The sequence below is a fragment of the Lysobacter sp. DMC104 genome, from assembly GCF_056313665.1.
Map to the genome: position 1 here is coordinate 1 of NZ_JBQUZW010000011.1, position 55,351 is coordinate 55,351.

Sequence of the window (55,351 nt, forward strand, 5' to 3'; positions counted from 1 at the left end):
ATTTTCAGGCTGTTGAAGCAGACTTCGATACAGGAACTAAGGCCCACTTTGGTCCGGAAAGGTTAGGAATTACCAAAAAAAAAGACACCCGCCTTGCGGCGGGTGTCTCGAAGATGGCAGCCCCGGATGGATTCGAACCACCGAATGCCTGAGTCAGAGTCAGGTGCCTTACCGCTTGGCGACGGGGCTGTAGTGCGAGCGGACCGCGATTGTAACGCCAAATCGGGGCCGCAAGCCAGTCGCGATCGGGACCCGACGGGTCCCGATGCGACGAAGCCGGATCAACGCTTGGAGAACTGGGTGGCGCGACGGGCCTTGTGCAGACCGATCTTCTTGCGCTCGACCTCGCGGGCGTCGCGGGTCATGAAGCCGGCCTTGCGCAGCTCGGACTTCAGGGTTTCGTCGTATTCGACCAGCGCGCGGGCGATGCCCAGGCGGATGGCGCCGGCCTGGCCGGTGGTGCCGCCGCCGGTCGCGGTGACGACGACATCGAACTTGTCGACGGTCTTGGTCAGTTCCAGCGGCTGGCGCACGATCATGCGCGCGGTCTCGCGGCCGAAGAACTCGTCCAGCGGACGGTCGTTGACGGTGATGTTGCCGGTGCCCTTGCGCAGGAAGACGCGGGCGACGGAGGACTTGCGACGGCCGGTGCCGTAATTCTGCTGAGTAGCCATCGGTTAGAGTTCCAGGACTTGCGGCTGCTGGGCGGCGTGCGGGTGTTCGGAACCCTTGTACACCTTGAGTTTCTTGTACATGGCGCGACCGAGCGGATTCTTCGGCAGCATGCCCTTCACGGCGATCTCGAGCACGCGCTCCGGATGGCGCTCCAGCGCCTGGGCGAGGGTCTCGGTCTTCAGGTTGCCGACGTAGCCGGTGAAGCGGTGGTACTTCTTGTCCAGCAGCTTGTTGCCGGTGACCGCGATCTTCTCCGCGTTGATCACGACGAAGTAGTCGCCGGTATCGACATGCGGGGTGTAGACGGGCTTGTGCTTGCCACGGAGGCGGTAGGCCAGTTCGGCTGCGAGACGGCCGAGCGTCTTGCCGCTGGCGTCGACGAGGTACCAGTCGCGCTGGACGGTCTCGTTCTTTGCGGTGAAAGTCTTCATGAAGGAACTCTGGTTGGGGCGCGCCTTGAGGTGCGCTGGTCGGGCTGGTTCCGGGCGGCTGGGCCGGCGGAACGTCGCCTCGCGTTGTCTGTGGAGCGGCTTCGCGGACCCGGAGCCGGGGCCGCAAAGAGGCGGGATGATAGCCCGGCGGGCGGGTCGTCGCAAGCCGCAGGGTCCGGCCTCGCGCGAGCGGGCGGCTTCCCGGAAGATGTCCGGATGAACGTCCCGGCGCCTCCCGCCCCGTCCCTGGCCGCCCTCGCCGACCGCTGCGTGCAGTGCGGGCTGTGCCTGCCGACGTGCCCGACCTACCGCCTGGCCGGGCTGGAAGCCGAGTCGCCGCGGGGCCGGATCGCGCTGGCGCGGGCACTGGACACCGGTGAGCTGGCGCCGACGCAGGCCATCGATGACCACCTCGACGCCTGCCTCGGCTGCCGCCGCTGCGAGGCGGTCTGCCCGGCGGGCGTGGACTACGGTGCACTGCTGACCGGCGCCCGGGTCCGGCAGCGCGCGCGACGACCCGCGGGCGCGCGCCAGCGTGCGATCGAAGCGCTGGCGGCCCGGCCGCGGACGCTGGCGCGGCTGCTCGACGTGTACCGGCGCGTCTGGCCGCTGCTGCCCCGGGCCGCGCGGCCGCTGCCGCGACCGCCGGCGCCTGCGGCACGCACCCCGCCGCCACGCGACATGCCTGCATCCGACGCCACCGCGGCGCTGTTCACCGGTTGCGTGGCGCGGGGCTACGACGCGGCGCTGTTCGCCGCCGTGGCGCGACTGGCCGCCGCGGCCGGCATCGCGCTCGAAACGCCGTCGGCGCAGACCTGCTGCGGCAGCCTGCACGCACACGCCGGCGACGCCGCCCGCGCGGCAACGCTCGCCGACGCCAACCGCGCCGCGTTCGCGGATCACGCGCTGGTGCTGGGGCTGTCCAGCGGCTGCCACGAGGCACTCGCCGATGCGCTCTCCGGCCAAGCCGTCGTCCGCGACGCCATCGACGTCCTCGCCGAACGCGCCGACCGGCTGCGGTTCGCACCGCGCACCGTGCGCATCGCGCTGCATCTGCCGTGCACGCAGCGGAACGTCGTCCGCAGCGACGGCGCCCTGCGCGCACTGCTGGCGCGGCTGCCGGGGCTGGAGATCGTCGACCTCGACGCCGGCTTCGGCTGCTGCGGCGCGGCCGGGACCGCGATGCTGGACGATCCGGCGCGGGCGGCGATCTTCCGGCAGCCGCTGCTGGACCAGCTCGCCGGCAGCGGCGCCGCGGTCGTGCTCAGCGCGAACATCGGCTGCCGCCTGCACCTCGCGAACGGCACCGCCGTGCCGGTGCGACATCCCCTGGAATTCCTCGCAGAATGTCTGGCATGACCGCGACCCGACACCTCACCCCGCTCGACCGCCTGCTCGCCGACGCGCAGAACGCACTGGAGACCGTCGCCGGCGCGCCGCGCGCCGAGCGGCCGAATCCGGGCGAGCGCGAAGCCGACGTGGTGCTGGACGAGGCCGAACGTCGCCACGCCGCCGGCCTCATGCGCATCAACCACGTCGGCGAGGTCTGCGCGCAGGCGCTGTACGTGGGCCAGGCCGCGGTCGCGCGCGACCCGGCCACGCGCGCGCAACTGCACGCGGCCGCGCAGGAGGAAACCGACCACCTCGCGTGGTGCGCGGACCGCCTGCGCGAGCTCGACAGCCGCCCCAGCGTGTTCAACCCGCTGTGGTACGCCGGCAGCTACGCGATCGGGCTCGCCGCCGGCCTGCGCGGCGACGGCTGGAACCTCGGCTTCGTGGTCGAGACCGAGCGCCAGGTCGAGGCGCACCTGCAAGAGCACCTGCGCACGTTGCCCGCCGCCGACGCACGCAGCCGGGCGATCCTCGAAGTGATGAAGGACGACGAAGTCCGCCACGCCGACCACGCCCAGGCCGCCGGCGCGAAACGCCTGCCGCAGCCGATCCCGACACTGATGGCCACGGCGTCGAAGCTGATGAAGGCGGTCGCGTACCGACTCTGACCGCGTCTGGCGCAACACGGGCCGCGGACACGAAAAAGCCGGCTTTCGCCGGCTTTTTCGCATGCATCTCACGAACGAATCACTCGACCAGGTTGCGGCCCTGGTACAGCTCCTCGATCTCGCGGCGCAGGCGCGCCTCGACCTTCATGCGTTCCTTGAACGAGAGGTTCTTGGCCTTCTCCTCGAACAGGTACTGGTCGAGGTCGAAGTCCTTGAGGTGCATCTTCGTGTGGAACAGGTTCTCCTGGTAGACGTTCACGTCGAGCATTTCGTAGCGCGACTTGATGTTCTTGGCCAGGTAGTCCTGGATCGAGTTGATCTTGTGGTCGATGTAGTGCTTCTTGCCCTTGATGTCGCGGGTGAAGCCGCGCACGCGGTAGTCCATCACCACGATGTCGGACTCGAGGCTCTCGATCAGGTAGTTCAGCGCCTTCAGCGGCGAGATCACGCCGCAGGTCGACACGTCGATGTCGGCGCGGAAGGTGGCGATGCCGTTGTCCGGATGGGTTTCCGGATATGTGTGCACGGTGATGTGCGACTTGTCCATGTGCGCGACCACGGCATCGGAGATGATCTCCTTGCCGGCCTGCTTCTTGTCGATCACCGGCTCCTCGGAGATGAGGATGGTCACCGACGCGCCCTGCGGGTCGTAGTCCTGGCGTGCGATGTTGAGGATGTTCGCGCCGATGATCTCCGCCACGTCGGTGAGGATCTGGGTGAGGCGGTCGGCGTTGTACTCCTCGTCGATGTACGCGATGTAGCGCTGACGCTCTTCCTCGGAGGCGGCGTAGCAGACGTCGTAGATGTTGAAGGACAGCGACTTGGTCAGGTTGTTGAAACCTTGCAGCTTCAGGCGCGGCAGCGGCTTGACCACGGCATCGGTTCCTCTGGGGGCGTTGGACGGGGGCGCGATTATGCGGCATTGCGGCAACGGGGGCGAGCCATTGCGGCGGCGCAGCATCAAGCTGCGTATCCTGTCGGGAGGATACGGTGCCGTTTGCCGGAATCGTGACAAACGCCTACTCTTGCCCTTTCATACGTTCAGGCTCGCATGAACCGACCCCCCGTGGCCACGCTGACTCCCCTTCGACGGAATGCCAATCCGCTCGCGCCCACGGTGGCGACCATCGAGCGCTTCCTCTCGCACTGCCACCGCCGCCGCTATCCGCCGCGCACGGAAGTCTTCCGTCCGGGCGACCCGGCCGGGACCCTGTACTACGTGATCTCGGGCTCGGTCAGCATCATCACCGAGGAAGAGGACGGTCGCGAACTGGTGTTGGGTTACTTCGGCCCGGGCGAATTCGTGGGCGAGATGGGCCTGTTCGTCGAAAGCGACCGCCGCGAGGTGGTGCTGCGCACCCGCACCCAGTGCGAACTGGCCGAGATCGGCTACGAGCGCCTGTACCAGTTGCTGGAAGGTCCGCTGGCCGGCGACGCCGCGCAGCTGATCTACGCCATCGGCGCCCAGTTGTCGCGCCGCCTGCTGGACACCAGCCGCAAGGCCGGCCGCCTGGCCTTCCTGGACGTCACCGACCGCATCATCCGCGCGCTGCACGACCTGACCCGCGAACCCGAGGCCATGAGCCACCCGCAGGGCACCCAGTTGCGCGTCTCCCGCCAGGAACTGGCGCGACTGGTCGGCTGCTCCCGCGAGATGGCCGGCCGCGTGCTGAAGAAGCTCCAGGTCGACGGCAAGCTGCACGCCCGCGGCAAGACCGTGGTCGTCTACGGCACTCGCTGACCGATGAGCGGCGCGGGGATGTCCGCTTCCCCGGTCGAGGTCGACCTCGACCTGCGCAACGCCACCCCGGCCGATGCCGACGAGGTGGCGGCGCTGCTCGGCGCCCTCGGCTATCCCTGCGATCCCGACGACGCCGCCGAACGCATCGCCGCCGTCCTGCACAACGATCGCCAGGCGCTGCTGCTGGCGCGCCTGCGCGGCGTCGCCTGCGGCCTGCTGTCGCTGGACTTCATGTACTACCTGCCGCTGGGCACCACCACCTGCCGCGTCACCGCGCTGGTGGTGAGCGACGACGCCCGCGGCCACGGCGTGGGCCGCGCCCTGCTGCGCGACGCCGAACGCCGCGCCCGCGCCGGCGGCGCCGCCCGCCTGGAAGTGACCAGCGCCGGCCACCGCACCGAGGCCCACGCCTTCTACCGCGCCTGCGGCTTCACCGACGGCGCGGTACGCTTCGTCAAGTCGCTGGGCGACTGAGCCCCGCTCGCGGGCGCCGGGACCGTCCGGCAGAATGTCGGCTCCTCCCGCCGACGACGGACGCGCCATGCAGTGCCCCAAGTGCCATGCCCCCATGACCCCGGTGCCCGACACCGAGGAGACCGTGCAGCGTTGCAGCGCGTGCCAGGGCATGTGGTTCGAGATCATGGCCCACGAGCAGCTGCGCGAAGAGGCCGAACGCATCGACCTGGTCGAACCCGCGCCGCCGCCGACGGACGCGACCTTCGACCCCACCGCGCCGGCGGCGCAGGTCATCCTCTGCCCGGCCTGCGGTCATTACCCGCTGATCCACATGGTGGACCCGCACCAGCCGCACATCCGCTTCGAGAGCTGCAAGTTCTGCTACGGCCGCTTCTACGACGCGGGCGAATTCCGCGACTTCGCCGACGAAGGCGAGTACGAGACCGCGATCGACCGGCTGCTGAAGAAGATCGCGCCGCTGGCGGAAGGCCCGAGCGAACTCTGAGGCGACAACGCGTCGCCTGATCGACGTCGCCACGTCGCGCCAGGCGTCGCGCTATGCCCGTTCCAGCATCGGCGGCAGCAGGCAATGCAGCACCGCGCACACGCAGCGCAGCCGTTCGGCGTTCGCGACCGTGATGCGACCATCGTGGCTCGCGGCGGCGGCCAGCGCTTCGACCAGCCGCTGCTTGCCCTCGGGCGCGAGGGCGTCGAGCACGGGCCACACCGGATCCAGCGCCAGCACGCCGTTCGCCGGCGGCACGTCGTCGACGGCGTGCTGCGGGAACGCGCGCTGGAGGCCCGCAAGGCACGCGCGACGCGCGTCCTGCGCGTCGGCATGGCTGGCGCGTGCGACCGTCGCCAGCAACACCGCGACCGCGTCGCGGGCCTCGTCCAGCCGGCCGCGACCGAACGGCGCATGCCGCGCCGGATCCAGCGCTTCGCGCATCTGCGATTGAAGCAGCGTCCCGAGGCCGTACTCGAACAGCGACATGCGGCCGTCTGTGTTCACCGCCGCATGCACCGCATCCAGGACCAGGCCGACCATCGCGCGCGGACGCTGGCCCAGCACCGGGAAGGCCAGCGCCGCCAGCGGCAGGTACAGCATCGGATGCAGTGCCAGCAGATGCTCGTCACGCAGCGCCTGCGCGTGCACGGCCGCCTGCTTGCCGAGGCGCGCGGCGATCTCGGTGTGCTGGCGCGCGCGCACCGCCGGATCGGCGTCCAGCAGCAGGCCGACCACCAGCGGCACCACGCTCTCGCGATCGGCGGCCAGCGCGCGCACCGCCGCCGGCAGCGCGGCGAGGATGGCACCGGCGCGGAGGTCGTCCGCGGCGGTCGGCTGCGCCACCTGCGCGGCGATCGCCGGCGGGTTCGCCGCGAACGTCGTCTCCACGGCAGGCAGCGTCGCGGCCTCGGCTCCCGGGCGCCTGCGCACGTCCTCGGCCATGCCGTCGGGAAGCTCGGCCGCCCAGCGCCGTTGCAGCGCCGACAACTGTGTCGCGTCGAACGTCGGCTCCAGCGCGCGGATGCGTTGCAGCAGCGGCGGGTGCGTCGCGAAGAGCCCCTGCAAGCCCGCGCCGTCCGCGAACAACATGTGGCCGATGTCCTCGGCCTCGGCGCGCCGGGACAGCGTCGCACCGCCGGACACGGCGGCAATCTTCTTCAGCGCACCCGCCAGACCCGCGGTCTGCCCCATGGACTGCACCGCGGCGGCATCCGCCAACCGTGCACGCGAGCGGCTCGTGCCGGCCTTGATCAACCGCGCGAACCACAGGCCCGGGATGCCGACCACAATCGCCAGCGACGCCAGCACCATGGCCGGCATCGCGCCCGCGTTCCGCCAGCCGCCGGACGCGTGGCCGTATTCGAGGATCCTGCTGCCGGCGATCGACGGCAACAGCAGGCCGGACAGCAGCCCCGCCAGGTGCATGTCGAGGCGCATGTCGCCGTGGAGCATGCGGCTGAAGGCATGCGCGACCACGCCCTGCAACTCGTCGCGACCGAGTCGCTCCAGCGCGCCGCGCGTCACCACGATCGCGGCGTCGGCCGTCCCGTGTCCGGCGACGAAGGCGTTGATGCCGGATTCGTGCTCCAGCACGTGCAGCGTCGGCATCGGCACGCCGGAGGCGATCGCGACCGCTTCGACCACGCCGCGCAGCCGCCGCAGCTGCGGATCGCGGCTCTGCTCCGGCACCGGCACGCCGCCCATCTGGCGCGCCACGGCTTCGCCGCCGCCGGACAGACCGGCGATGCGGGACAGCGAGCCGAGGCCGATGACGGCCAGCACGCCCAGCGAGACCAGCGCCAGCAGACCCAGCGTCTCGCCGGGCGTGGCGGTGTCCTTCGCGGCGACGGGCAGCCACGCCACGAAATCGACGGCCAGCACGAGGCCGGCCACCGCCAGCGCGAACAGCAGCACGAGGCGGAGCGCGGCGAGGCGCGCGGCGGCCTGGCGGTCGAAGACGTTCATGCGGGGAGAGCGTCGGAGGACGGACGCAGGAGGCAGCGCCGGCCTGTGTCGCGATGCGGGAGAGGACGGTGGATCAGAACGCCACCCGTGATGCGGCGCGAAGATGCCAGCGACCACCCGGGGCGGCCCCGGCCGAGTGATGGCCGATTGCGACCGCCCGCACACGAACGAACGCCGGAATTGCGAGCAGGATCAACAAAATAACCACCAAACCTCCCCTTGTTCATGCAAACCGCGGAAGGGACGCTATGATCGCCGGAAGCCCGGCGGAAGACCGGGCACGTCCGCCACAGCGGACGGACGCACCGACGCGACCCTTCACGCGATCGCCCCGCGCGATCGAACCACATGATCGACCCGCAGGCGAAGCATACGCAGGGGGCAAGAGCGATGAAAGACGAGTACCGGCGCCGTTCCGCACCGACACCTGCCCGCGCGCAACGCCTGCGCCGACGGTTCCCGCTGCTCGCCATCGCCGCCGGACTGAGTGCCTTGCTGCTGCCGCTGTCCGCCGGCGTGTCGGCGCAGACCTCGCTGCGCTGGGACAGCAGCCTCGGCGACGGCGCGGTGCTCGGCAACGCCAGCGTGTACTCGCCGCGCGCCACGATGGTCCGCGTGTTCCCGGGCAGCAGCCTGCGGGTCGTGCCGCCGGCGACGGGCTTCAACGTCACCGAATTCGAGACGCTGGCGCAGGGGCTGGTCAACGGCCAGAAGGTCCCCGGCCTGGCGATGGCGATCGTGCAGGGCGGTCGCGTCCTCAGCGCCCGCGGCTACGGCATCACCGACGTGAACCGCCCCGAGACCGTCGACGAACACACCGTGTTCCGGCTGGCCTCGCTGTCGAAGTCCTTCGCCTCCACCGCCACCGGCCTGCTGGTCAACCAGGGCCGCCTGCGCTGGGACAGCCGCGTCGTCGACTACTACCCCACCCTGCAGTTCTCCGAGCCGCGCGCAGCGCTGGAGCTCACCGTCGCCGACGTACTGAGCCATCGCGTCGGCCTTGGCCACAACGCCTTCGATCGCGATCTCGAAGGCAACGCCGAATACGCCTCGCTGGTGCGCAAGATGGCGTACACGCCGATGCAGTGCGCGCCCGGCGAGTGCTACGCCTACCAGAACATCGCCTACAGCCTGATCGGCGACGTCGTCCGCGGCGCCAGCGGCGAACCCTTCGAGCAGTGGGTGACGCAGCGCGTGTTCGCACCGCTGGGCATGCGCGACGCGAGCTACGGCCTCGACGGCATCCAGGCCAGCCCGCGCTGGGCGAAGCCGCACGTGCGCGTCGCACGCGGCTGGTCGTCGGTGATGCCCAAGCCGAGCTACTACCGCGTCGCGCCCGCGGCGGGCGTCAACGCCAGCATCAGCGACATGGCGCAGTGGCTGGTCGCACAGACCGGGCATCGCCCCGACGTGCTGCCGTCCGCGCTGCTGGCGACGCTGCACGCGCCGCTGATCGACACGCCCGCCGAGACCCGCGGGTCGAAGTGGCGCAGCGTGCGACTCGACGCCGCCGGCTACGGCCTGGGCTGGCGCGTGTTCGACTATGCCGGCCACCGCGTGGTCTTCCACGGCGGCGCGGTGCAGGGCTATCGCGGCGCGATCGCGCTGCTGCCCGAACGCGACCTCGGCGTCGTCATCCTCTGGAACGCCAACAGCGGCGCCCCGTCGGGGCTGCTGCCGACCGTCCTCGATCGCGCCCTCGGCCTGCCGCCGCAGCAGTGGCTGGACAGCGAGCCCGAACCGCTGGAGGAAGGGCTTTACGCTCAGGGCCTGCCGAAGCTGCCGGATCCGCCGGCGGCCGGCGGCGGCGCGGAAAGCTCGGTCTCGGACGCGAAGCCCGAGTAAATCGTTCTCCCCACGCGCTTCATATCCGTGCGCCCGGCGCACGGGCGGCATCGCGCTGCCGACGTCCGATGACGGAAGCGCATCCCGGACGACAGGCATAAAAAAACTCCCTCTCCGCCTGGGCGGCGCGGAGAGGGAGTTCGGGTGACGCAGATCGGGGTGACGCGATTACGCCATCGGCTCGACAGCAGCCGGAGCGGCGGCCGGCGCAGCCTTCTTCGCGCGCTTCTTGGCAACCTTCTTCGCCGGCTTCTTCGCAGCCTTCTTGGCGGCCTTCTTCGCGGCGGGCTTCTTCGCAGCCTTCTTCGCGGTCTTCTTGGCAGCCTTCTTCGCGGTCTTCTTGGCAGCCTTCTTCGCAGTCTTCTTGGCGGCCTTCTTCGCGGTCTTCTTCACGGCCTTCTTGGCGGCCTTCTTCGCCGGCTTCTTGGCGACCTTCTTGGCGGCCTTCTTCGCGGCGGTCTTGCGGACGGCCTTCTTCGCCGCCTTCTTCACGGTTTTCTTGGCGGCCTTCTTGACGGCCTTCTTCGCAGCTTTCTTCGCAGCCATGGTATGGCTCTCCTCGTCAGTGGACTTGCGTTGGGTATTACGGCCCAGACATCAAACGGATCGCGGGAGTCGGACCCGCCATCCACCGCCGGCGCACTAGGCAAGCCGGTACGGATTCGGCCCGGCGTCGCGACCGCGACGACCGGAGGAAAGACACGACAACGTCGAACCGCCCCGCATCCGTCGCGACGATGTCGCAGCAGACATGACTCATCCCGGCGTCATCCCGACTTCGGGCGAAAAGGCGCGGGCGGGAGAGCCCGGTGACGACGTGGCGTTTTGCGAAGGAGACGAAGCCTGTTTCCACCGGAACCGAGGTCCGGAAGGAAGTCCTGATTGTGCTTCGCGTTTTCGTCTTGGAGGGACTCACTCACTTCTGCGCAGGCGACACTTGGGGCGAAACCTAATCACGGTTTTTTCCACTGTCAACACCCCGACGCGAAAAAAATCGCGCGACGCTTCGCGTGCGCGCCGCGCGCGGTGCATCGGGGAGCACGCATGCGACGTGCACCACCGCAAGCACGCATGCCGAACGCGCGCGACGCCGCGAAACGAAACATCTTTTTTTCAGCGGTTTTGTTCCACGCGTTTGCGCGACGACGCCCGAAGACGGCTCGTCGGCGGCGCGTGCCGGCGCATCCGCAGGCACGGATGAAGGCTGGCGAAAGCGGATCGTTCGACGTTCGTCGGAACGGACCGGATTTCGCGTCGCACAAGCCCGAATGCGCGGAACTGCGCGAACAATGCGCGGCCTCCGATGGCGCGATCGGCCCGGCCGGCAGCGCGATGCGCGCGCGATCGACGTGCGATCGGCGCATGCACGATGCGCTCGCCGACGCCGCGATCGTCGCCTCGCGCGGCATCGATGCGCACGGCGACAGGCAAGAAAAAAGCCGTCCGCGGTGGCGGACGGCTTCGCGATGTCGACGGCGCGGCGGTGCGCCGCGCGCCGGACGAGGTCAGTGTTCCTCGTCTTCCAGCAGTTCGGCGTAGTCGTCGGGACCGAGGAGTTCGTTGAGCTGGTCGGCGTCCTCGATCTCCAGGACGAACAGCCAGCCTTCGCCGTAGGCGTCCTCGTTGATGGTTTCCGGCTTGTCGGCGAGCGGCGCGTTGACCGCGACGACGGTGCCGCTGACCGGCGCGTAGACGTCGGAGGCGGCCTTCACCGACTCGACGACGGCGCAGGCATTGCCGGCCTCGACGCGGTCGCCGATGTTCGGCAGCTCGACGTAGACCAGGTCGCCGAGCAGGCCCTGCGCGTGGTCGGAGATGCCCACGGTGACCTTGCCGTCTCCTTCGACGCGGGCCCATTCGTGGGACTTCATGAACTTCAGATCGCCGGGGATGTCGCTCATCGTGGGCTCCGCAGGGGTGGCGGTGAAAGTGGAGGAATGCGTCTAGTTTAGAAGCGCTGGGCCGGCGGTCAAATGCCTTCCTGCGCCTTGCCGTCGCGCACGAACGGAAACTTGACGACGCGCACGGGGACATCGCGGCCGCGGATGTCGACGCGGACGTCGCCGAGTTCGCCCGCCGGCACCCGCGCGAAGGCGATCGCCTTGCCGAGCGTGGGCGAGAAAGTGCCGGAAAGGATCTCGCCGTCGCCGGCGGCGGTGCGCACGGTCTGGCCGTGGCGCAGCACGCCCTTCTCGTCCATCACCAGGCCGATCATGCGGCGCGGCACGCCCGCGGCCTGCTGTGCTTCGAGCGCGGCACGCCCGTTGAAGTCGCGACCCGCGTCAAGGGCGACGGTCCAGGCCAGCGCGGCCTCGAACGGCGTGGTGTCCTCGTCCATGTCCTGTCCGTAGAGGTTCATGCCGGCTTCCAGGCGCAGCGTGTCGCGCGCGCCGAGGCCGGCCGGCTTCACGCCCGCGGCCAGCAGCGCGTCCCACAGCGCGACCGCGCGCTCCTGCGGCACGACGATCTCGAAGCCGTCCTCGCCGGTGTAGCCGGTGCGGGCGAGGAACAGCGGCGTGCCGTCGCGCAGCGTGGCTTCGGTCGCGGCGAAGCGGGTGATCTTCGCGGCGGCAGGCGCGGTGTCGGGCGAGAGCAGGCCCAGCGTCTTCTCGCGGGCGTTGGGGCCCTGCACGGCGATCATCGCCAGCTCGGCGCGCTCGGTCATCTCCACGCCGAACGGCGCGGCCTGCGCGGCGATCCACGCGAGGTCCTTGTCGCGGGTGGCGGCGTTCACCACGAGGCGGAAGAAGTCCTCGGCCAGGAAGTAGACGATGAGGTCGTCGACCACGCCGCCGCGTTCGTTGAGCATGCAGGTGTAGAGCGCCTTGCCCGGCTTCTGCAGCTTGTCGACGCTGTTGGCGACGAGGCGGCGCAGGAATTCGCGGGTGCGGGCGCCGCGCAGGTCGACCACGGTCATGTGCGAGACGTCGAACATGCCGGCGTCGCGACGCACCTGGTGATGCTCGTCGAGCTGCGAGCCGTAGCTGAGCGGCATGTCCCAGCCGCCGAAATCGACCATCTTCGCGCCGAGGGCGCGGTGGGCATCGTTGAGGATCGTCTTGAGCGTCATCGCGGGGCCTGGCTGCCGAAAGTCCGGCATTATCCCAGACCCCGCCCGCGGATGGTCCACCTCCGGGGCGGGCAAACGTGCGGTCAGACGCCGGCGGCGGGGTTCGCGCAGCTCACCTGCGCCGTCTCCACCTCGACCAGCTTGCCGGCGTCGGTATCGAAGCGGCGGACCCAGTGCAGGTCGGCGCTGGTCTCGCCGGCACCGTAGCGCACGATGGCGATGACGCCCGGCGCGTCCTTGCCGCCGAGCTTGCAGGCGCCCAGCTGCATCTCGTACCCGGGCGGGAGCTGCGGCACGTCGACGGCATCCAGCACCTGCCAGCGCGGCTTGCCGTCGGCGCCCGGATCGGCCTTGCGCGAGGCGGTGACGAAGCGCGCCATCGCGGCCGACGCGCCCTTGGCGGCATCGCCGACCATCGCGATGCCGAAGTCGCAGACACGATCCAGGCCGGCACCGCTGGGCACGCAACTGCCGGCGATCTCGCTGAGACCGTCGGGATACGGCGGCACGACCAGGCCGACCAGCGCCGCGGCGCCGCTGGCCGGTGCATCGGGCTGCGCCGCGGGCGCAGTGGTCGCGGGCGCCGGCATCGTGGCGGCATCGGCCGGCGTCGCGGCAGGCGTGGCCGTCGTCGCGGCATCCGTCGCGGGCGCGGCGTCGTGGCCGCAAGCGGCGAGCGCCAGCAGCGCGACGCACAGGCCGGCGACGGGCAGGTGCGGAAGCACGCGGGCGGGGCGGATCGACATGGTCATGGGGAATCTCCTCGATCGACGTTCGATGCGGCCGGTCAGTCGGCCGCTTCCACTTTCAGGATCATGCCGTGCACGTCGACGATGCGCACGTTGGCACCGGCGGGCAGGTCGGGGCCGCTGACCTGCCAGAACGCATCGGCGATCTGCACGCGTCCGGCGCCCTGCGCGATCGCGCTTTCCAGCGGCACCACGCGGCCGACCAGTTGTTCGGCGCGACGGTTGAGGGTGGAGCGGTCGGCGGAGGATTCGCGGCCGCGGAACCACTTGCGCGAGATCTGCACCGAGATCGCCGCGAGGACGACGAACAGCACCGCCTGCACCAGGAACGACAGCCCGGGCACCAGCCACACCACCAGCGCGAGCGCGCCGGCGGCGAAGCCCAGCCACAACATGAAGGCGCCCGGTGCGAGCAGTTCCAGCCCGACCAGCACCAGCGCCGCGACGGCCCACAGAAACACCTCAGGACGCATCCCGAAGTCCATGGCTCAGCCTCCGCTGCGCGGGATCGACGGCGGCTTCGCACCGCCCTGCTGCTGGTGGTTCAGCGCTTCCTTCGCCAGTTCGGTGATGCCGGCCAGCGAGCCGAGCACGCCGCTGGATTCCATCGGCAGCATCACGAATTTCTGGTTCGGCGCCTCGGCCAGCGCCTTGAACGCCTCGATGTACTTCTGGGCGACGAAGTAGTTGATGGCGTTGACGTTGCCGCCGGCGATGGCGTCGGACACCATCTGCGTCGCCTTCGCCTCGGCCTCGGCCAGGCGCTCGCGGGCCTCGGCCTCGCGGAACGCGGCCTCGCGCTTGCCTTCGGCTTCCAGCACCGCGGCCTGCTTCTCGCCTTCGGCGCGCAGGATCGCCGACTGGCGGACGCCTTCGGCTTCGAGCACCGCGGCGCGCTTGTTCTGCTCGGCCATCTTCTGCTGCTGCATCGACGCGACGAGGTCGCGCGGCGGCTGGATGTCCTTCAGTTCGATGCGATTGACCTTGATGCCCCACGGGTGCGTGGCGTGGTCGACCGCGGTCAGCACCTTGGCGTTGATCTCGTCGCGCTTGGACAGCGATTCGTCGAGGTCCATCGAGCCGATCGCGGTGCGGATGTTGGTCATCACCAGGTTGAGGATCGCCACTTCGAGCTGGGCGACCTCGTACGCGGCCTTGGCGGCGTCGAGCACCTGGAAATACACCACGCCGTCGACCTTCACCACGGCGTTGTCCTTGGTGATGACGTCCTGGCTGGGCACGTCCATCACCTGTTCCATCATGTTGATCTTGCGGCCGACGCCCTGGTAGATCGGGATGAGCAGGTGCAGGCCCGGCGACATGGTGTGGGTGTACTTGCCGAAGGCCTCGACCGTCCACTCGTAGCCCTGGGGCACCATGCGGATGGCCTTGAAGAAGAAGATCGCGACGACCGCGACGACGACGAAACCGATGAACGAACCCATCTGGAACCCTCCCTGCCGAGTGGCGGCCAGTATAGGGCCGGACGGGGACGTCCACGGGACGGCGCGGGCCGACGAACGGTATCGCCCGGCTGCGACGGTTTCGCCCCGTGGCGCATCCTGTCTTCTCAGATGACCCCGAACGCCTCCGCTTTCGCGATCGATGTGCCCGACGTCCTGCTGGTGCGCCTGCGCCGGGGCGAGGCCGCGGCGTTCGAGCAGGTCTACCGCTGGTTCGAGCGCCCGGTGTTCACCCTCGCGTTGCGTGTCTGCGGCGAACGCGAGCTGGCCGCCGACGTGCTGCAGGACACCATGCTGAAGGCGTTCGACCGGATCGGCGATTTCCGCGGGCGCGGCACCGGCACCGACGACGCGCCGTTCTGGGCCTGGCTGCGGCGGATCGCGGTGAACGAGGCGCTGATGGCGCTGCGTCGCCGGCGCCCCGAGACCGGCGGCGATGCGCTGGACGACCTCGATCCGGTCGACGACGTCACCCCGCCGCCGGCCACCGCCGCGGATGCCGCGCGGTTGCAGCGCGCGCTGGACGCGCTGCCGGCGCTCACCCGCACCGTGCTGTGGCTGTACCACGCCGAGGGCTACACCCACGAGGAGATCGCGGCGCTGATGCAGCGCACGCCGAGCTTCTCGAAATCGCAGCTGTCGCGCGGCGGTCGCCGCCTGCGCGCGCTGCTCGAACCCGATGCGGCCGCCGATGCCGCATCGCCTGCCGCAACCGCCGTCATCCGCGAGGCCGCCCATGGCTGACGCATCCCGTTCCCCGTTTTCCGGCCCGCCGGCCGCCCCGCAAAGCTGGGGCGAGGCGTTCGCCGCATTGCCGCAGGACGCGCCCGACGCCTCGCGCTGGCCCGTGCTTGCGCAGGCCGCCGCGCGCCGCGCCGCACGCACGCGGCGGCGTCGCATCGGCCTGGCGCTCGCCGCCGGCCTGTGTGCGCTGGCGCTGCTGCCGTTCGCGCTGCGTCGCGCGGACGAGCATGCCGTCGCGCCCGCACCGGCCGCGTCCGTCGCCGCGGCCCCGTCGCCGGCATCCCGTCGCGACACGCCGCAGGCCACGCCGGTCATCACCTCCCCGGTCGATGCCCCGGTCGAAGCGACACCCATCGCGACGCCGGCACCGCGACTCGCCCGGGTCGATCGCCCGAAGCCGCGTGCGACCCCGCGACGTGCTGCCGCGACATCGCATGGCACCGCACCGATCCTCGCCGACGCGACGCCCGCGTCGACCGATGCCGACAACCGCACTGCGCTCGACACGCTGTACGCGACGTCCGCGCAGCTGGAATCGCTGCTGGCGCTGGCCCGTGATACCCGCGTCGACAGTGGCCCGGCCGCGGCGCTGGCCGGCGATTACGACGCCGAGCTCGCCGCGATCGATGCGCATCTCGCACAGCCGGCGCTGCCTGCGAGCGAACAGCTGCGGCTATGGCAGGCGCGGGTCGACACGCTCCAACAGGCCGCCGGACTCGAAAGCCAGCTGCGCGCACTCGCCGCCAGCGGCCGCCGCCTCGACGGCGCGCTGGTCAGCATCGACTGAGCACGTCTCGTCCCGCTCTTCATTCCTGATCCCTGTCTCTCTCCGCGTCACCCTCACGAGGTTCCCATGACCCGCTCGCGCACCTCCCTGCTCGCCCTCGCCGTCGCGGCCGCACTGCCGCTGGCCGGCGTCGTGCATTCGCAATCCGCGCCCGCCGCACCGACGCCGCCGGCACCGCCCGCGCCCCCCGCCGCCCCCAAGCCGCCGACCGCGGCGCAACAGAAGGAGATCGACGCCGCGCGCGCCGACCTCGAACGCGCCGCGAAACGCCTCGCCGAACTGACCGGGCATCGCATGGGCCCTGGCTTCGCCCCGCACTTCGCTCGCGATTTCGGCGGCATGCCGGCGCGACCGGTGATCGGCGTGCTGCTGGCGCCGGATGCCGACGCCGGCGTGCGCATCGCCGGGGTGACCCCCGACGGCGCCGCCGCGGCCGCCGGCCTGAAGACCGGCGATCGCCTGCTGCGCATCGGCGGCAAGCCGATCGCCGGCCCATCGCCGGAAGCGCGCGTGGAATCGGCGCGCGCGCTGCTGCAGGGCAGCGACGAGAAGACCGCGGTGAAACTGACCTACGCGCGTGACGGCCGCGAAGCCGACGTGTCCGTCACGCCGAAGCTGGATCCGCGGATCATGATCTTCACCGGCGACGGCGGGATGATGCGGCCGGGCGGCAGCGTGATCGTGCGCCGCATCGGCGATCGCACCGAAGTGCAGGCCGACGCGATCGACATGGCGATGCCCGACGGCATGGCGCCGCCGCCGGGCGATCGCGACGTGCAGGTCTTCACCTTCACCGGCGATGCGCCCACGGCAGACGGGCGCGCCGGGCATCGAGTGATCCGGATCGAATGCAAGGGCGGCGGCCAGGACTGCGTGCAGCACGCCACGATGGGCGGCTTTGCGCCGCACGCGCCGGGCGGCGAGCGCCGTCTGGCCGAAGCCTTCCGCTGGAACGGCCTGAACCTGGCATCGGTGGACGCGCAGCTGGGCCGCTACTTCGGCACCGACAAGGGCGTGCTGGTGCTGAGCACGGGGCCGGCATTGGAGAACCTGCAGCCCGGCGACGTGATCCAGCGCGTCGACGGCAAGCCGGTGGACACGCCGCGCGCGGTGATGGACGCGCTGCGCGGCAAGCCGGCCGACAGCAGCGTGCCGGTGGATTACCTGCGCGACCGCAAGAGCGCGTCGGCGAAGATCAGGGTGCCGAAGGCGATGCCGATCGCGTCGATCCCGCCCATGCCGCCCATGCCCCCGCTGCCCGACATGCCGCCGATGCCACCCATGCCGTCGAAGGACGGCCCGGCGCCGGCCGCCCCCGAAGCGCCGATGCCGCCCCCGCCGCCTCCGCCGCCGCGCGTGGATTGAGCGACGCGCACACGGAAACGCCCCGCTTCGGCGGGGCGTTTCGCATCCGGGCTGCGGATCGCGACGACGCGATCAACCCGCGGTCGCGGCCTCGATCCGGCGCCATGCGGCGTCATCCACGCTGTCCACCAGCGCCAGCGCCTGGAGGTTCTGGTGCAACTGTTCGGCGCGGCTCGCGCCCAGCAGCACGGTCGACACGTGCGGGTTGCGCAGGCACCAGGCGATCGCCAGCGGCGCCGGCGGCACGCCCAGTTCTTCGGCGATCGCGACGAAGCGGCGCGCGCGCCCCGGGCGGTCGGCGTCCTCGGGCCCCATCACCAGCCGCTGCAGCCAGCCCTGGCCTTCCAGCCCGAGGCGCGCGTCGGCCGGCGCGCCGGCGGCGTACTTGCCGGTCAGCAGGCCGGACGCCAGCGGCGACCACACCGTGGTGCCGAGGCCCAGCTCCGCGTACAGCGGCGCGTATTCCAGCTCGACCCGCTCGCGATGCAGCAGGTTGTATTGCGGCTGCTCCATCGACGGCGCGTGCAGGCCGTGGTGGCGGGCGATCTTCACCGCCTCGCGGATCGACGTCGCCGACCATTCCGACGTGCCCCAGTACAGCACCTTGCCCTGCCGGATCAGCGTGTCCATCGCCCACACCGTTTCCTCGATCGGCGTGTCCGGATCGGGGCGATGGCAGAAATAGAGGTCGAGGTAATCCACCCGCAGGCGCTTCAGCGCGGCGTCGCAGGCGTCGCGCACGTGCTTGCGCGAAAGGCCCTTCTGCATCGGCCGCGGGTCGGCGGCCGAGCCGAACATGACCTTGCTGGTGACGGCGAACCCGTCGCGCGGCAGGCGCAGGTCGGCGATGACGTCGCCCATCACCCGCTCGGCCTCGCCGTTGGCGTAGCCCTCGGCGTTGTCGAACAGGTTGATGCCGTGGTCCCAGGCGATGGCGATGAGTTCGCGCGCGGCACCGCGGCCGATCTGGCCGCCGAAGGTCATCCAGGCGCCGAACGACAGCGCGGAAACCTGCAGGCCGGTGGAGCCGAGACGTCGATACTGCATGGTGCGTTCCGTGACCGAGGCGGGGCCGGCCAGTGTACCCGCGGGCGTCGCGGCGACCGAAGCGGGCAGAACGAAGCGGGCAGAACCGGGTAAACTGCGCGCTCCCTCCTCCGGGGAGTAGCCCACCGGCCACGGCCGGTCCCCGCGTCAACACACTTGGCCCGCAGGCCATGGCGCGGAACGGTCGCACGGCGACCGCGGGCAAGACCGAAGGCAGGCGTCGCGCCAACCCGGGCCGGGCTGCGCGGCGTTTGCCTTCGCCTCCGCGCGAAGCCCGGCCCCGGAGTTCCGAATGGATCTGTCCTCGCTGTCCACCCTCGGCGTGTCCACGCTGACGGTCGCCATCGCCGAGATCGGCGACAAGACCCAGTTGCTGGCACTGCTGCTGGCGGCCCGTTTCCGCCGCCCGTGGCCGATCATCGCCGGCATCTTCGTCGCCACCGTGTTCAACCACGCGCTGGCCGGCTGGGTCGGCGCGCTGATCGCCTCGCACCTCACCCCGGACACATTGCGCTGGATCGTGGTCGCCAGCTTCGCCGCGATCGGCCTGTGGACGCTGGTGCCCGACAAGATCGACGAGGACGGCGAAAAGCTGCCGGCGCGCGGCGCGTTCGTCGCCACGGTGATCGCGTTCTTCCTGGCCGAGATCGGCGACAAGACCCAGATCGCGACGATCGTGCTGGCGGCGAAGTCACCGACGCTGTGGCCGGTGGTGTTCGGCACCACGATCGGCATGCTGCTGGCGAACGTGCCGGTGGTGGCACTGGGCAGCAAGTTCGCGACGAAGCTGCCGTTGAAGGCGGCGCGGATGGCGGCGGCGGCGCTGTTCCTCGCGCTGGCGGCGTGGGTCGCGGTGAACGGCGTGTCGGTGGCGACGACCGCACCGGCTGCCGCACCGACGCCGGCCTCGCCCGTGGGCGAAGCCGGACGTCGGGGCGAGGCTCAGAACGTGGTCTGGGCCCAGTCGGCGACCGGCAGGCGCTCGAACTGCTGCGACGTCGTCGCGCTGCAGGCTTCGGTCTTCAGCTGAGTGCCGGTGGTCGTGACGCCACCCGGCACCGCCGCGCAGTAGGCGGTGTTGGAGCGGCTGCGCAGGCGGCCGTCGGGCATCAGGAACCACTTCTCCGAATCGCCGCCGTCGCAGTCCCACAGGTGCATCGCCTTGGCGTTGCCCGCGGTGCCGCCGGAGATGTCCATGCAGTAGACGTTGTTGCCGCGCGGCCGCAGCTGGCCTTCCGCGGTGTAGACGAACTGCTGGTCGGCGCCGCCGGTGCAGGTTTCCTGGTCGATCTGGCTGCCGTTGGAATACCCGTTGCTGCGGGTGCCGACGCAGCGGGTGCCGCCGGCGCTGTAGGGTCGCAACGTGAAGTAGCCGGGCACGCCGCGCCGGGTGCCGACCAGCGGGATGTTCCCCGTCCACGACGGCACGAACACGCTGGTCGCCGAGAGCGACTCGGTCACGTCCATGCCCACCGCGGTCACGCCGTGGGCCACGGCGATGTAGACCGGCGAGTAGTCGGTGCTGGTGAAGTCGCCGGCCGCGCCCCACAGGTGCATCAGCTGGCGGTACTGCGCCGAGCGGTTGGCGACGAGCTGGTAGTGGTCGCCCGCCTGCACGTTCGCGCACAGCATCTGGCCGGAGGCCGCGGCCGACATGCCGTCGACGATGCCGGAAATCTCGTCCGGGTCCGGCGCGTCCACGTCGGGGCAGAGGAAAGCACGCGTCGACGCGCCGCGCAGCGAGATCATCGCGTCCATGCCCTGGTTCACCGCGCCGATGCGGCCGCCGGTGAAGGCGACGATGATCCGCCCGCGCAGCGAATCGGCGGTCGGCCAGCCCGCCGACATCAGCTTCTCGCGCGCGGTCGCGCCCGGCGCGGCGGCGATCGCGTTGCGCAGGTCGGCGTAACGGTACTGGCGCGCGCCGAGGTAGCCGCCGACGAAGGCATCGAGTGCGTCGATCTTCGACACGTCCCAGGCGGTGAGCGCATTGGCGACGCGCGTCTTCATGTCGACGAAGACCACGATCGGCAGTTCGCCGGGATGCGCGTTCTGCCAGTCGACGATGTCGTCGAGGCAGTCGGCCAGGCGGTCGGCGGTGCCGCGGCAGTTGCTGTTCACCGGGCCGCCGTCATGGGCGACGTACGGACCGCGGGCGTTGGTCCACCAGCTGTCCTGGTCCTGCACGTCCAGCTCGACCGTGCGATAGCCGGCGGACAGCCACAGCGTCAGCTGCGCGCCGTGGTCGTAGCTGTTGTGCGGCTGCAGCATGTAGAGCTGGTCGAAGCGCGGCGCGGCCTGGGCGGCGGCGCTGCCGCAGGCGGCGAACGCAGCCAGCAACGCGAAGGCGGCACCGAACGGGCGCCTGTCACCTTTTCGGAACGACATCGAATCTCTCCCTGAATCGATCGGACGAGCGGCCATCCTGCCACGTCCGGCACGGCGCGGGACGTGCACGGCCGGCGACGCTATGCTGTCCGCCGATCGAGGGCAGGCACGCAACGGCATGAGCATCACCGGCGACTGGAAACGCGATCTGCTGCGGACGCTGTTCGCGCGGCCGGACGAAGTCATGCTGGATCTGGGCGCCGGCGGCGAACTGCTGGTCGCGCGGGTACGCGCCACGCTGTCCGCACTGGCGCTGCTGCTGGTGCCGGTGGCGATGATCGGCAACCAGGGCGCCGGCAGCGTGACCGAGTTCGTGATCGGCCTCGGCGCATCGGTGTTCATCAATCTGTGCGCGCAGATCTGGCTGGCGCTGGCGCGCAATCGCCGCCGCCACACCTGGCTGCCCTACGCCACCACCACCTACGACGTCACCACCACGACACTGGCGTTGGCACTGCTGCACCTCGGCGATCCGGTCGCGCCGTTCAACAGCATGATCATCTGGACCTTCTACCTGATCTCGATCAGCATGACCGCGCTGCGCAACGACGGCCGGCTGACGCTCTACGCCGGCGCGCTGTCGATCGTGCAGAACAGCGCGATGGTGGCCTTGCTGTACATGGCGGCCGATTCGCCGGAACAGCTGGTGTCGGTCGACTACGGCTCGGTGTCGCTGGGCAGCCAGGTCGAACGCCAGGTCCTGCTGCTGATGATGACGGTGCTCACCGCGACCGTGGTGTTCCGCATGCAGCGGCTGATCGAATCCTCCGGCAGCGACGGCCTGACCGGCCTGCCCAACCGCGCCTGGCTGGTGCAGCGCATGCCGCGGGTGCTGGAGACGGTGCGCGAGGAAGGCACGTCGCTGACCCTCGCCCTGCTCGACCTCGACGACTTCAAGCGCGTCAACGTCGCCTACGGCCACCTCGCCGGCGACCGCGCCATCCGCCACATCGCCGGATCGATGCGCGAGATGCTGCAGCCGAAGGAGCGGCTGATCCGGATCGGCGGCCAGGAGTTCGTGCTGCTGCTGAACTGCCCGATCGGCAACGCCTGGGAGCGCCTGGACCGCCTGCGCCAGCTGATGCTCGAGCGCCCGTTCGTGCCCGAGCGCGGCGGCGACCCGCTCAAGATCACCTTCAGCGGCGGCCTGTCCAGCTATCCGGCCGACGGCAGCGACGTGTCCTCGCTGCTGCGCAGCGCCGACCGCCGGCTGCAGGTGGCCAAGCGCGAGGGCTGCAACCGGGTGATCGCCCGCGACACCTGAATGCCCGGGCCCCGGGCCCGCCGGCACCCGGCCCAGTTGCCCGGCCCGGCCGGCTGCCCTACCCTGCCCCGATTCTGCCGTCAGGTTTGGGGAGTGGGGATGGATGCGTTGATGCGGATCGGCTTCGGCCTGTTCGGACTCGCGGTGCTGCTGGGCATCGCCTGGGTGTTCTCGAGCAACAAGAAGGCGGTCGACTGGAAACTGGTCGGCACCGGCGTGGCGCTGCAGATCGTGTTCGCCGCCTTCGTGCTGCTGACCGGCTGGGGCAGCAAGATCTTCGAGGGCCTCGGCGCCGTCTTCGTCAAGCTGATCGGCTTCACCAACGAAGGCTCGAAGATGATCCTCGGCGGCTTCGCCGACCAGGACAAGTACGGCTTCGTCTTCATCTTCCATGCGCTGCCGACGGTGATCTTCTTCGCCTCGTTCATGGCCGTGCTGTACCACCTCGGGGTGATGCAGTGGATCGTGAAGATGATGGCGATGGCGATCACCAAGGTGATGAAGGTGTCCGGCGCCGAGACCACCAGCGTCTGCGCCAGCGTGTTCATCGGCCAGACCGAGGCGCCGCTGACCGTGCGCCCGTACATCAACCGCATGACCGAGTCCGAGCTGCTGACGATGATGATCGGCGGCATGGCGCACATCGCCGGCGGCGTGATGGCGGTGTACATCGGCATGCTGGCCGGCACCGACGTGGTGCAGCAGCAGATCTACGCCAAGCACTTCCTGGCCGCGTCGATCATGGCCGCGCCGGCCACGCTGCTGATCGCCAAGATCCTGATCCCGGAGACCGGCACGCCGCTCACCGGCGGCAAGGTCACGATCCACGTCGAGCGCGAGAGCAAGAACATCATCGACGCCGCCGCCGGCGGTGCGTCCGACGGCATGAAGCTGGCGATCAACATCGCCGCGATGCTGCTGGCGTTCGTGGCCCTGATCGCGATGCTGAACTCGATCATCGGCTGGTTCGGCGACCTGCACATCCCGGGTTACCAGAGCCTCAACATGATGCTCAACGACGGTGCGGTCGACGTCGCCGCGCAGAAGGTGCGGCTCAACCTCGGCCTGATCCTCGGCTACGTGCTGGCACCGATCGCCTGGGTCATCGGCATCGACTGGAACGATTCGGTGATCGCCGGCGGCCTGATCGGCCAGAAGGTGGTGCTGAACGAGTTCATTGCCTACCTGCAGCTGTCGCAGACGCCGGTCGGCGACGGCCCGGGCCAGATCAGCGAGCATTCGCGCCTGATCCTGACCTACGCGCTGTGCGGCTTCGCCAACTTCGCCTCGATCGCGATCCAGATCGGCGGCATCGGCGGCCTCGCGCCCGAGCGCCGCGGCGACCTCGCCCGTTTCGGCCTGCGCGCCGTGCTCGGCGGCTCGATCGCCACGCTGATGACCGCGACCATCGCCGGCGTGCTGATCGGCCTGCGCTGACGCCCGCCCCGGAAGGCCGCCCCGCGGCGGCCTTCCCGTTCCACACGCCATGTCCCGCCCGCCGCCTCCGGAGCGATCCGGAGGCGGCGGCGTCTCACGCTCCAGGAATCCCCCCATGCCCCGTCCCGCCACCCCCGCCGCGCCGGTCATCGTCGTCGGCTCCTTCAACGTCGACCACGTCTGGCGCAGCGACACGCTGCCCGCCCCCGGCGCCACCCTGTCCGGCGAGTACGCCAGCGGCCCCGGCGGCAAGGGCTTCAACCAAGCCACCGCCGCCGCCCGCAGCGGCGCCGCCACCACCTTCGTCTGCGCGCTGGGCGACGACCTCGGCGGCCAGCTGGCGCGCGCGCTGGCGACCGCCGACGGCATCGACCTGCGCGACCAGCGCAGCACGGCGCCGACCGGTACCGCCGGGATCTTCGTCGACGCCCAGGGCCGCAACAGCATCGTCGTCGGCCCCGGCGCCAACGCCGCGCTGTCGGCGGAGTTCGTCGACGCCCAGGCCGAGGCCGTCGCCGCCGCGGCGGTGGTGCTGGTGCAGCTGGAATCGCCGCTGGACGCGGTCGGCGCCGCGCTGCGGCTGGCACGCGAACACGGCGCGATCGCGATGCTCAACCCGGCGCCGGCGAACATCGCCGTGCCGCGCGAGGTGCTGGCGCTGGCCGACCTGCTGACCCCGAACGAAACCGAATGCGCCGGGCTGTTCGCCCGCCACCTCGGCGAGCGCATCGACGGCGGCGACCTCGCCAGCCTTGACTCGCCGCGCCTGCACGCGCTGTGCCGCGACCTGCTGCCCGGCGGCACGGTGGTGGTGACGCTCGGCGCCGCAGGCTGCTTCGTCTCGCACGCCGACGGTACGCTGCGCGGCGACGACACCGCCTGGTACCGGCTGCCGGCGGAATCGGCGGCGGTGATCGACACCACCGGCGCAGGCGACGCCTTCAACGGCGCGCTGGCCGCCGCGCTGGCACTGCGCCCGGACGCCGCGTTCGCCGCCCACCTGCGCGCCGCCCACCGCTACGCCGCGCTGTCGACCGAACGCCCGGGCGCCGCCTCGGCGATGCCGACCGCCGAAGAGGTCGCCGCACGATTCCCGGTTTGAGCCCCCTTCGCGCCGTCGCTGCCTGCTACGCTCGGGACTCCACCCTCATCCAGGAGGTCCCATGGCCGGCAAGTTCGTCATCAGCAAGCGCAGCAACGGCGAGTTCCAGTTCAACCTCAAGGCCGGCAACGGCCAGGTGATCCTGAGCAGCGAGGGCTACAAGGATCGCGGCGGCTGCACCAACGGCATCGAGTCGGTGAAGAAGAACGCCGGCATCGACGCCCGCTACGACCGCAGGACCGCCGCCAACGGCAAGCTCTACTTCAACCTGAAGGCGGGCAACAACCAAGTGATCGGCAGCAGCCAGATGTACGCCGACGAAGCCGGCCGCGACAACGGCATCGCATCGGTGAAGACCAACGCGCCGGACGCGGCGGTCGAAGACGAGACGGCCTGAGGCGCGACGCCCGGCCCGACGCGAAAGACCCGGCGCACGCCGGGTCTTTCGTTTTCAGCCCGCACACTTGCAGGCGGCCGGATCACGACGTTTGCGTCACTTCTTCTTTTTCTTCTGCGCGTACTCGTCGGGCGTCTGTCCGCCTTCGGGCACCGCCGGGAACGACGGCGCTTCGCAGCCCGGCGCCGCGGCTTCCAGCGTCACCGCCAGCGGATTCGGACGCAGATCCTTCATCGCACCGCTGCCGGCATCGACGCCCGCGCCGATCAGCCCGCCCAGCAGCACGTTGCCCGCCATCGCCGTGCCGCCGGCACCGGACACCTGGCTGACCACCTGCGTGTTCACCAGCGCGTAGCCGACCTTGCAGATCTCGACCGCGAACGGATATTTCCGCTTCAGCGTCAGCGTGCACGGCGATTCGCAGCGCTCGCCGTTGGACAGTGACACGGTCGCGCCGACCGGGGTGGTCTGCACGGTGAACGCCTGGGTGGTGCCGCGCGTGACGGTCGCACAACCGACCAGCGACGACAGGACGACAGCGGCCATCGCGGCCCTGCTCGCATGTTGCATCATCGATTTTCCCCCTTGGATGGAACGGAATGGTTCCCCGCGCATGAGCCCCCTGCGGGCAGCGGACCGTCGCCCTCCCGGCCACCACGCCTGACGTGGTGCGATCCGCGTGCCTATCCGACCACGGCGGCACACTGCAGCACAACGCCCATCCGCCACGGCGCCCCTCCGGCCGCCCGTACAATGTCGCCATGCGCATCGGTCCCCACCGCATCGAACCCCGCGTGATCCTGGCCCCGATGGCCGGGGTCACCGACAAGCCGTTCCGGCAGCTGTGCAAGCGGCTGGGCGCGGGACTGGCGGCGTCGGAAATGACCACGTCCGACCCACGCTTCTGGGGCACGCGCAAGTCGCTGCACCGCATGGATCACGACGGCGAACCCGCACCGATCAGCGTGCAGATCGCCGGCACCGTGCCCGAGGTGATGGCCGAGGCCGCGCGCTACAACGTCGACCACGGCGCGCAGCTGATCGACATCAACATGGGCTGCCCGGCGAAGAAGGTGTGCAACGCGTGGGCGGGCTCGGCGCTGATGCGCGACGAGTCGCTGGTGGGCCGCATCCTCTCCGCGGTCGTGAATGCGGTCGACGTGCCGGTCACGCTGAAGATCCGCACCGGCTGGGCCGCCGACGCGCGCAACGCACCCACGATCGCGCGCATCGCCGAGGACAGCGGCATCGCCGCGCTGACCATCCACGGCCGCACCCGCGACCAGCAGTACACCGGCGTCGCCGAGTACGACACCATCGCCGCGATCAAGGCGACGCTGAAGATCCCGGTGATCGCGAACGGCGACATCGATTCGCCGATGAAGGCGAAGCAAGTGCTCGATGCGACCGGCTGCGACGCGGTGATGATCGGCCGCGCCGCGCAGGGCCGGCCGTGGATCTTCCGCGAGGTCGCGCACTTCCTCGCCACCGGCGAGACGCTGCCGCCGCCGACGCTGGCGGACATCCGCGACATCCTGCTCGGCCACCTCGAACACCTGCACGCGTTCTACGGCGAACCGCACGGCGTGCGCATCGCGCGCAAGCACCTGGGCTGGTATGCGAAGGACCGCCCCGAGAACGACAACTTCCGCGCGGTCGTCAACCGCGCCGAGACCGCCGACGCGCAGCTGCGCCTGACCCGCGACTACTTCGACGCGCTGATCGCGGGCGTGGCGCCGGTGCTGGAGGCGGCGGCGTGAACACGACCTCGACGCACGATGCCTCGCCCCCTGCCGTCGAGATCACCCCGACCCTGACCTTCGGCGAGCGGCTGCGCATGACGTGGCTGCTCACGCTCGGATCGCCGGCCGCGCTGTTCTGGGTGCTGCTGCCTTCGGCCTTCGGCCTGCGGCCTGTTCCTGCTGCTGTCGACCCTGCGGAACGAACGTGGCTTCGATCTCGCGGGCACGGCGATCATCGCGCTGTCGTTCGGGATCATCCCGGTGCTGCAACTGCTCAAGGTCCGTCGCCAGCAGCGCGAGGCCCGCGCGCACGGGCCGCATCGCTACCGGTTCGACCGGGAGGGCCTGCACATCGCGGCGCCGAACTCGACGCTGACGCTGCGGTGGGCCGCCATCCCGCGGGTGCGCGAACGCGCCGGTTTCCTGATGGTGTACTTCGACCCGCATGCCGCGCAGTGCCTGCCGCTGCGCATGCTGGCGCGCGAGGACGCCGACGCCATCGTCCGCTTCGCGCGCGACGCGGGCGTGGCGCGGATCGACGTCCCGCGGACCTGATCTTCCACGACCCGGTCCGCTGGTCGGCGAACGCCGACATCCGCCGGTGTCGGCAGAGCGGCCTGACCCGCCATTCGGCGGTTGAAGACAAGACCGCTGGCGTTCCGTCCCGACCGGTAGAGCGGCCTTCAGGCCGCTGGCGTTCCATCACCCAAAAGCAGCGGCCTGAAGGCCGCTCTACCGATCAGCGCCCTGCCGGCATCGACACACCTGCCTGCACCGGCTCCCGCCAGATCCGCGTCCACATCGCGGGCAGGCGGTCGGCGGCGTTCCACGGCCATTTGAGTTGCACGGGGGTGATCGGAATCAAGTCGTAGCTGGTCTTGGGCCCGTCCAGGGATTCGTACACGGTTTCTTCCAGCCTGGCGATGTCGAAGCGGAAGGTGTAGTCGGGCTCGCTGCCCATGCGCAGGTCGGTGAGACGCAGGCGGCCGTCGACGGCGTCGACGCGGGCGAAATGGTGGTTGAACCACAGCAGCCGCGCGCCGGCGGGGACGCGCCGGACAAGGGCGAGCGGAGCGGGATCGGCGGCGATGCGACGGAAGCGCATCGGGCCACGATCCGCGACCACCGAGCGCTCGCCTTCGAGATACCCGTCCGGCGTCATCACCACCACGCGCCACAGCAGCGTGTTGAACGGCATCGGCACGCTGAAGCGCGGCGCGTCCTGCAGCGCCATCGGCGCGAGCGTGCGCTCCGCGGCCTGCTCCACCTGCCACTTCGCGAGCAGCGACCAGCCGAGATAGCCGAAGCCCAGCGCCAGCCCGGCGACCAGCGCGCGATCGGCGACGCGCTTCTGCGGCACCGCCATCGCCACGACGAACGCCAGCAGCCACGCGAGCAGGAACACCGGGTCGATGATGAACAGGCTGGACCACATCGTCGGCGCCAGCGGCAGCGGCCACAGCAGCTGCGTGCCGTAGACGGTGAAAGCATCGATGAACGGATGCGACAACAGCGTGAGCATGAACACCCAGAACCAGCGCTGCGGCGCCTCCGCCACGCGCCCGCCGCGGCGCTTGAACCACGCCCACAGCGCCCAGGCCACGAACGGCAGCAGCAGCATCGAATGGGTGACGCCGCGGTGGCAGGTCATCTCCGCCACCGGGTCGGCGAACAGTTTCAGCGGGATGACGTCGAGGTCCGGCAGCGTGTTGATCGCCATGCCGGCCAGCAGCGCCGCGCGACGATGCGCGCGCGGCGCGATCGCGGCGGCGATGACGCCGCCGTAGAACAGATGGGTCACGGAATCCATGCGCGGATGCTAGCAAACGCCCGCGCGGGATCGCTTCGGGCGGGAGGACTCAACCGCCGACGATCGCCTGCACCGCGGCCACCAGCTGCGCGTTCATCGATGCCTGCTGCTGGGTGATCGAGATCACCAGCTCCGGCGACGCCTGCGTGGGGTCGCCGCTGTGCACCGGCGGGTCGGGCGCGTACTGGTTGTCGAGCTGCGTGCTCTGCGCCGCGCGTTCACCGGCGATTTCCTGCACCAGCTCCAGCGCGAGGTCGAGCGACGACGAGATGCCGCCGCCGCTGAAACGCCGGCGCTCGGCGTCGATCTGCGCGCGCGGGTAGCCGGGCACCACGTCCAGCGTCGGGAACAGCGCCAGCGCATCGCGGGCGCTCCAGTACGTGGTCACCGCGCAGCCGTCGAACAGCCCGGCCGCGGCGACGACGAACGCACCGGTGCACACCGAGCCGGCCCACTTCGCCTGCGCGCCGGCCTGCTTCAGCCATGCCTGCAGCGCGGGGTCGGCCATCGCCGCGGTGACGCCGTCGCCGCCACCGCCCGGCACGAACACGATGTCCGGCGACGGCGCATCGGCGAAGGAGAAGTTCGGCACCACCGATACGCCCTCGGTGGTCGCGATCGGATCGGTCGTCGCCGCGATCCACACCGTGCGGAAGCCCGGGGTGTAGGCGAAGATCTGGGTGGCCCCGGCGAAATCGAGCAGCGTGCAGCCGGGATAGAGCAGGAAACCGACGGTCAGCGTTTCGGACACGGCACGAACCTCGCGGGCAGGAGGGGGAAGGTGTTCGGGGAACGGGGTCACGCGTCGAAGGGTTCGATCAGGCCGACTGGATTGCCTTCCGGGTCGCAGATCATCGCGAAGCGGTAGCCGTCGACCTCGTCGATCGGCATGTGCAGCGTGCCGCCGGCGGCTTCGGTCGCTTCGATCGTGGCTTCGAGGCTGTCGACCACGAGGTAGAAGGCGTGCCCGGGTTCGAACCCGGGCACGCCTTTCTGCGCCTGGCCGATGCCGCCCAGCAGCGGCCGCGCCGTGGTCGGGAAATCGACGTAGGCGAAGCCACCGGTGCCGATGCGGTAGGTCCAGCCGAACACCGCCGCGTAGAACGCCTTCATCGCGTCCTGGTCGCGGGCGATGACCTCGAACATCACCGCCGGATGGGCGTTGCGGACCGGCGCGGTCATGGCATCCCGCCCTGCGTCCTCACGTACTCGTAGCTCGGGCCCACGGTCTGGCCGGTGTCCGGATCGGCGACGGTCTGCATCATCGACACCGCCAGCACGCGCAGGTCGTACATCGCGCCGATCGCCGCGTCCAGCCGGTCGGGGTGGCCGTTGAACGTGTCGTGCAGCGCGTTGAGCAGCGACGAGTAGTTCCACGCGTACTGCTCGATGCGCGTGCGCGCCTGCGTGCCGACGGCGAAATCCGCGATCCTGCAGTTCGGCTTCAGCGGCCAGATGCCGTCGGGATCGAACGGGATCGCGGCGCCCGCGTAGGCGTAGCCGGTGGGCGTGGTGACCAGCTCACGGCCGGCGACGATCGAGCCGAACTTGTAGAAGTGCGCGGGATCGTCGGGCGACTGGTACGGCGTCAGCGCGGTGCCCTCGCCTTCGAGCTTGATCAGGTCGATCGCGCGGCAGGCGCTGTCCGGGCCGGTGATCGGATACAGCTTGTCCGGCGGGAACCAGTGCGGCGCCACCACCTGCGGCGGCGCGGTCGGCTGCACGAAGATCGACGGCCCCAGCGCCCGGATCTGCGCCTTGATCGCGTCGTAGAACTCGCCGATGGTGGCGTAGGTCTCGGCGGCTTCCAGCAGGCCCGGCGTGCGCACCGGGATCTCGTCCTCCGGCTGCTCGATCGCCATGAACGTCTGCTTCACCACCGGCATCGAGAACGCCTCGATGCCGACGATCAGCCCGCCGATGTCCATCGGCAGCGGCCCCGGGTACTTCGGGATGAACGCCGGGTTGTTGATCTGCGGCCGGCCGCCGATCGCGATCAGGATGTTGGCGGCGATGCTCATGTGCAGCATCTCCTGGATCACGATGCTGCGGATCAGCGACGCGATGCGGCGGTTGGTGCCCGGCCGCAGCGAGAACATCGCGGTCAGGTACGGCGGGATGGTGCTGTGCTCCAGCTCGACCGCGTTCTGCAGGTAGACGTGCAGCTTCTCCGGGGTGTCGGCCTGCTGGATGCCTTCGATGACGGCGCGTGACAGACGGATCATGACGGGTCTCCCGATTCGGACGCGGCGTCGCGGCGCGCGGCGTACTGCATGAGGAAGGCGGTCTTGCCGCCGCCCTGTTCGGGCAGCAGGCCGAGGTCGGGCTGCGTCGACGTGGACGGTGGCGCCGCGGCGGCGACGGCCACGGCATCCGGCGGCGGGCCGACCTTCGGCCGTCCCAGCACCGGGCGGCCATCGGGTCCGGGATTGCGCAGCCACCGGAGGATCGTGTCGCGGTCGCCGATGCCGAGGTCGCGCGTCACCGGCATGTGGTTCGCGTCTTCGCGCGGCAGCGAGAACGCGAGCGTCAGCGGCGGGATGCGTTCGCAGACCGACTCGTAGCTGTTCAGGTCGACGATGTAGCGGCCCATGATCGGGTAGAGGTTGCCGAACTGCGCGAACACCGGCTGGATGTCGTCGTACCAGGTCGGGATCGCGGGCACGTCCTTGCGGCTGTAGGCCAGCACGCTGACGTAGTTCAGCGGATTCGACAGGTAGCCCGCCGGCTGCTGCGCCAGCTGGTAGCCGACGCCGTACAGCTGGCCGGAGATGTAGCCGCGCGGCGTGCCGGGACCGGCTTCGGACAGGCGCAGCGTCGCGATGGCGCGACCATCGGGTCCGGTGACGACCGCGGGCGGGAAGGCGAACGCATCCGCGGGCACGGCGATGTCGGGAATCGCGGCCGCGGGGCGCGGCGTCGGCGTGATCGTCGCGCCGCCGCCGGAGCCGCCCATCATGCCTTCGGTGGGCGACAGCACGACCCGCGAGCCGGACAGCGCCGCACCGAAGCGCGACGCGTGCAGGTGCAGCTCGCAGACCTCGCCCGGGTCCATGCGGAACACGAACTGGTCGGCACGGACATACTGGCCGTCGATCGATTCCTGCAACCGTACCGAGAATGTCACGGCATCGGTATCGGCAGCGGTGCCGGCATCGCCGGCGGGCGCGGACGGGCCGAGCAGCACCAGCGGATGGTCGCGCAGCAGATCGCGCGCGTCCGGCAATGCGGACACGTCGAACGCCTGCACGCCGGCGGTCTGCGCGTACCAGTCGGCATCGCGGTACGGCACTTCGCCGATCACCACCACGTCGGCGGCCGCGACCGTCGTCACCGCCGCCTGCGGATTGCCGCGCAACACGCCCACCTGCACCGGCCCGACGTCGAGCAGGCCGCTGTTGGCATCGAGGATCGGGAAACTGTTGCCGAGGTCGAGCGTCAGCCGCGCGGCCTCTGCATCGTAGGCACCCTGCGCGTTGTAGAGGCAGCCCGCGGGCACCGCCGGCCACGTCTTCGGGTCGGCGATCATCTGCCGGCCGACGACGAAGTGCGCCGGTTCGCCGCGACGGTAAGGCCCGATCGTGCCGACCACATGCCCCATCGTGTAGCGCGGGATGGTCGCGTCGCGGCCGTAGCCGTAGACGTTGAAGGCGATCGACAGGCGATCGTCGTCGCTGGCAGCGCGCAGCGCGCGCAGCAGCGGCGAATCGATCAGGTCGTCCCACGCCATCGCGTCCAGCACCGACTGGTAGTTCGCCGCCAATTGCTGGTCGCGCGGCACGCCGGTCTGCTGCCGCTTCCACAGGTTGCAGAACGGGCCGGGCTTGTATTCGCCGCTGAACAGTTGCCGGCGTGCGGCGTCGAGCAGCCGCAGCTGCATGCCCCAGATCTCGGAGACCATCTGCTGCTGCGGGTCGAGATCGACCAGCTTGCCGGGCGCACGGCGATCGGCGTTCTCCAGCAGCATGCCGATCACCGGGTCCTGGCCGGCATCGGTCAGCGCGCGGCCGTCGAGGCTGCCGCCGGTCACGGCGCAGTCGACGAAGCGGAAGATGCCGGTGCCTTCCGGGTTCCAGCTGCCGTTGGCGTTGAGCTGCTGGTATTCCGGCACGAACGACGCGTTCTGGTAGAAGCGGACGTCGTTGTTGATCGTCGAGACGTCGGCCTGGAACCAGCCCTTGAAATGCAGTCGGGGACTGTCGAGATAACTCATGGCGCACCTTCCGTTTGCTGATCGTCGAGATCGGACCACTGCGTCGGCGCTTCGGCACCGCGCAGGGCGGCGTCCGCGGCCACCTCCTTCTTCGGGCAATCGCCCTCGAACAGGCAGCACCACTCCGGATCGGCCGGGCACATCTGCGCGACCTGGTCCCAGGTCACGATCGGATCGGGCCGCTGCGCGCGGAAACTGGTGTAGTTCTGGCTCACGATCGGCGCGTTCGGCGGATCCAGCGGATAGCCGGAGAAATAGAACGACTGCGGATGCCGGTACTTCGGCGACTTCGGATTCGCGGGATCGTCCGAGGTCGGCGTCGCATAGAACGCATAGCCGAACAGGATCGGCGGCTTGCCGACCTCCAATGCGTAGGCCTGCACCTGGCCGGCCACCTGCGTGCTGCGCGCCGGGCTGTAGGGCAGGTGCTGGATGAAGTCCACCCGCGGCGGATGGTTCTTCGGCGAGAACTTGCAGCACTGCGGCGTGCCCTTCGGACGGTCGGCGTAGCGCAGGAAGTACGCCTTGTTGCCCAGCGAGACGAAGGCGCAGGTGTAGTGGTTGTCCGACGGGAAGATCGGCAGGCAGTACTGGTCGTAGTACTCCATCATCGCGCCGGTGCCGTCACCATCCTTCGGCACATAGGTCGAGTCGTAGTAGCTCGCGCCGTACGACACCTGGTAGTCCGACGGCGACAGCCCGGCGGGCGGATTGCCGTACGGCGGCGGGTATTTGTCGTAGTTCGCGAACACGCGGTACATCGTCCACGTGCTGACCCACCACTTCGGGAACTGCGGATCGGTGGGCTCGCCGGCCTTGCGCGGGTAGATGCATTTGGCGAGCGGGATGCAGTCCTTGTCGTTGTGCACGCCGCCGGTGAAATAGATGTGGCGCTCGGCGGGCGTGGCCGCGACGACGGGTCGCCCCGACGCGCCCGCGACGGAAGCGGCAATGGCCAGCACGCCGCCGAGCAGCAGCGACAGCGGCCCTGCGAGTGCGCGCCCGCGGGCACGCGATGCGAAGACGGTGCGACGGTTCATCTCTCCTCCTGGACGGGAACGGACTTGGCGGACGCCGGCACGTGGCGGGCCGGCGGCACGGACGCGGCGTCGCGGCCGAGCAATCGCCCGACCACGCGCCGATGGAGCAACCACAGGACGCCGGGCAACGCCAGCGTCGACAGCAAGGCGGCGAGCAGGCCCGGCGCACCGCGTCCCAGCGATGCGCTGGCGGCGTACAGCGCGGCGGTCGCGATCGACGCCGCGGCCGCGCAACCCGCTGCGGAAGGAAACGGCAGCCGCCAGACGCCGGCGAGCACCGCGCTGGTTTCCGCGAGCAGCGGCAACGGGCGCATCAGCGAAATCCACCACAGCGCGCGGCGATCCGCGCGATCACGGGTGCGATCCCACAGCGCGGGGCCGATCCAGCGCCGCAGCCGCGCTTCGGGCATCAGCCGCCCCAGGCCGTAGCCGACGACGAACGCCAGCGACAGGCCGACCGCCACGCAGGCGCCGCCCCACAGCGGGCCCAGCCGCCAGCACAGCGCCATCGCGACGAGGCTGCTCGGCACCGGCAGCAGCACGTCGGCGACCAGCAGCGCGATGCCGACCGTCGCGAACGCGGCATCGGAGGTCATCGCCTCCAGCCAGCCCGGCGCGGCGCGATCGAAGTGCGCGCCCCACAGCACGAACGGCAGCGACAGCGCGAGGACCAGCGCGCACAGCACGGCGCCGAGGCGCCAGCGCGCCTGCGCGTCGCCTCGCCCGTCACCGCGTCCGTCCCGTCCTTCGACCTGCGCCATCGTCTTCCCCCTTCTTCCGATGAAGCCGTCCCGCCGCGCACTCCGCTTTCCGTGACCCGGTCGCCTCAGTGCGACGCCCAGGTCAACGACACCCGCAGCCGTCGTCCGGGCCACGACGTGCCGATGCTTTCCTCGCGCTCGCTGTCGAACACGTTGTCGACGCCCGCCAGCACCGTGACCGCGCCGAACGTGCGGCGCAGCGAGGCATCCAGCGTGGTGACCGACGGCAGCCAGCGGTCGCCTGTCGGGATCGAGGAATCGAAGCGCCGTCCGAGATGGTTCGTCTGCAGCGACAGCACGAACGCGCGCGGCAGCGGCACGTCGAGCCCGGCGTTCCACTGCAGCTGCGGCCGATGCCGCAGCACGACGCCATCGTCGGCGCGCACGCGCTGGCGGCTGCCGTCCAGACGCAGGCGCCAGTCGTTGGCGAAGCGATGCGACAGCGACCATTCCAGGCCGTCGGCCGACACGCGCGCGCGATTGACCAGTTGCGGCGGCGGGCCGGCGTCGAAATCGACGAGATCGTGATAGCGCGCGCTGAACAACGTCAGCCGCAGCGGCCAGGCGCCATCGGCGGCGGTGGCGTAGTACAGCTCGCGCTGCAGTGCGCGTTCCGGCTTGAGATCCGGATTGCCGACCAGCGGATGGCCCAGCGCATAGAAACTCGGCTGCTTCGTGCTGCGGCCGACCGATGCGCCCCACTGGCCGCGACCGGCACCCAGCGTGCGCTGCACCGACAGCATCGGCAGCGTGCTGGCGTCGCCGCGATCCGGATCTTCGCGACGCACGCCGCCCTGCACGGTCCAGCCGTTCGCCTGCCAGCGCGCCTCGGCGAGCAGGCTGGTCGTGCGCCGGCGCAGCTCGAAGTTCGCCGGCAGCGCGAAGAACGGGCCGAAGTGGATCAGGCTGTCGAGCGTGCCGTGCTCGCGCTGGTGCTGCGCGCCAACGGTGAAGCGCAGCGCCGCGTCGTCGCGCGACAACCACAGCAGTTGTGCGTCCTGGCGGCGGTATTCGCCGATGGCATCGATCGCCGGCAGACCCGCGGGATCGCGCAGGCCCGGCGATACGCCCGGCGAGCGCTCGTCGGTGCTGCGCGACAACGCGTCCGCCTGCAGCCGCAGCGTGCCGTCGCCGACGTCGCGCACGGAGAGATCGATCGACCCCTGCCGACTCTCTGCCTCGCGCGTTTCCAGCGTCCGCAGGTCGGCGTAACGTACGCCGCCGCTGTCGTCGGGGAAGCCGCGATTGCGGCTGTCGGCGTAGCGCGCGTCGACGCCCAGGTCGACGCGATCGCCGAAGCCGTGCGCCCAGCCGGCATTGGCGGCGCGCGTCCGGTGGTCGATGGTGCCGCCGTCGCGGCTGTCGCGATCGCCGTCCTCGCGCGCGGTCGCGCCCACGCGCCAGTCGCCTGCGCGCAGGCCCGCGCGCACGCCGGCGAGGCCGTCGCCGCCGGCGTCGAGCCCGGCCGAAGCACCATCTCCACCGCGGCGGGTGAGGATGTGGATCACGCCGGACATCGCTTCGGCATTCAGCACCGACGCATTGCCGCGCACGATCTCGATGCGCTCGATGTCGCCGGCAGTCAGGGTGTTGAGGTCGACCGCGCTGCCGCGCGAGGACAGCGGATCGTTCTGGCGCACGCCGTCGATCAGCACCACGACGTGGCTGGGATCGGCGCCGCGCAGGTAGAGCGAGCCGAAGCCGCCGCTGCGCGCGCTGCGATCGGTGACGACACCCGCCTGCGTGGCGAGGATGGCGCCGGCGCTCATGCCGGCCATGGCGTCGAGGTCGGCGCGACCGAGCACGGTCACGTGCTGGCTGGCGGCCGCGGCGGTGGTCGGCAGCGCGGAGGCGCTGACGACGATGCGGTCGAGGGTCTGCGGGTCGTCCGCGCGATTGGTCGGCGGCGTGTCCGCGGCGGACGCGGCCTGCGCGGTCGCGAGCGGCAGCGCGATCGCGACGGCGAGCGCTGCCCTGCGCATGCAGGGCGCATGCGCGCCTGCGGTCGAACGAAGACGGTTCCGCGACGGCGGAACCGCCACCTCCCTGTGACGCCGATGCATCGATGGCCCCTGTTCCGTGAATCCCCGGCATCCACGCCGTGGCCGCACTGTACCGCAAACCATTCGCGTTCACAGCGCCGGAAAGGTGATGCGCCGCAGCATGTCGCGCCGCGACGATCGACGCCCCGCGTCAGGTCACGGCATCGCGCGCCTGCAGGTAACGCTGGCGTTTCTTCGGCGATACGCGCGCCAGATCGACTTCGATCAGCCCATCGATGCTGTCGCTGAAATCCGGATCGACACCGAACGCGAGGAAACGCGCGCCGCCGGGTTCACACAGTTCGGTGTACTGCTTGTACAGCACCGGCACGGTGGCGCCGTGCGCGGCGAGGTTGGCACGCAGCACGCCGAACGCGGTGTCGGCGTCGAGATCGCCGAAGTCCGGCGGCGTCGCGACGTAGCGGAACGGCCGCAGCGACGCCGCGGCGCCGCCGCCATCGCCGTAGTAGCGCGAGTAGTAGGCGACGAGTTGCTCGCGCGCCTCGCGCGGCAGCGCGGCGCTGATCGACACCGCGCCGAACAGCCAGCGCACCTGCGGATGCCGGCGCAGGTAGGCGCCGATGCCCTGCCACAGGTAGTCGAGGCTGCGGCTGCCCCAGTATTCCGGCACCACGAAGCTGCGGCCCAGTTCCAGCCCCTGCGCGATCCGCGGCAGCGCCTCGTCGGTGTAGTGGAACAGCGACGCGGTGTAGAGCCCGGCCAGGCCGCGACGGGCCAGCAGCGGCGCGCCGCGGGCGACGCGGTAGGCACCGGCGATCTTCGTGGCCGCGGCGTCCCACACCAGGATGTGTTCGTAGTCGGGATCGTAGGCGTCGACGTCGCGGCTGCGGCCGGTGCCCTCGCCCACCTCGCGGAACGTGCGCTCGCGCAGGCGGCCGATCTCGGCCAGCAGCGGCGCGTCGGCGGTCACGCGCGCGAGGCGGATCTCCTTGCCGTCGCCGGTGCGGCCCAGCAACTCGGTGCCGGCGATGGCCAACAGCAGCGTCGCCGGATCGATCGGATCGGCGATCGGCGCCGGACCCGGCGCGGGCCGGCGGTCGCGGCCGAGCGCGTACAGCGCGCGGCGCACCTCGCGCACGCTGTCCTCCGCCGGTGTCTCCGGGTCCAGCCGCATCGTCCGCCCGACGTGCAGCACGACCGGCCGCGCGCGGCGGGCGAACATCTCGCGCGCCAGCAGTGCCGTGCCCGCAGGCCGATACAGCGCCGACGCACCGTAGAACAGCGCCGAGTTGCGGGCGACGATCCGCACCGGCAGCACCGGCGTCCCGGTGCGGCGGGCGAAGCGGACGAAGCCGGCGCGCCAGCGGCCGTCGCGCACGCCGGCCAGCCCCAGCCGCGACACCTCGCCGGCTGGGAAGACGATCACGCACTCCTCGCGCTCCAGCGCCGCCTCGATCGCGCGCAGGCTGTCGGCGCCGGCCTGGCCACCGAAGACCTTCACCGGCAGGAACAGCCCGGCCATCGGCGTCAGCAGCGACAGCAGGTCGTTGGCGACGATCCGCACGTCGCGGCGCACCCGGCCGACCGCATGCAGCAGCGCCAGCGCGTCCAGCGCCCCGGACGGATGGTTGGCGACGATCAGCAACCGGCCGACGGCCGGGATCGCCGCGAGGTCGCGGTCGGCCACCCGGTAGCGCAGGCCGAGGAAGTCCAGCGCCGCTGGCAGGAAGTCGAAGTCGCGCCGGTGACCCTCGCGGGCGAGGAAGGCCTCGATCTCGTCCAGCCGCGACCAGCGGCCGAGGCCGCGGAGGACGGACCGGGCGACGCCGGCACGACGGCCGGCGAACCAGCGGGGGTGGCGGGCCTGGAGGTGGCGTTCGAGCGCTTGCATGGGCGGGTCCGGTCGGCCGGGATGGCCGCCAGCCTGCGTCGGTTTCGCGACAGTCCCGTGGCGCCGGCGCGGCGGCGGCGTGACAGCCGCCCGGCCCTCCGGCAGCCCCGCCCCGGGCAGTCATGCAGCGGTTGGCCGAGGGGTGTATCATGCGCGCCCATCTTTTCATCCCGATCGAGGGATGAATCATCCGACAACCCAAAAAGGAAGCCCCGTCGATGTCCAGCTATCTCTTCACCTCCGAATCGGTGTCCGAAGGCCATCCGGACAAGATCGCGGACCAGATCTCCGACGCCGTGCTGGACGCGATCCTCGCGCAGGACAAGCGCGCCCGCGTCGCGTGCGAAACGATGGTGAAGACCGGCGCGGCCATCGTCGCCGGCGAAGTCACCACCAGCGCGTGGGTGGACATCGAATCGCTGGCCCGCAAGGTCATCAACGACATCGGCTACAACAACTCCGACGTCGGCTTCGACGGCCACACCTGCGCCATCATCAACATGCTGGGCAAGCAGTCGCCGGACATCGCCGCGGGCGTCGACGGCACCGACAAGAAGGCGAAGAAGCCGGAAGAACAGGGCGCGGGCGACCAGGGCCTGATGTTCGGCTACGCCTGCAACGAGGCGCCGGAATTCATGCCGGCCCCGATCTACTACTCGCACCGCCTGGTCGAGCAGCAGGCCAAGGTCCGCAAGAACGGCAAGCTGAAGTGGCTGCGTCCGGACGCCAAGTCGCAGGTCACCCTGCGCTACGGCAACGACGGCAGCATCCTCGGCCTCGACGCCGTGGTGCTGTCCACGCAGCACGACCCGGGCATCAAGCACAAGGACCTGGTCGAAGGCGTGCGCGAGCTGATCCTCAAGCCGGTGCTGCCGAAGAAGTGGTTCGACGCGTTGCCGAAGAACAAGGTGCACATCAACCCGACCGGCATCTTCGTGATCGGTGGCCCGGTGGGCGACTGCGGCCTGACCGGCCGCAAGATCATCGTCGACAGCTACGGCGGCATGGCCCGCCACGGCGGTGGCGCGTTCTCGGGCAAGGATCCGTCGAAGGTCGACCGCTCGGCCGCGTACGCCGCGCGCTACGTCGCCAAGAACATCGTCGCCGCCGGCCTCGCCGACAAGTGCGAAGTGCAGGTCAGCTACGCCATCGGCGTGGCCGAACCGACCTCCATCTCGGTCACCACCTTCGGCACCGGCAAGATCGAGGACGCGCAGATCGAGAAGCTGATCCGCGCCCACTTCGACCTGCGTCCGTACGGCATCGTGAAGATGCTCGACCTGATCCACCCGGTGTACCAGGCCACCGCCGCCTACGGCCACTTCGGCCGCAAGCCGAAGGAAGTCACCTACGTCGACGGCGCCGGCAAGTCGCAGACCGCCACCGCCTTCTCGTGGGAGAAGACCGACAAGGCCGACGAACTGCGCAAGGCCGCGAAGCTGAAGTGAGCGCTTCGCGACATCGCAGGAGGCATCAAACGAAGGGCGCCGCGAGGCGCCCTTCGTCGTTTCCGCGCGCCGTCGACAAGCCGCGCGCTTCTTCACGCGAATTTCTTTACGCGGATTTAGCGCGGCCACGGCCCGCGCAGCATGGAGGCTTTACGCCGGCCGGATCGAGAATTCCGCCACTGCGAAGCGCACGTCGCCGGCCCTGTCCGCGCCACGCCTCGCCGGTCCTCGTCCATTCGCCCAGGAGGGCGTCATGCCCGGTTGGCTCGTCTTCGTCTGCAGCGCGGCGGTTGTCGTCGCCTGCGTCTATCTCCTCTACGTGATCCTGCGCCCCGAACGCTTCTGACCGCGCGCGGCCTCGCCGCACGACGCTTCGCGCGCCTCGACGCATCCCGAGAACTTCCATGATCGACGCATTGCTCGTCTTCGCCCTCGCGATCGGCCTCGGCTGGCCGCTGGGGCATTACCTCGCCGCGGTGATGCGCGGCGCGCCCTCGCGGCTGGACCGCGCGTTCGGCTGGATCGAACGTCCGCTGTACGCCGCGCTGGGCACGGATCCGGCCCGCGGCCAGTCGTGGCGCGGCTACGTCCGCGCGTTCGCGCTCAGTAACCTCGTGCTCGGCGCGCTGGTGTGGACGCTGTTCATGACCCAGGCCTGGCTGCCGCTGAATCCCGACGGCCTCCCCAACCTGCGCTGGGACACCGCGCTGCACACGATGGTGTCGTTCCTCACCAACACCAACCAGCAGCATTACTCCGGCCAGGCGCAGCTGTCGTATCTCGCGCAGATGGTCGGCATCGTCGGCCTGCAGGTGATCACGCCGATGATGGGCCTCGCGCTCGCGGTGGCGACGCTGCGCGCGCTGGTCGGCGGCAACCACGACGACGCGAACGCCTCCGCCACGGGCGAACCCGATGTCGGCAACTACTGGGCCGACGTCGTCCGCGCGACCGTGCGCTTCCTCATGCCGCTGTGCCTGGTGTGGACGCTGCTGCTCGGCGCGCAGGGCGTGCCGGCGACGCTGCGCGGCGGACCGACGGCGACGCCAATCGACGCCAGCGCCGGCATGACGCAGCAGAAGCTCCCGCTGGGTCCGGTCGCGCCGATGGTCGCGATCAAGCAGCTCGGCACCAACGGCGGCGGCTGGTACGGCCCGAACAGCACGGTCGCGCTGGAGAACCCGACGCCGTTCTCCAACCTGCTGGAAACGCTGGCGCTGGTGCTGATCCCGGTCGCCGTGGTGTTCATGGTCGGCCCGTTCACGCGGCGGCGGTCGCTCACCGCGCTGATCTTCGGCGCGATGCTGCTGATGTCGCTTCTGTCCGCCGCCGCCGGCGTGTGGCTGGAAGGCCACGGCCCGGTCGCGGCCGCACTGATGGAAGGCAAGGAAACGCGCATCGGCACCGACGCCTCCGCGCTGTGGGCGATGCTCACCACGCAGACCAGCAACGGGGCGGTGAACGCGATGCACGACTCGCTGGCGCCGCTCACCGGCCTGGTCGCGATCGGCAACATGCTGATCAACGCGATCTGGGGCGGCATCGGCTGCGGCCTCGCGCAGTTCCTCGTCTACCTGCTGCTGGCGGCGTTCCTCGCCGGGCTGATGACCGGGCGCACGCCGGAACTGTTCGGCCGCAAGATCGAGGCGCGCGAAGTACGGCTGCTGTCGCTGCTGATCCTGCTGCAGCCGCTGGCGGTGCTGGGCTTCACCGCGCTGACGCTGTCGCTGCCGCAGTTCACCGGCCACTCGAATCCCGGCTTCCACGGCATCAGCCAGGTGTTCTACGAGTACGCCTCCGCCTTCGCCAACAACGGCTCCGGTTTCGAGGGCCTGGGCGACGGCACGCCCTGGTGGAACCTGACCTGCACGCTCGTGCTGCTGCTCGGCCGCTTCCCGGCGCTGATCGTGCCGCTGGCGGTGGCCGCCTCGCTCGCGCGCAAGCGCCGTGCGCCCGAGGGCGCGGGCACGCTGCGCATCGAAACCCCGACCTTCGCGCTCACGGTCGTCGCGGTGATCCTGATCCTGACGCTGCTGCAGTTCATGCCGGCGCTGGTGCTGGGCCCGATCGCCGACCACCTGCAACTCACGCACTGAGGCAATTGCCATGACTTCGCATCGCAGCGGCCCGCAAGCGGGTCGCCACGCACCACCGCTCATCGACGCCGCGACCCTGCGCGCGGCGAGCCGCGACGCCGTCCTCAAGCTCTCGCCACGCCACATCGTGCGCAGCCCGGTCATGGCGATCGTGCTGCTGGGCACGGTGCTGGCGGCGTTGATCACCGCCGCCGGGCAGGCGCCCGCAGGCTTCGGCATCGCCGTCACCGCGATCCTGCTGGTCACCGTGCTGTTCGGCAATTTCGCCGAAGCCGTGGCCGAAGCGCGCGGCCGCGGCCAGGCCGCGTCGCTGCGCCGTGCGCGCAAGGATCTGGTCGCGCGTCGCCTCGACGACGACGCGTCCGACACCGGCGGCGCAGAAACCCGCGTGCCCGCCGCCGAATTGCGTCCGGGCGATCGCGTCGTGGTGTCCGCGGGCGAACTGGTGCCCGCCGACGGCGAGATCGTGCACGGCATGGCCACGATCAACGAATCCGCGGTGACCGGCGAATCCGCGCCGGTGCTGCGCGAGGCCGGCACCGACCGCAGCGGCGTGATCGGCGGCACCAAGGTGCTGTCGGACGAGATCGTCGTGCGCGTGACCGCCGAGCCGGGCCACAGCTTCCTCGACCGCATGATCGCGCTGGTCGAAGGCGCCAACCGGCAGAAGACGCCGAACGAGATCGCGCTGACGATGCTGTTGGCGGCGATGACGCTGACCTTCCTCATCGTCTGCGCCACGCTGCCGGCGATCGGTGCGTTCGTCGGCGTGAAGGTCGACCCGCTGCTGCTGATCGCGCTGCTGGTGTGCCTGATCCCCACCACCATCGGCGGCCTGCTGCCGGCGATCGGCATCGCCGGCATGAACCGCGCGCTCGCCGCGAACGTGCTGGCGAAGTCGGGCAAGGCTGTCGAAGTGGCAGGCGACGTCGACGTGCTGCTGCTGGACAAGACCGGCACGATCACCCATGGCGATCGCCAGGCGACCGCGTTCCACACGCTGGCCGCGATCGATCCCGAACAGCTGCGCGAGGCGGCGATGCTGTCGTCGCTGGCCGATCCCACGCCCGAAGGCAAGTCGATCGTGCGCCTGGCGCGCGAACAGGGCGCGCGGCCGGCCGATCCGGAAGGCGCGCAGTACGTCGCATTCACCGCGCAGACGCGCATGTCCGGCGTGGACCTGCCCGACGCGCGCGCCGACGATGGCAAGCGCGTGATCCGCAAGGGCGCGGCCGACGCGATCGAACGCCACGTGCTGGCGCTGGGCGGCACGATCCCGGGCGAGATGCGCATGCGCGTGGACCAGGTGGCGCGCCAGGGCGCGACGCCGCTGGTGGTCAGCGAAGGCCGGCACGTGCTGGGCGTGGTCGAACTGTCCGACGTGGTGAAGCACGGCGTGAAGGAGCGCTTCGCCCGGCTGCGCGAGATGGGCGTGCGCACGGTGATGATCACCGGCGACAACCCGCTGACCGCGGCCGCCATCGCCGCCGAAGCCGGCGTCGACGACTACATCGCCGAAGCGCGGCCCGAGGACAAGCTGTCGCGCATCCGCGCCGAGCAGGCGGGCGGGCGACTGATCGCGATGGTCGGCGACGGCACCAACGACGCGCCGGCGCTGGCGCAGGCCGACGTGGGCCTGGCGATGAATTCCGGCACGCAGGCCGCGAAGGAGGCCGGCAACATGGTCGACCTCGACAGCGACCCGGCGAAGCTGCTGGCGGTGGTCGAGGTCGGCAAGCAGCAGCTCATCACCCGCGGCGCGCTGACCACGTTCTCGCTGGCGAACGACGTGTCGAAGTACTTCGCGATCCTGCCGGCGCTGTTCGCCGCCGCCATCCCGTCGATGGCCGCACTCGACGTGATGCATCTGTCCAGTCCGCGCAACGCGGTGCTGGCGGCGCTGGTGTTCAACGCGCTGGTGATCCCGGCGCTGATCCCGCTGGCGCTGCGCGGCGTGCGCTTCACGCCCTCCGGCGCCACCGTGCTGCTGCGTCGGAACATGCTGGTCTACGGCGTCGGCGGCGTGCTGCTGCCTTTCGCCGCCATCAAACTGATCGACCTCGCGCTGGCCGCGACGGTCGGTGCCTGAGGACATCGCCATGCACACCGCCCCTTCCCTCGACGACACCGTCGGCCTGCGTGCGCCGCTGGTCTTCGCCGCGCTCGTGCTGCTGGTCTTCGGCTTCGGCTATTCGCTGCTGGGCACCGGCCTCGCCGGCGCGCTGTTCCCGGCCGCGGCGAACGGCAGCCTGGTCGAACGCGACGGTCGCGTCGTCGGCTCGGCGCTGGTCGCGCAGCCGTTCGCCGATGCGCGCTATTTCCGGCCGCGCCCGTCGGCCGCGGGCTACGACCCGATGGCCGCCGCCGGCAGCAACCAGGCGCGCAGCAATCCCGACCTGCGCAAGCGCCTCGACGACGCGGTGAGCGAGATCGCCGCGCGCGAGGGCATCGCCACGGACGACGTGCCGCTCGATCTCGCGACGCAGTCCGGCAGCGGCCTCGATCCCGACCTCTCGCCGGCTGCCGCGCGCGTGCAGATCGCGCGCGTGGCGCGGGCGCGCGGCCTCGCGCCGGGACAGGTGGCGCGCGTGGTCGAGGCGATGACCGAAGCCCCGCAGTTCGGTGTGCTGGGCAAGCCGCGGGTGAACGTGCTGCGGCTGAACCTCGCGCTCGACGCGCTGCCGCACTGACGCGGGGCCGCTCGCCATGGCCACCGACCGCGACGCGCCCCTCCGCGACCAGCAGGCCGACGCCCTGCTCGATGGTCTGCGCCGCGAACGCCGCGGCCGGCTGACGCTGTTCCTCGGCGCCGCGCCGGGCGTCGGCAAGACCTACGCCATGCTCACCCGCGCCCGCGAACGGCACGCGCAGGGCATCGACGTGGTCGTGGCGCTGGTGGAGACGCACGGGCGCATCGAGACCGCGGCGCTGGTCGACGGCCTGCCGCTGGTGCCGCGGCGGCGGTTCGAGCATCACGGCCGCACGATCGAGGAGATGGACCTCGACGCGATCCTCGCGCGTCGGCCGGCGATCGCGCTGGTCGACGAACTCGCGCACCGCAACGCGCCAGGCTGCCGCCACGAACGCCGCTGGCAGGACGTGATCGAACTGCTCGACGCCGGCATCGACGTCTACACCACGCTCAACATCCAGCACCTGGAAAGCCTCAACGACGTGGTGCACCGGATCACCGGCGTGCGCGTCAGCGAGACCGTGCCGGACCTGGTGTTCGACCGGTTGCGCGACATCGTGCTGGTCGACCTGCCGCCCCGCGAACTCATCGAACGCCTGCAGCAGGGCAAGGTCTACGTGCCCGAGCAGGCGGCGCACGCGCTGCAGGCGTTCTTCTCGCCGTCCAACCTCACCGCGTTGCGCGAACTGGCGATGCAGACCGCGGCCGACCGCGTCGACAGCGACCTGCGCGAGGCACAGGCGGCGCGCGGACTGCCCGGCGTGCCGCTGCGCCGACGCGTGCTGGTGGCGATCGACGGCCGCGGGCAGTCCGAATACATGGTCCGCGTGGCGCGCCGCCTCGCCGAACGCCGCGATGCGCCGTGGACGGTGGCGACGGTGCAGACCGGCCATCCGCCGTCTCCCGAGGCGCAACAGGAACTCGACCGAGCCTTCGCCCTCGCCCGCCGCCTCGGTGGCGAGACGCGGGTGCTGCACGGCAGCCACGTGGTCGATGCGCTGCTGGACCACGCGGCCAGCGCCAGCGTCTCGACGATCGTGATCGGGCGCACGCGCGAGCGGCCGCTGGCGCGGATGTTCAACCGCACCGTCAGCCAGCAACTGCTGCAACGCGGCGCGCACTACGAGCTGACCATCGTCAGCACGCCCGAAGCCCGCGCCCGCGCCCGCCGCGCCGAGCGTGAACCGCGCCGTCGCATCGATCGCGCCGACCTCGCGCTGACCGTGGCCGCCGCGGTGCTGGCCACGCTCGCCGGCACGCTCGGTCGGCAGTGGCTGGGGCTGATCGACGTGTCGATGGTGTTCATCGTGGCGGTGGTACTGGTCGCGTCGCGCACACGCACCGCGGCAGCGGTGATCGCGGCCGTGCTGTGTTTCCTGTCGTACGACTTCTTCTTCATCGAACCGCGCTTCACGCTCTACATCGGCGCATGGCAGGGCGTGACCACGGTGTTCCTGTTCCTGGCCGCGGCGCTGATCGCCGGACGCCTCGCCTCGCGCCTGCGCATGCAGGTGGTCGCGCTGCGTGCGGCGAACGCGCACGCGATCGCCTTGCAGTCGCTCGGCCGCGAACTCGCGTCCGCGGCGGACCTCGCGCAGGTGGTGGACGCCGGCCGGCGCTCGCTGCAGAAAGCCACCGGCGCCGAGGCGCTGGTGCGCGTGGGCGCCACGCCGCTGGCCGCGCACGAGGCGGCGATGCTGTCGGACAAGGACCGCGCCGCGGTCGACTGGGCGCTGAAGCACCGGCTGCCCGCCGGCCACGGCACCGACACCCTCGCCAGCGCCGACTGGTGGGTGCTGCCGATGAGCGGCGATCCCGCGCCCACCGGCGTGGTCGGCCTGCGTTTCCCCGACGGCGCGGCGCGCCTGGGCCCGGAGCAGCGTCGGCTGATCGACGCCATGGCCGAGGACATCGCGCAGGCGATCGTGCGCACGCAGCTGGTCGCCGCACTGGAAGACGCCCGCGTCAACGGCGAGACCGAGCGCCTGCGCGCGGCGCTGCTGTCGTCGGTCTCGCACGACCTGCGCTCGCCGCTGGCAGCGATCATCGGCGCCGCCGGCAGCCTCGACGGCTTCGGCGACGCGATGTCGGCGGAAGACCGCCACAGCCTGCTGGACACCGTGCGACTGGAAGGTGAGCGACTGGACCGCTACATCCAGAACCTGCTCGACATGACCCGCCTCGGCCATGGTGGCCTCACGCTCAACCGCGACTGGATCGGCGTCGGCGAACTCATCGGCTCGGCGGTGTCGCGGCTCCAGCGCTACCAGCCCGGCGTGCGCTTCGAGGTGTCGCCGACCGAGCACCTCGCCCCGCTGTGGGTGCATCCGGCGCTGGTCGAGCAGGCGCTGTTCAACGTGATCGAGAACGCTGTGAAGTTCTCCCCGCCCGGCGAGGCCATCGCGATCGACGTGCAGGACGGCGCCGACGCCGTGCGCATCGACGTGCGTGACCGCGGCCCGGGCATTCCCGAGGACGAGCGTTCACGCATCTTCGACATGTTCTTCAGCGTCGAACGCGGCGACCGCAACCGCCATGGCACCGGTCTGGGGCTGGCGATCACGCAAGGATTGATCGGCGCCCACGGCGGCAGCGTCGAAGCCCTGCCCGGCCACAACGGCCACGGCACGACGCTGCGGATCGTGCTGCCGCGGGTGCGGCCGGGGTGAGGCGCGAAGGCTGCGGAAGCGACGCTCACCCCACCCTTTCGATGAACCGCGCTTCGCCGGACAACGCGATGAGGCAGGTCACGTTCGACGGCGTGCGTCACGCGCGTCTCTGCATCATTCGCGATAGAACCCGTGGGGCTCGCCGTCGATCAGGATCTGCTTCGGCGGCCCGCGTTCGCCGAAGCGGATGCGATTGCCATATTCGGGATCGACATCGTCGTAGACGATGGCGTCCCGCACGACCTTCGGTTGGTAGACGCCCACGTGACTGTAGCTGCCGAGATAAGTCATGTCCCGGCGAAACACGAAAAGTCGCTGGGTACCCCGGCAGCTGATCCCCGAAACCGTCGAGACGAAGACGACATACCAGCGCTTGCCGGACGCGAGGCGGACCTGGCCGAGATAGCGGAATTCTTCGTGGTTGAACTCGTACCGCTCGAAGGACGGGCTGCCGCGCACGGCCATCGCATGCAGCCGCGTGACCAGCGGTTTCGGGCCGATGAGGGTCCGCTTGCGTGCCTGCACACGGCAATCATCGGAGGCCGATGCGGCACAGGCCATCGCCGCGAACAGTATCGCGGCGATGGCAAACCGCAGGCGTCTGCGCGTGGCGACGTGCATCCGGCCCTCAGGTCTGCGTCGACGCTTCCGTCTTCCCCGCATCGGCCGGGGCCTCCTGCGGCGCGGAAGCCGGCGCGGCGGCGGTTCCTTCGGCCACGGCTTCCACGGTGATGCGCAGCAGCACCTTCATGTCGAAGCCCCAGTCCTTGCCGGCGGAGATGCCGAACTGGTCACGCTGGAACGTGGCCGTGGCGTCGGCGCCGCAGACTTCGCGCTTGAGCATGGGATGCGGCATGCATTTGAAGCTGCCGATCGTCAGCGTCACCGGCCTGGTCACGCCCTTCAGCGTGAGCGTGCCGTCGACGCGGGTCGGCTTGCCGCCGGTGAAGCCGGCCAGCGTGCCGACGTAGTGCGCCTGCGGGAATTTCGCGGTGTCGAAATAGTCGGCGCCCTGCATGTGCTCGTTCAGCACGTCGTGGCCGAAGTCGATGCTGGCGGTGTCGACCAGGATGTCGACGCTGCCGGTGCCGGCGGCCTTGTCGAGGACGATGCGGCCCTCGCTCTTGTTGAACTTGCCGCGCCAGACCGACAGGCCGCCCATGTGGTCGGCCTCGAAGCTGGGATAGGTGTGGCCCGGGTCGACGATGTAGGTGACGGGGGCGGCCTGGGCGGCGCCGGCGAGCAGCGCGGACAGGGCGAGCGGAAGCGAAAGCGTGGACAGGCGCATGGCGGACTCCTTTCGAGGATGGGCTTGCCGATGACGACGAACGGGCGAGGCCGGAATCGACATCATGCCGCGATCCGGCAGGTCACGGGCCTGCACGATCCACGGCGGCGACCGGCACGCGCAGGTCGGTCTCGCCGAGGAAGATGCCCTCCGGCCCGAACCGCCGCTCGACGATGCGGGCGTGGTCGTCGGCGACCAGCACGACGGTGCTGGCGCGGGTGCCGTAACGCTCGCTGCGGATGAACGCGGAGGAGAGGAAGCGTTCCAGCTCGAGGCCGACACCGGTGTCCGGCAGCGCGTCGTCCGCGGCGACGGCCGGGTCGGCGAGCGCGTCGAACAGCGGCGCGAGGTCAGGCGCGTCGCCCTGCCCGGCCGGCGACCCGCGCCACGCGTCGAGCCGCGCCATCAGCGCCGCGGTCTTCGGCCAGGGCGCATCCAGCGCGCCGTTGGACATGCCGTGCACGCCGGGGGCGAGCAGGCGCGTGGCGAAGGCGCGACCGTCCTCGTCGCCCGCGGGCACGCCGGGCAGGTTTGTCGCGAAGGCCAGCGTGTCGCCGTCGTGGACGAGCAGGTTGAACGGCCGGAAGCCCGCCGCCTCGGGCGCGATGGCGTCGAGCGCATGCGTCGCCGGGGCCTCCGCGCGCACGAGGTCGGCGACCAGCGCGCCGCGGCTGCGGCCTTCGCGCTCGGGCGGACGGCGGACGTTGGTCACCGCCACCAGCCGGTGGCCGCGCAGCGCCAGCCAGCCGCCACCGTGCAGTTCATCGCGGCCGCCCAGCACCCCGGGCATGTCGGTCCACGGCGCAAGCGGCAGCGTCGGCCGGGCGTGGAATTCGTCGCGGTTGGCCGCGAGCACCAGACGGTAGCGCGGGTGCGCCTGCCACAGCAGCGCGATCAGGCACATGACGGGCACGGGGACCGGGAAGGCGGGCCGGCAGCATAGCCGAGGCCCGCGGCAGGCGGGGGTCGCCTCAGTCGCGACGCAGCGTTTCGGGGACGTCGATCGCTTCCAGCGCCGGCAGGAAGCCCTGCGCCCGCGCCAGCGCCTCCGCTTCGCGGTAAGCCGCGCGGATGCGCGCCGGGTCGCCGCGCGCGACCGCGTTCTCCAGCAGCGTCGCGAGCACGAGGAACCGGCTGTAGTGCGAAGCCGTCTCCGCCGCGGCCTTGTCCAGCAACCACTCGCCGAGGGCGTCGCAGGCGTCGTAATGGCCCTGCCGGGTGAACACCTTCATCAGCGCCATCAGGTCCGGGGCGGCATACGTGGTGTCGGGGCCGAACTGGGCCCGCACCTCGGAGATGCCCAGCCGCGCCTGCACGTCGGCCTCGTCGACCCGCCCGAGGTGCAGCAGGACATTGGCGTACTCGTCGCGTGCGTAGCCCATCGGCAGCCCCTGGCGTTCGCCGACGACCAGGGCGTCGGACAGCAGGCTCGCGGCTTCGCGGTAAGTCGCGTCCGGATGCGATGCGGTGCCGTTGTCGGCACTGAAGATCAGCAGCGAGGCCAGGTCGGTGCGGCGCTTGAGCGTGGCCTCGTGACCGGGGCCGTAGGCGCGCTCCAGCAGCGAGAGCGACCGGCGGGTGTCGGTGATCGCGTCCTGCAGGCGGCCTTCCTCGAACGCGGTGGCGCTGCGGATGACCAGCGCCTCGGCCAGGTCGGGATGGTCGCGGCCGATCTGCGAACCGATGATCGCGGTCGCGCGATCGATCGCCTCCACCGCGACCGCCTTGTCTTCGACGAAGAAGCGGGTCTTGCCGTAGATCAGCCATGCACGGCCGGTTTCCGGATGTTCCGGGCCGAAGATGCGCAGGCTGTCGTGCAGCGACTGTGCGGCTTCGCGGTCGGCGTCCTTGCGCTCGCCGGACAGCAGCAGCGTGTTGGCGAGGTGCCGGCGCAATGCATTGGCGACCGCCGGGCTGCGGGTCCCGAGCACCGCGAGTCCGCGGCGCAGGTCGGCTTCGGCCTGCTTCAACTGGAACAACTGCATGCGATCGTAGCCGCGCTGGGCAAGCAGTTCGGCGAGCGCGGGGGCGCCGTCGGGCCCCATCCGCGAGGCAGTGGCCACCGCCTCGTCGAGGATCGCGAACGCCTGCCGGGTATCGCCGCGCCCCCAGCGCGCCATCGCCAACTGCATGCGCAGGTCCAGGCGCACCAGTGCGGCCGCATCGGCACCCGCGGGCAGGTCGTCCAGTCCTTCGCGCACCAGGTGTTCGGCATCGGCGAAACGCGCACGCAGGTTCGCCAGCTGTGCGAGGACCGCATCGGTGCGCGCGGCCTGGAGATCGTCGTCGACGGCGAGCGCCTTCGCCTCGCCGGCGAGATGGTCGGCCTTCGCGTAGTCGCCGGCGGTCATGCTGGCGCGCGCGAGCGCGGTCAGGCCGCGCGCGAGCAGGTGCGGACGCTCCGCACCCGCTTCGATGCGCAGGCTGCGCTCGGTATCGGCCAGCAGCGTGCGCGAGGCCAGCGGCGTGTTGCCCAGCGACGACAGCATCGCCACGCCGAGCGAGCGCTCGAACAGATGCCCCAGCACTTCGGCGTCGCGCGCTTCCTCGGCGGCGCGTTGCTGCTGGTGCACCAGCGCGAGGCCGCCGATCGCGGCCGCCAGCGCGCACAGCGCGAACACGCCCGTCGCCAGGGCATGCCGGCGCACGAAGCGGCCGGCGCGATAGCCCCAGCCGTCGCCGCGCGCGGCGACCGGTCGCTGCGCCAGCCACGCCTGCAGGTCGGCCTGCAGCGCACCGACGTCGGCGTAGCGCTGCGCCGGATCGTCGTGCACGCAGCGCAGGGCGATGGCGTCCAGGTCGCCGCGCAGCTGCCGCGCCAATGCCCGCGCGTCGCGCAGGCCGCGCCGCTGCGCGACGGCGTCGCCGTGCACCAGCGTGCTCGGCGCGCGCGGCGCCGGCAGACCGTCCGGCAGAGCCACCGGCAGCCACGCCGAGGCCGGCGGCGGATGCCGCGGCCACTCCTCGCAGAGCAGCCGGTACAGCATCACGCCGAGCGCATGCACGTCGATCGCGACGCTCGGCGCCGCACCGCGCAGCACTTCCGGCGCGGCATAGGCCATGCTGACGCCGACGCGCGGACCGGCGCGGCCGTCCGCCGGCGCGAGCAGCGCCGACAGCCCGAAATCCAGCAGTCGCACGCGGCCGTCCTCGGCCACCAGCAGGTTGGACGGCTTGATGTCCTGGTGCAGCACGCCGTGCGCATGCGCGTGGCGCACCGCGTCGCAGGCCTCGATCATCAGCCCCACCCGCGTGCGGAGGTCGGCATCGCGCGCGTCGCACCAGGCATCCACGGGCTCGCCATGCACCCGCTGCATCGCCAGCCACGACTGTCCGTCCTCGGCGAGGCCGGCATCCAGCAGCGCGACGATCGCGGGATGCTCCAGCCGCGCCAGATGGATGCGTTCACGGTCGAACGCCTGCACCACGCCGGGCGACACCAGCTCCGGACGGATGGTCTTGATCGCGACCTCGCGTTCGTACCAGCCATCGGCGCGCTGCCCGGCGTAGACCACGCCCATGCCGCCGATGCCCAGCACGCCGTCGATGCGCCATGGCCCCAGGCGCACGCCGCTGCGCCAGATCGCGGCCCCGTCGGTGCGCGAGGCGGGGTCTTCGCCGGCGTCGCGGGATGCGATCCAGTCCAGCGGCGACACGAAGGCATGCGTGCTGGCGTCCGCGCTCAGCAGCGACGTGAGCAGGGCGCACACGTCGGGGTCGGTGACTTCCAGCGCGGCCAGCGCCGGTGTGCGCTCCGCCTCGGACAGGTCCGCATAGCGATCGAACAGGCTCATCGCCCTCGCGGCGATCGCGTCGTCGTGGGTCATCTCCGCGTCCCCGGTATGCGCCGCGCAAGGTCCCGGGCGCCCGTCGCCGGGGAATGCGGCACCGTCCGTATTCTCGGGAACGCGCCGAAAGCGGACATCGCGCGGCCCCGGTGGCCGCGCGCCGGCGCAGGACTCATTCGTGCAGCGACGCCGCGTCGCCGAGCTGGGTGAGCAGGAACGCCCGGGCCCGGCGCCAGTCGCGCCGCAGCGTGCGATCGGTCACGCCCAGCGCTTCGGCGATCTCGGCTTCGTCCAGGCCGCCGAAGTAGCGCATCTCGACCAGCTGCGCGAGGCGCGTGTCCAGTCGCGCGAGCCGGTCCAGCGCGGCATCCAGCGCGATCATCTCGGCCAGCGCGGCGTCATGGCCGGCATCGGCCTCTTCGTCCAGCGACAGTGCGCGCTGGCCGTCGCCGCGCTTCTCGGCCATGTCGCGGCGGACCTCGTCCATCAGCACGAAGCGCATCGCGCGTGCCACCAGCGCGGTGAAGTGGCGGCGGTTCTCCACGCTGAAGCGGGCGCCGTTGAGGCGCAGCCAGCTCTCGCTGACCAGCGACGTGGCCGAGATGCGGCCGTGGGCGCGCTGCCGGATCTGGACATGCGCGATGCGATGCAGCTCCGCGTAGAGCAACGCGTAGATGCGATCCCAGGCGATCTCGCTGCCTGACTGCGCCTGGGTGAGTAGCCGGGTGATCGACTCCGGTGGCTCCGGCGCCGGGCCGGCGGTCTGGGGGGCCATGCCGTTGCTCCATGTCCGGAAATGGGTCCCGGCCGCGAATAGCGACCCAAGTAAAGCACAGCCGCCCGGATGGCGCACACGACGCGCGCCCGCAGACCGGAACCTTGTCACGGAAGACAGGCAGGAAGCGCATGTCCACATTGCAGGCCCGCATCGCCCTTTTCCGGGCCGTTGCCATGAGCGGCGAGCGCCTCCGTGCCTGTCCGCGCAACGTCGCCGGGGCCCGGCGATGACCGATTCGCCGCTCTATCGCCAGGAAGTGCTGGCCTCGCGGCACAACCGCTGGCTGGGCCCGATCCTGCTGCGCCAGCCGGTCTCGCACTGGGTCGCGACCTGGGCCGCGATCGCGCTGGTCGCGGCGCTGGCGGCCTGTCTGTGCGTGGGCGAATACGCGCGCAAGGCGCGGCTGGAAGGCCGGGTGGTCGTCACCGCGGGCGCCGCGCCGCGCGTGGAGCTGGTGGTGCCCGAGCCGCTGCTGGCCTCGATCGCCCCTGGCAACGAGGTCTGGCTGCGCTATCGCGCCTTCCCGCCCCAGCACTACGGCCGCTATCGCGGTCGGGTCATCGACATCGCGGCGCAGGCCGCAGCGCCCGGCGACACGATCGATCCGCGCGCGCCGCGGATGTTCGTCGCCACGGTCGCACTGGCCGAGGCCGGCGTGCGCGACGACCGCGGCCGCAGCCGCACCCTGCTGCCCGGCCTCGGTGTCGATGCCGATGTCGTCGTCGACCGCCGTCCGCTCTACGCCTGGCTGTTCGAACCGCTCGCGGGGCTGCGCGGGCGCGACGCCGGACGGCCCGATGCCACCGCTTCTTCCACCCCCTCCCCCTCGAACGGACCCTGAGGAGCCTCGCCATGTCCGCCTCGCCCACGCCAGCACCGCGCAAGACCGTCCCTCGCAAGACCGTCCTGATCCACACCATGCCCGACGACTGGCACGCCATCTTCGCCGCCGAGGCCCTGCGCCAGCACGGCCACACCGTCGTGCGCTACTTCGGCTCGGATTTCCCGGCGCTGGCCGACATCGAGTTCCGCTACGGCCGCGACGGCGAGTCGCTGCACCTGCACACACTGGACGGCAGCCACGCGCTGTCGGACTTCGACGTGGTGTGGAACCGGCGGATGATCGGGCCGGTGGTCCCGGCGAACGTCGACAAGCGCGATCGCGAGTACGTCGCGCAGCAGATCCGTTTCGGCGACGCCGCGCTGCGCAGCCTGCTGCGCGAGGCGTTCTGGATCAACCCGCACGACGCCGCGCGCAACGCCGACCACAAGCCGAAGCAATTGCAGCTCGCGCTGCGCAACGGCCTGCGCATCCCCGAGACGCTGGTGAGCAATCGCCCGGAGGCCATCCGCCGCTTCCTGGACGCGCATCCGGACGCGATCCACAAGCCGCTGGTCGGTGCGTGCTGGGAAGAGGACGACAAGGTGCTCGCCACCTACACCGCGCGCGTCCGCCCCGAGGACCTGCCGCCGGATCCGCTGCTGCGTGCCGCGCCCGGCATCTTCCAGGCGAAGGTGAAGAAGCAGTACGAGGTCCGCGCGCAGTTCTTCGGCACCAGTTGCTTCGCGCTGAAGATCGATCCCTCGCGGATCGAATACGGGGAGATGGACTGGCGCCTGCACCAGAACGGCGACATGACCGACGGCAGCGTGGTCCTGCCCGATGCCGTGCACGCCGCCTGCGTGCGCCAGCTGCGC

Annotated in this window: 52 protein-coding genes and 1 tRNA gene (1 of these 53 cut by a window edge); 25 read left to right on the forward strand and 28 right to left on the reverse strand. The window is 70.9% G+C overall.

Going from position 1 to position 55,351, the window contains the following annotated elements:
- Positions 1-114: 114 nt before the first annotated feature.
- The 3 genes from ACT53R_RS14180 to rplM all read right to left on the reverse strand — a co-directional run bounded on the left by ACT53R_RS14180 (position 115) and on the right by rplM (position 1,106).
- Positions 115-189: transfer RNA gene (locus tag ACT53R_RS14180), tRNA-Gln, on the reverse strand.
- A 92-nt stretch (positions 190-281) separates the two neighbouring features.
- Complete coding sequence (gene rpsI, locus ACT53R_RS14185) at positions 282-674, reverse strand: 30S ribosomal protein S9 (RefSeq protein WP_476172546.1); 393 nt, start codon at positions 672-674, stop codon at positions 282-284.
- Between the two features lie 3 nt (positions 675-677).
- A complete protein-coding gene (rplM, locus tag ACT53R_RS14190; RefSeq protein WP_476172547.1) occupies positions 678-1,106 on the reverse strand; it encodes a 50S ribosomal protein L13 in 429 nt (142 codons plus the stop codon).
- 216 nt (positions 1,107-1,322) lie between these two features.
- Between rplM and ACT53R_RS14195 the strand changes: the two genes are divergently transcribed.
- Positions 1,323-2,465, forward strand: a complete 1,143-nt coding sequence (locus ACT53R_RS14195) for a (Fe-S)-binding protein (protein ID WP_476172548.1) — start codon at positions 1,323-1,325, stop codon at positions 2,463-2,465.
- Positions 2,462-3,106: a 2-polyprenyl-3-methyl-6-methoxy-1,4-benzoquinone monooxygenase gene (coq7, locus tag ACT53R_RS14200; RefSeq protein ID WP_476172549.1), complete on the forward strand. Its 645-nt coding sequence runs from the start codon at positions 2,462-2,464 to the stop codon at positions 3,104-3,106. The genes ACT53R_RS14195 and coq7 overlap by 4 nt, the downstream gene beginning before the upstream one ends.
- A 79-nt stretch (positions 3,107-3,185) precedes the next feature.
- On the opposite strand, the gene speD is transcribed toward coq7, so the two are convergent.
- The gene (gene speD, locus ACT53R_RS14205) at positions 3,186-3,980 is read right to left on the reverse strand and encodes an adenosylmethionine decarboxylase (RefSeq protein WP_476172550.1); all 795 of its coding nucleotides are present in this window, start codon (positions 3,978-3,980) and stop codon (positions 3,186-3,188) included.
- A 177-nt stretch (positions 3,981-4,157) separates the two neighbouring features.
- On the opposite strand from speD, the gene crp reads away from it, so the two are divergent.
- The 3 genes from crp to ACT53R_RS14220 all read left to right on the forward strand — a co-directional run bounded on the left by crp (position 4,158) and on the right by ACT53R_RS14220 (position 5,808).
- Positions 4,158-4,847: a cAMP-activated global transcriptional regulator CRP gene (crp, locus tag ACT53R_RS14210; RefSeq protein ID WP_476172551.1), complete on the forward strand. Its 690-nt coding sequence runs from the start codon at positions 4,158-4,160 to the stop codon at positions 4,845-4,847.
- 18 nt (positions 4,848-4,865) lie between these two features.
- On the forward strand, positions 4,866-5,321 hold the full coding sequence (locus tag ACT53R_RS14215; protein WP_476172552.1) for an N-acetyltransferase family protein: 456 nt from the start codon (positions 4,866-4,868) through the stop codon (positions 5,319-5,321).
- 67 nt (positions 5,322-5,388) lie between these two features.
- Positions 5,389-5,808, forward strand: a complete 420-nt coding sequence (locus ACT53R_RS14220) for a zf-TFIIB domain-containing protein (protein WP_476172553.1) — start codon at positions 5,389-5,391, stop codon at positions 5,806-5,808.
- Between the two features lie 51 nt (positions 5,809-5,859).
- On the opposite strand, the gene ACT53R_RS14225 is transcribed toward ACT53R_RS14220, so the two are convergent.
- On the reverse strand, positions 5,860-7,776 hold the full coding sequence (locus ACT53R_RS14225) for a M48 family metalloprotease (protein ID WP_476172554.1): 1,917 nt from the start codon (positions 7,774-7,776) through the stop codon (positions 5,860-5,862).
- A 390-nt stretch (positions 7,777-8,166) separates the two neighbouring features.
- Here ACT53R_RS14225 and ACT53R_RS14230 point away from each other — a divergent pair, with 390 nt between their 5' ends.
- Positions 8,167-9,621 (forward strand): serine hydrolase domain-containing protein, encoded by a 1,455-nt coding sequence (locus ACT53R_RS14230; RefSeq protein ID WP_476172555.1) that lies wholly within the window; start codon positions 8,167-8,169, stop codon positions 9,619-9,621.
- A 168-nt stretch (positions 9,622-9,789) separates the two neighbouring features.
- On the opposite strand, the gene ACT53R_RS14235 is transcribed toward ACT53R_RS14230, so the two are convergent.
- The gene (locus ACT53R_RS14235; RefSeq protein ID WP_476172556.1) at positions 9,790-10,167 is read right to left on the reverse strand and encodes a hypothetical protein; all 378 of its coding nucleotides are present in this window, start codon (positions 10,165-10,167) and stop codon (positions 9,790-9,792) included.
- Between the two features lie 525 nt (positions 10,168-10,692).
- Between ACT53R_RS14235 and ACT53R_RS14240 the strand changes: the two genes are divergently transcribed.
- Complete coding sequence (locus ACT53R_RS14240; protein ID WP_476172557.1) at positions 10,693-11,160, forward strand: hypothetical protein; 468 nt, start codon at positions 10,693-10,695, stop codon at positions 11,158-11,160.
- Here ACT53R_RS14240 and gcvH read toward each other — a convergent pair.
- The 5 genes from gcvH to ACT53R_RS14265 all read right to left on the reverse strand — a co-directional run bounded on the left by gcvH (position 11,127) and on the right by ACT53R_RS14265 (position 14,885).
- A complete protein-coding gene (gene gcvH, locus ACT53R_RS14245; protein ID WP_476172558.1) occupies positions 11,127-11,522 on the reverse strand; it encodes a glycine cleavage system protein GcvH in 396 nt (131 codons plus the stop codon). The genes ACT53R_RS14240 and gcvH overlap by 34 nt on opposite strands.
- A 68-nt stretch (positions 11,523-11,590) precedes the next feature.
- Positions 11,591-12,691, reverse strand: a complete 1,101-nt coding sequence (gene gcvT, locus ACT53R_RS14250; protein WP_476172559.1) for a glycine cleavage system aminomethyltransferase GcvT — start codon at positions 12,689-12,691, stop codon at positions 11,591-11,593.
- 83 nt (positions 12,692-12,774) lie between these two features.
- A complete protein-coding gene (locus ACT53R_RS14255; RefSeq protein WP_476172560.1) occupies positions 12,775-13,443 on the reverse strand; it encodes a hypothetical protein in 669 nt (222 codons plus the stop codon).
- A gap of 35 nt (positions 13,444-13,478) precedes the next feature.
- Complete coding sequence (locus ACT53R_RS14260; protein WP_476172719.1) at positions 13,479-13,913, reverse strand: NfeD family protein; 435 nt, start codon at positions 13,911-13,913, stop codon at positions 13,479-13,481.
- Positions 13,914-13,928: 15 nt separating this feature from the next.
- Entirely contained in the window at positions 13,929-14,885 is a 957-nt protein-coding gene (locus ACT53R_RS14265; protein ID WP_476172561.1) for an SPFH domain-containing protein, read from the reverse strand.
- Positions 14,886-15,014: 129 nt separating this feature from the next.
- On the opposite strand from ACT53R_RS14265, the gene ACT53R_RS14270 reads away from it, so the two are divergent.
- The 3 genes from ACT53R_RS14270 (at position 15,015) to ACT53R_RS14280 (ending at position 17,799) form a co-directional block, all read left to right on the forward strand.
- Positions 15,015-15,647, forward strand: coding sequence for an RNA polymerase sigma factor (locus ACT53R_RS14270; protein ID WP_476172562.1), 633 nt, complete (start codon positions 15,015-15,017; stop codon positions 15,645-15,647).
- The gene (locus ACT53R_RS14275; RefSeq protein WP_476172563.1) at positions 15,640-16,434 is read left to right on the forward strand and encodes a hypothetical protein; all 795 of its coding nucleotides are present in this window, start codon (positions 15,640-15,642) and stop codon (positions 16,432-16,434) included. The genes ACT53R_RS14270 and ACT53R_RS14275 overlap by 8 nt, the downstream gene beginning before the upstream one ends.
- A 66-nt stretch (positions 16,435-16,500) precedes the next feature.
- Positions 16,501-17,799 (forward strand): PDZ domain-containing protein, encoded by a 1,299-nt coding sequence (locus ACT53R_RS14280; RefSeq protein ID WP_476172564.1) that lies wholly within the window; start codon positions 16,501-16,503, stop codon positions 17,797-17,799.
- Positions 17,800-17,871: 72 nt separating this feature from the next.
- On the opposite strand, the gene ACT53R_RS14285 is transcribed toward ACT53R_RS14280, so the two are convergent.
- Positions 17,872-18,846, reverse strand: coding sequence for an aldo/keto reductase (locus ACT53R_RS14285; RefSeq protein ID WP_476172565.1), 975 nt, complete (start codon positions 18,844-18,846; stop codon positions 17,872-17,874).
- Positions 18,847-19,138: 292 nt separating this feature from the next.
- On the opposite strand from ACT53R_RS14285, the gene ACT53R_RS14290 reads away from it, so the two are divergent.
- Entirely contained in the window at positions 19,139-19,876 is a 738-nt protein-coding gene (locus ACT53R_RS14290) for a TMEM165/GDT1 family protein (protein ID WP_476172566.1), read from the forward strand.
- Here ACT53R_RS14290 and ACT53R_RS14295 read toward each other — a convergent pair.
- A complete protein-coding gene (locus tag ACT53R_RS14295) occupies positions 19,789-21,234 on the reverse strand; it encodes a Ca2+-dependent phosphoinositide-specific phospholipase C (RefSeq protein WP_476172567.1) in 1,446 nt (481 codons plus the stop codon). The two genes, ACT53R_RS14290 and ACT53R_RS14295, sit on opposite strands and share 88 nt — an antisense overlap.
- A gap of 118 nt (positions 21,235-21,352) precedes the next feature.
- On the opposite strand from ACT53R_RS14295, the gene ACT53R_RS14300 reads away from it, so the two are divergent.
- The 4 genes from ACT53R_RS14300 to ACT53R_RS14315 all read left to right on the forward strand — a co-directional run bounded on the left by ACT53R_RS14300 (position 21,353) and on the right by ACT53R_RS14315 (position 25,434).
- Positions 21,353-22,498: a GGDEF domain-containing protein gene (locus ACT53R_RS14300; RefSeq protein WP_476172568.1), complete on the forward strand. Its 1,146-nt coding sequence runs from the start codon at positions 21,353-21,355 to the stop codon at positions 22,496-22,498.
- 99 nt (positions 22,499-22,597) lie between these two features.
- The gene (locus ACT53R_RS14305; protein ID WP_476172569.1) at positions 22,598-23,935 is read left to right on the forward strand and encodes a NupC/NupG family nucleoside CNT transporter; all 1,338 of its coding nucleotides are present in this window, start codon (positions 22,598-22,600) and stop codon (positions 23,933-23,935) included.
- A gap of 115 nt (positions 23,936-24,050) precedes the next feature.
- Positions 24,051-25,037 (forward strand): ribokinase, encoded by a 987-nt coding sequence (locus tag ACT53R_RS14310; protein WP_476172570.1) that lies wholly within the window; start codon positions 24,051-24,053, stop codon positions 25,035-25,037.
- A gap of 61 nt (positions 25,038-25,098) precedes the next feature.
- On the forward strand, positions 25,099-25,434 hold the full coding sequence (locus tag ACT53R_RS14315; protein ID WP_476172571.1) for a YegP family protein: 336 nt from the start codon (positions 25,099-25,101) through the stop codon (positions 25,432-25,434).
- A 96-nt stretch (positions 25,435-25,530) separates the two neighbouring features.
- Here ACT53R_RS14315 and ACT53R_RS14320 read toward each other — a convergent pair whose 3' ends face one another.
- Entirely contained in the window at positions 25,531-25,980 is a 450-nt protein-coding gene (locus ACT53R_RS14320) for a hypothetical protein (RefSeq protein WP_476172572.1), read from the reverse strand.
- Between the two features lie 215 nt (positions 25,981-26,195).
- Between ACT53R_RS14320 and dusB the strand changes: the two genes are divergently transcribed.
- Both dusB and ACT53R_RS14330 read left to right on the forward strand, forming a co-directional pair.
- Positions 26,196-27,194, forward strand: coding sequence for a tRNA dihydrouridine synthase DusB (dusB, locus tag ACT53R_RS14325; protein ID WP_476172573.1), 999 nt, complete (start codon positions 26,196-26,198; stop codon positions 27,192-27,194).
- Between the two features lie 243 nt (positions 27,195-27,437).
- A complete protein-coding gene (locus ACT53R_RS14330; protein ID WP_476172574.1) occupies positions 27,438-27,731 on the forward strand; it encodes a YcxB family protein in 294 nt (97 codons plus the stop codon).
- 184 nt (positions 27,732-27,915) lie between these two features.
- Here ACT53R_RS14330 and ACT53R_RS14335 read toward each other — a convergent pair whose 3' ends face one another.
- The 9 genes from ACT53R_RS14335 to olsF form a co-directional block, all read right to left on the reverse strand.
- Positions 27,916-28,986: a metal-dependent hydrolase gene (locus tag ACT53R_RS14335; RefSeq protein ID WP_476172575.1), complete on the reverse strand. Its 1,071-nt coding sequence runs from the start codon at positions 28,984-28,986 to the stop codon at positions 27,916-27,918.
- A 49-nt stretch (positions 28,987-29,035) separates the two neighbouring features.
- On the reverse strand, positions 29,036-29,737 hold the full coding sequence (locus tag ACT53R_RS14340; protein WP_476172576.1) for a DJ-1/PfpI family protein: 702 nt from the start codon (positions 29,735-29,737) through the stop codon (positions 29,036-29,038).
- A 47-nt stretch (positions 29,738-29,784) separates the two neighbouring features.
- A complete protein-coding gene (locus ACT53R_RS14345; RefSeq protein ID WP_476172577.1) occupies positions 29,785-30,168 on the reverse strand; it encodes a VOC family protein in 384 nt (127 codons plus the stop codon).
- Positions 30,165-31,211: a ferritin-like domain-containing protein gene (locus ACT53R_RS14350; RefSeq protein ID WP_476172578.1), complete on the reverse strand. Its 1,047-nt coding sequence runs from the start codon at positions 31,209-31,211 to the stop codon at positions 30,165-30,167. The genes ACT53R_RS14345 and ACT53R_RS14350 overlap by 4 nt, the downstream gene beginning before the upstream one ends.
- Positions 31,208-33,199, reverse strand: a complete 1,992-nt coding sequence (locus ACT53R_RS14355) for a hypothetical protein (RefSeq protein ID WP_476172579.1) — start codon at positions 33,197-33,199, stop codon at positions 31,208-31,210. Before ACT53R_RS14355 ends, ACT53R_RS14350 begins: the two co-directional genes overlap by 4 nt.
- A complete protein-coding gene (locus ACT53R_RS14360; RefSeq protein WP_476172580.1) occupies positions 33,196-34,239 on the reverse strand; it encodes a hypothetical protein in 1,044 nt (347 codons plus the stop codon). The genes ACT53R_RS14355 and ACT53R_RS14360 overlap by 4 nt, the downstream gene beginning before the upstream one ends.
- A complete protein-coding gene (locus ACT53R_RS14365; RefSeq protein WP_476172581.1) occupies positions 34,236-35,000 on the reverse strand; it encodes a VTT domain-containing protein in 765 nt (254 codons plus the stop codon). Before ACT53R_RS14365 ends, ACT53R_RS14360 begins: the two co-directional genes overlap by 4 nt.
- Positions 35,001-35,065: 65 nt before the next feature.
- Positions 35,066-36,982, reverse strand: a complete 1,917-nt coding sequence (locus ACT53R_RS14370; protein ID WP_476172582.1) for a TonB-dependent receptor plug domain-containing protein — start codon at positions 36,980-36,982, stop codon at positions 35,066-35,068.
- 211 nt (positions 36,983-37,193) lie between these two features.
- Positions 37,194-38,894 (reverse strand): bifunctional ornithine lipid synthase OlsF, encoded by a 1,701-nt coding sequence (gene olsF / locus ACT53R_RS14375; RefSeq protein ID WP_476172583.1) that lies wholly within the window; start codon positions 38,892-38,894, stop codon positions 37,194-37,196.
- Between the two features lie 218 nt (positions 38,895-39,112).
- On the opposite strand from olsF, the gene metK reads away from it, so the two are divergent.
- From metK to ACT53R_RS14405, 6 genes are all read left to right on the forward strand, one after another.
- On the forward strand, positions 39,113-40,342 hold the full coding sequence (gene metK, locus ACT53R_RS14380) for a methionine adenosyltransferase (RefSeq protein ID WP_476172584.1): 1,230 nt from the start codon (positions 39,113-39,115) through the stop codon (positions 40,340-40,342).
- 253 nt (positions 40,343-40,595) lie between these two features.
- Positions 40,596-40,688: a potassium-transporting ATPase subunit F gene (locus ACT53R_RS14385; RefSeq protein WP_476172585.1), complete on the forward strand. Its 93-nt coding sequence runs from the start codon at positions 40,596-40,598 to the stop codon at positions 40,686-40,688.
- Positions 40,689-40,746: 58 nt separating this feature from the next.
- Complete coding sequence (kdpA, locus tag ACT53R_RS14390) at positions 40,747-42,438, forward strand: potassium-transporting ATPase subunit KdpA (RefSeq protein WP_476172586.1); 1,692 nt, start codon at positions 40,747-40,749, stop codon at positions 42,436-42,438.
- A 10-nt stretch (positions 42,439-42,448) separates the two neighbouring features.
- The gene (kdpB, locus tag ACT53R_RS14395; RefSeq protein ID WP_476172587.1) at positions 42,449-44,527 is read left to right on the forward strand and encodes a potassium-transporting ATPase subunit KdpB; all 2,079 of its coding nucleotides are present in this window, start codon (positions 42,449-42,451) and stop codon (positions 44,525-44,527) included.
- A 10-nt stretch (positions 44,528-44,537) separates the two neighbouring features.
- Complete coding sequence (gene kdpC, locus ACT53R_RS14400) at positions 44,538-45,128, forward strand: potassium-transporting ATPase subunit KdpC (protein WP_476172588.1); 591 nt, start codon at positions 44,538-44,540, stop codon at positions 45,126-45,128.
- A gap of 16 nt (positions 45,129-45,144) precedes the next feature.
- Positions 45,145-47,799, forward strand: coding sequence for an ATP-binding protein (locus tag ACT53R_RS14405; protein ID WP_476172589.1), 2,655 nt, complete (start codon positions 45,145-45,147; stop codon positions 47,797-47,799).
- A 114-nt stretch (positions 47,800-47,913) separates the two neighbouring features.
- Here the strand turns inward: ACT53R_RS14405 and ACT53R_RS14410 are convergent, their stop codons facing one another.
- The 5 genes from ACT53R_RS14410 to ACT53R_RS14430 all read right to left on the reverse strand — a co-directional run bounded on the left by ACT53R_RS14410 (position 47,914) and on the right by ACT53R_RS14430 (position 53,650).
- Entirely contained in the window at positions 47,914-48,420 is a 507-nt protein-coding gene (locus ACT53R_RS14410; RefSeq protein ID WP_476172590.1) for a hypothetical protein, read from the reverse strand.
- Positions 48,421-48,427: 7 nt separating this feature from the next.
- Positions 48,428-49,087, reverse strand: a complete 660-nt coding sequence (locus tag ACT53R_RS14415; RefSeq protein WP_476172591.1) for a YceI family protein — start codon at positions 49,085-49,087, stop codon at positions 48,428-48,430.
- Positions 49,088-49,169: 82 nt separating this feature from the next.
- Positions 49,170-49,991 (reverse strand): NRDE family protein, encoded by an 822-nt coding sequence (locus ACT53R_RS14420; RefSeq protein ID WP_476172592.1) that lies wholly within the window; start codon positions 49,989-49,991, stop codon positions 49,170-49,172.
- 67 nt (positions 49,992-50,058) lie between these two features.
- The gene (locus ACT53R_RS14425; protein ID WP_476172593.1) at positions 50,059-52,914 is read right to left on the reverse strand and encodes a serine/threonine protein kinase; all 2,856 of its coding nucleotides are present in this window, start codon (positions 52,912-52,914) and stop codon (positions 50,059-50,061) included.
- 133 nt (positions 52,915-53,047) lie between these two features.
- Positions 53,048-53,650, reverse strand: a complete 603-nt coding sequence (locus tag ACT53R_RS14430; protein WP_476172594.1) for an ECF-type sigma factor — start codon at positions 53,648-53,650, stop codon at positions 53,048-53,050.
- A 229-nt stretch (positions 53,651-53,879) separates the two neighbouring features.
- Here ACT53R_RS14430 and ACT53R_RS14435 point away from each other — a divergent pair, with 229 nt between their 5' ends.
- Positions 53,880-54,494 carry a beta-barrel domain-containing protein gene (locus ACT53R_RS14435; protein WP_476172595.1) on the forward strand — a complete coding sequence of 205 codons (615 nt, stop codon included), beginning with the start codon at positions 53,880-53,882 and terminating at the stop codon, positions 54,492-54,494.
- An 11-nt stretch (positions 54,495-54,505) separates the two neighbouring features.
- Positions 54,506-55,351, forward strand: partial view of an MvdC/MvdD family ATP grasp protein gene (locus tag ACT53R_RS14440; protein WP_476172596.1) — the 5' portion only. 324 nt of this gene lie beyond the right edge of the window; 846 of the gene's 1,170 nt are visible here — the first part of the coding sequence; the start codon lies at positions 54,506-54,508; its stop codon lies off the right edge, out of view.

Bases quoted from the DNA above. Each gene is read 5' to 3' on its own strand.
- rpsI (WP_476172546.1), bottom strand. From the start codon at position 674: ATGGCTACTCAGCAGAATTACGGCACCGGCCGTCGCAAGTCCTCCGTC.
- rplM (WP_476172547.1), bottom strand. From the start codon at position 1,106: ATGAAGACTTTCACCGCAAAGAACGAGACCGTCCAGCGCGACTGGTAC.
- ACT53R_RS14195 (WP_476172548.1), top strand. From the start codon at position 1,323: ATGAACGTCCCGGCGCCTCCCGCCCCGTCCCTGGCCGCCCTCGCCGAC.
- coq7 (WP_476172549.1), top strand. From the start codon at position 2,462: ATGACCGCGACCCGACACCTCACCCCGCTCGACCGCCTGCTCGCCGAC.
- crp (WP_476172551.1), top strand. From the start codon at position 4,158: ATGAACCGACCCCCCGTGGCCACGCTGACTCCCCTTCGACGGAATGCC.
- ACT53R_RS14215 (WP_476172552.1), top strand. From the start codon at position 4,866: ATGTCCGCTTCCCCGGTCGAGGTCGACCTCGACCTGCGCAACGCCACC.
- ACT53R_RS14220 (WP_476172553.1), top strand. From the start codon at position 5,389: ATGCAGTGCCCCAAGTGCCATGCCCCCATGACCCCGGTGCCCGACACC.
- ACT53R_RS14225 (WP_476172554.1), bottom strand. From the start codon at position 7,776: ATGAACGTCTTCGACCGCCAGGCCGCCGCGCGCCTCGCCGCGCTCCGC.
- ACT53R_RS14230 (WP_476172555.1), top strand. From the start codon at position 8,167: ATGAAAGACGAGTACCGGCGCCGTTCCGCACCGACACCTGCCCGCGCG.
- ACT53R_RS14235 (WP_476172556.1), bottom strand. From the start codon at position 10,167: ATGGCTGCGAAGAAAGCTGCGAAGAAGGCCGTCAAGAAGGCCGCCAAG.
- ACT53R_RS14240 (WP_476172557.1), top strand. From the start codon at position 10,693: ATGCCGAACGCGCGCGACGCCGCGAAACGAAACATCTTTTTTTCAGCG.
- gcvH (WP_476172558.1), bottom strand. From the start codon at position 11,522: ATGAGCGACATCCCCGGCGATCTGAAGTTCATGAAGTCCCACGAATGG.
- gcvT (WP_476172559.1), bottom strand. From the start codon at position 12,691: ATGACGCTCAAGACGATCCTCAACGATGCCCACCGCGCCCTCGGCGCG.
- ACT53R_RS14255 (WP_476172560.1), bottom strand. From the start codon at position 13,443: ATGACCATGTCGATCCGCCCCGCCCGCGTGCTTCCGCACCTGCCCGTC.
- ACT53R_RS14260 (WP_476172719.1), bottom strand. From the start codon at position 13,913: ATGCGTCCTGAGGTGTTTCTGTGGGCCGTCGCGGCGCTGGTGCTGGTC.
- ACT53R_RS14265 (WP_476172561.1), bottom strand. From the start codon at position 14,885: ATGGGTTCGTTCATCGGTTTCGTCGTCGTCGCGGTCGTCGCGATCTTC.
- ACT53R_RS14270 (WP_476172562.1), top strand. From the start codon at position 15,015: ATGACCCCGAACGCCTCCGCTTTCGCGATCGATGTGCCCGACGTCCTG.
- ACT53R_RS14275 (WP_476172563.1), top strand. From the start codon at position 15,640: ATGGCTGACGCATCCCGTTCCCCGTTTTCCGGCCCGCCGGCCGCCCCG.
- ACT53R_RS14280 (WP_476172564.1), top strand. From the start codon at position 16,501: ATGACCCGCTCGCGCACCTCCCTGCTCGCCCTCGCCGTCGCGGCCGCA.
- ACT53R_RS14285 (WP_476172565.1), bottom strand. From the start codon at position 18,846: ATGCAGTATCGACGTCTCGGCTCCACCGGCCTGCAGGTTTCCGCGCTG.
- ACT53R_RS14290 (WP_476172566.1), top strand. From the start codon at position 19,139: ATGGATCTGTCCTCGCTGTCCACCCTCGGCGTGTCCACGCTGACGGTC.
- ACT53R_RS14295 (WP_476172567.1), bottom strand. From the start codon at position 21,234: ATGTCGTTCCGAAAAGGTGACAGGCGCCCGTTCGGTGCCGCCTTCGCG.
- ACT53R_RS14300 (WP_476172568.1), top strand. From the start codon at position 21,353: ATGAGCATCACCGGCGACTGGAAACGCGATCTGCTGCGGACGCTGTTC.
- ACT53R_RS14305 (WP_476172569.1), top strand. From the start codon at position 22,598: ATGGATGCGTTGATGCGGATCGGCTTCGGCCTGTTCGGACTCGCGGTG.
- ACT53R_RS14310 (WP_476172570.1), top strand. From the start codon at position 24,051: ATGCCCCGTCCCGCCACCCCCGCCGCGCCGGTCATCGTCGTCGGCTCC.
- ACT53R_RS14315 (WP_476172571.1), top strand. From the start codon at position 25,099: ATGGCCGGCAAGTTCGTCATCAGCAAGCGCAGCAACGGCGAGTTCCAG.
- ACT53R_RS14320 (WP_476172572.1), bottom strand. From the start codon at position 25,980: ATGGCCGCTGTCGTCCTGTCGTCGCTGGTCGGTTGTGCGACCGTCACG.
- dusB (WP_476172573.1), top strand. From the start codon at position 26,196: ATGCGCATCGGTCCCCACCGCATCGAACCCCGCGTGATCCTGGCCCCG.
- ACT53R_RS14335 (WP_476172575.1), bottom strand. From the start codon at position 28,986: ATGGATTCCGTGACCCATCTGTTCTACGGCGGCGTCATCGCCGCCGCG.
- ACT53R_RS14345 (WP_476172577.1), bottom strand. From the start codon at position 30,168: ATGACCGCGCCGGTCCGCAACGCCCATCCGGCGGTGATGTTCGAGGTC.
- ACT53R_RS14350 (WP_476172578.1), bottom strand. From the start codon at position 31,211: ATGATCCGTCTGTCACGCGCCGTCATCGAAGGCATCCAGCAGGCCGAC.
- ACT53R_RS14355 (WP_476172579.1), bottom strand. From the start codon at position 33,199: ATGAGTTATCTCGACAGTCCCCGACTGCATTTCAAGGGCTGGTTCCAG.
- ACT53R_RS14360 (WP_476172580.1), bottom strand. From the start codon at position 34,239: ATGAACCGTCGCACCGTCTTCGCATCGCGTGCCCGCGGGCGCGCACTC.
- ACT53R_RS14365 (WP_476172581.1), bottom strand. From the start codon at position 35,000: ATGGCGCAGGTCGAAGGACGGGACGGACGCGGTGACGGGCGAGGCGAC.
- ACT53R_RS14370 (WP_476172582.1), bottom strand. From the start codon at position 36,982: ATGCGCAGGGCAGCGCTCGCCGTCGCGATCGCGCTGCCGCTCGCGACC.
- olsF (WP_476172583.1), bottom strand. From the start codon at position 38,894: ATGCAAGCGCTCGAACGCCACCTCCAGGCCCGCCACCCCCGCTGGTTC.
- metK (WP_476172584.1), top strand. From the start codon at position 39,113: ATGTCCAGCTATCTCTTCACCTCCGAATCGGTGTCCGAAGGCCATCCG.
- ACT53R_RS14385 (WP_476172585.1), top strand. From the start codon at position 40,596: ATGCCCGGTTGGCTCGTCTTCGTCTGCAGCGCGGCGGTTGTCGTCGCC.
- kdpA (WP_476172586.1), top strand. From the start codon at position 40,747: ATGATCGACGCATTGCTCGTCTTCGCCCTCGCGATCGGCCTCGGCTGG.
- kdpB (WP_476172587.1), top strand. From the start codon at position 42,449: ATGACTTCGCATCGCAGCGGCCCGCAAGCGGGTCGCCACGCACCACCG.
- kdpC (WP_476172588.1), top strand. From the start codon at position 44,538: ATGCACACCGCCCCTTCCCTCGACGACACCGTCGGCCTGCGTGCGCCG.
- ACT53R_RS14405 (WP_476172589.1), top strand. From the start codon at position 45,145: ATGGCCACCGACCGCGACGCGCCCCTCCGCGACCAGCAGGCCGACGCC.
- ACT53R_RS14410 (WP_476172590.1), bottom strand. From the start codon at position 48,420: ATGCACGTCGCCACGCGCAGACGCCTGCGGTTTGCCATCGCCGCGATA.
- ACT53R_RS14415 (WP_476172591.1), bottom strand. From the start codon at position 49,087: ATGCGCCTGTCCACGCTTTCGCTTCCGCTCGCCCTGTCCGCGCTGCTC.
- ACT53R_RS14420 (WP_476172592.1), bottom strand. From the start codon at position 49,991: ATGTGCCTGATCGCGCTGCTGTGGCAGGCGCACCCGCGCTACCGTCTG.
- ACT53R_RS14425 (WP_476172593.1), bottom strand. From the start codon at position 52,914: ATGACCCACGACGACGCGATCGCCGCGAGGGCGATGAGCCTGTTCGAT.
- ACT53R_RS14430 (WP_476172594.1), bottom strand. From the start codon at position 53,650: ATGGCCCCCCAGACCGCCGGCCCGGCGCCGGAGCCACCGGAGTCGATC.
- ACT53R_RS14435 (WP_476172595.1), top strand. From the start codon at position 53,880: ATGACCGATTCGCCGCTCTATCGCCAGGAAGTGCTGGCCTCGCGGCAC.